General features: G+C 43.7%; 58 protein-coding genes (1 of these 58 running past the window's edge). 48 read left to right on the top strand and 10 right to left on the bottom strand.

Annotated elements, in window-relative coordinates:
- Positions 1 to 70: the end of a murein hydrolase activator EnvC family protein gene (locus tag I2H87_RS10665; protein WP_195609929.1), read on the top strand. The gene continues 695 nt to the left of window position 1, outside the view; only the last 70 of its 765 coding nucleotides appear in the window; its start codon lies off the left edge, out of view; it ends in the stop codon at positions 68 to 70.
- 158 nt (positions 71 to 228) lie between these two features.
- A complete protein-coding gene (locus tag I2H87_RS10660) occupies positions 229 to 510 on the top strand; it encodes a GIY-YIG nuclease family protein (protein WP_022151667.1) in 282 nt (93 codons plus the stop codon).
- Positions 511 to 533: 23 nt separating this feature from the next.
- Here I2H87_RS10660 and I2H87_RS10655 read toward each other — a convergent pair whose 3' ends face one another.
- On the bottom strand, positions 534 to 1,322 hold the full coding sequence (locus I2H87_RS10655) for a DeoR/GlpR family DNA-binding transcription regulator (RefSeq protein ID WP_009267068.1): 789 nt from the start codon (positions 1,320 to 1,322) through the stop codon (positions 534 to 536).
- 347 nt (positions 1,323 to 1,669) lie between these two features.
- Between I2H87_RS10655 and I2H87_RS10650 the strand changes: the two genes are divergently transcribed.
- The 7 genes from I2H87_RS10650 (at position 1,670) to I2H87_RS10620 (ending at position 9,904) form a co-directional block, all read left to right on the top strand.
- A complete protein-coding gene (locus I2H87_RS10650) occupies positions 1,670 to 2,989 on the top strand; it encodes an ABC transporter substrate-binding protein (protein ID WP_195609927.1) in 1,320 nt (439 codons plus the stop codon).
- 166 nt (positions 2,990 to 3,155) lie between these two features.
- Positions 3,156 to 4,463, top strand: a complete 1,308-nt coding sequence (locus I2H87_RS10645; protein WP_054705511.1) for an alpha-L-fucosidase — start codon at positions 3,156 to 3,158, stop codon at positions 4,461 to 4,463.
- A 14-nt stretch (positions 4,464 to 4,477) separates the two neighbouring features.
- Positions 4,478 to 5,356 (top strand): carbohydrate ABC transporter permease, encoded by an 879-nt coding sequence (locus tag I2H87_RS10640; protein WP_009267065.1) that lies wholly within the window; start codon positions 4,478 to 4,480, stop codon positions 5,354 to 5,356.
- A gap of 13 nt (positions 5,357 to 5,369) precedes the next feature.
- A complete protein-coding gene (locus tag I2H87_RS10635; protein ID WP_009267064.1) occupies positions 5,370 to 6,197 on the top strand; it encodes a carbohydrate ABC transporter permease in 828 nt (275 codons plus the stop codon).
- A 7-nt stretch (positions 6,198 to 6,204) separates the two neighbouring features.
- Complete coding sequence (locus I2H87_RS10630) at positions 6,205 to 7,725, top strand: FGGY-family carbohydrate kinase (protein WP_195609925.1); 1,521 nt, start codon at positions 6,205 to 6,207, stop codon at positions 7,723 to 7,725.
- On the top strand, positions 7,722 to 8,825 hold the full coding sequence (gene ulaG / locus I2H87_RS10625) for an L-ascorbate 6-phosphate lactonase (RefSeq protein ID WP_009267062.1): 1,104 nt from the start codon (positions 7,722 to 7,724) through the stop codon (positions 8,823 to 8,825). The genes I2H87_RS10630 and ulaG overlap by 4 nt, the downstream gene beginning before the upstream one ends.
- A gap of 17 nt (positions 8,826 to 8,842) precedes the next feature.
- Positions 8,843 to 9,904 carry a hypothetical protein gene (locus I2H87_RS10620; protein WP_009267061.1) on the top strand — a complete coding sequence of 354 codons (1,062 nt, stop codon included), beginning with the start codon at positions 8,843 to 8,845 and terminating at the stop codon, positions 9,902 to 9,904.
- Between the two features lie 74 nt (positions 9,905 to 9,978).
- Here I2H87_RS10620 and I2H87_RS10615 read toward each other — a convergent pair whose 3' ends face one another.
- Both I2H87_RS10615 and I2H87_RS10610 read right to left on the bottom strand, forming a co-directional pair.
- Positions 9,979 to 10,521: a rubredoxin-like domain-containing protein gene (locus tag I2H87_RS10615; protein WP_009267060.1), complete on the bottom strand. Its 543-nt coding sequence runs from the start codon at positions 10,519 to 10,521 to the stop codon at positions 9,979 to 9,981.
- 33 nt (positions 10,522 to 10,554) lie between these two features.
- Entirely contained in the window at positions 10,555 to 10,950 is a 396-nt protein-coding gene (locus I2H87_RS10610) for a Fur family transcriptional regulator (protein WP_009267059.1), read from the bottom strand.
- Between the two features lie 520 nt (positions 10,951 to 11,470).
- Between I2H87_RS10610 and I2H87_RS10605 the strand changes: the two genes are divergently transcribed.
- Both I2H87_RS10605 and I2H87_RS10600 read left to right on the top strand, forming a co-directional pair.
- Positions 11,471 to 12,598 (top strand): C40 family peptidase, encoded by a 1,128-nt coding sequence (locus tag I2H87_RS10605; RefSeq protein ID WP_009267058.1) that lies wholly within the window; start codon positions 11,471 to 11,473, stop codon positions 12,596 to 12,598.
- A 536-nt stretch (positions 12,599 to 13,134) separates the two neighbouring features.
- Entirely contained in the window at positions 13,135 to 13,344 is a 210-nt protein-coding gene (locus I2H87_RS10600) for a DUF1858 domain-containing protein (protein WP_009267057.1), read from the top strand.
- A 130-nt stretch (positions 13,345 to 13,474) separates the two neighbouring features.
- Here I2H87_RS10600 and I2H87_RS10595 read toward each other — a convergent pair whose 3' ends face one another.
- Positions 13,475 to 14,203: an adaptor protein MecA gene (locus I2H87_RS10595; RefSeq protein WP_009267056.1), complete on the bottom strand. Its 729-nt coding sequence runs from the start codon at positions 14,201 to 14,203 to the stop codon at positions 13,475 to 13,477.
- A 504-nt stretch (positions 14,204 to 14,707) separates the two neighbouring features.
- Here I2H87_RS10595 and I2H87_RS10590 point away from each other — a divergent pair.
- The 18 genes from I2H87_RS10590 to I2H87_RS10505 all read left to right on the top strand — a co-directional run bounded on the left by I2H87_RS10590 (position 14,708) and on the right by I2H87_RS10505 (position 30,521).
- Positions 14,708 to 14,995: a hypothetical protein gene (locus tag I2H87_RS10590; RefSeq protein WP_009267055.1), complete on the top strand. Its 288-nt coding sequence runs from the start codon at positions 14,708 to 14,710 to the stop codon at positions 14,993 to 14,995.
- A gap of 158 nt (positions 14,996 to 15,153) precedes the next feature.
- A complete protein-coding gene (locus tag I2H87_RS10585; protein ID WP_009267054.1) occupies positions 15,154 to 17,340 on the top strand; it encodes a glycosyl hydrolase family 18 protein in 2,187 nt (728 codons plus the stop codon).
- A 63-nt stretch (positions 17,341 to 17,403) separates the two neighbouring features.
- Positions 17,404 to 18,159, top strand: coding sequence for an N-acetylmuramoyl-L-alanine amidase family protein (locus I2H87_RS10580; protein WP_243273919.1), 756 nt, complete (start codon positions 17,404 to 17,406; stop codon positions 18,157 to 18,159).
- Positions 18,160 to 18,196: 37 nt separating this feature from the next.
- Complete coding sequence (locus I2H87_RS10575) at positions 18,197 to 19,723, top strand: L-threonylcarbamoyladenylate synthase (protein WP_195609923.1); 1,527 nt, start codon at positions 18,197 to 18,199, stop codon at positions 19,721 to 19,723.
- Complete coding sequence (upp, locus tag I2H87_RS10570; RefSeq protein WP_022151674.1) at positions 19,723 to 20,352, top strand: uracil phosphoribosyltransferase; 630 nt, start codon at positions 19,723 to 19,725, stop codon at positions 20,350 to 20,352. The genes I2H87_RS10575 and upp overlap by 1 nt, the downstream gene beginning before the upstream one ends.
- A gap of 19 nt (positions 20,353 to 20,371) precedes the next feature.
- Positions 20,372 to 20,866: a deoxycytidylate deaminase gene (locus I2H87_RS10565; protein WP_054703791.1), complete on the top strand. Its 495-nt coding sequence runs from the start codon at positions 20,372 to 20,374 to the stop codon at positions 20,864 to 20,866.
- A gap of 85 nt (positions 20,867 to 20,951) precedes the next feature.
- Entirely contained in the window at positions 20,952 to 21,161 is a 210-nt protein-coding gene (locus I2H87_RS10560; RefSeq protein WP_022151676.1) for a pro-sigmaK processing inhibitor BofA family protein, read from the top strand.
- 237 nt (positions 21,162 to 21,398) lie between these two features.
- Positions 21,399 to 22,334 carry a P-loop NTPase family protein gene (locus tag I2H87_RS10555; protein WP_195609921.1) on the top strand — a complete coding sequence of 312 codons (936 nt, stop codon included), beginning with the start codon at positions 21,399 to 21,401 and terminating at the stop codon, positions 22,332 to 22,334.
- A complete protein-coding gene (locus tag I2H87_RS10550) occupies positions 22,331 to 23,605 on the top strand; it encodes a CpaF family protein (protein ID WP_195609919.1) in 1,275 nt (424 codons plus the stop codon). The genes I2H87_RS10555 and I2H87_RS10550 overlap by 4 nt, the downstream gene beginning before the upstream one ends.
- Positions 23,547 to 24,245, top strand: coding sequence for a type II secretion system F family protein (locus I2H87_RS10545; RefSeq protein ID WP_195609917.1), 699 nt, complete (start codon positions 23,547 to 23,549; stop codon positions 24,243 to 24,245). Before I2H87_RS10550 ends, I2H87_RS10545 begins: the two co-directional genes overlap by 59 nt.
- 4 nt (positions 24,246 to 24,249) lie before the next feature.
- A complete protein-coding gene (locus I2H87_RS10540; RefSeq protein WP_054703795.1) occupies positions 24,250 to 25,485 on the top strand; it encodes a type II secretion system F family protein in 1,236 nt (411 codons plus the stop codon).
- 42 nt (positions 25,486 to 25,527) lie between these two features.
- Positions 25,528 to 25,737 (top strand): Flp1 family type IVb pilin, encoded by a 210-nt coding sequence (locus I2H87_RS10535; RefSeq protein WP_009267043.1) that lies wholly within the window; start codon positions 25,528 to 25,530, stop codon positions 25,735 to 25,737.
- Positions 25,738 to 25,745: 8 nt separating this feature from the next.
- On the top strand, positions 25,746 to 27,116 hold the full coding sequence (locus tag I2H87_RS10530; RefSeq protein WP_195609916.1) for a DUF5702 domain-containing protein: 1,371 nt from the start codon (positions 25,746 to 25,748) through the stop codon (positions 27,114 to 27,116).
- 195 nt (positions 27,117 to 27,311) lie between these two features.
- Positions 27,312 to 28,121: a pilus assembly protein gene (locus I2H87_RS10525; protein WP_195609914.1), complete on the top strand. Its 810-nt coding sequence runs from the start codon at positions 27,312 to 27,314 to the stop codon at positions 28,119 to 28,121.
- Positions 28,109 to 28,543 (top strand): prepilin peptidase, encoded by a 435-nt coding sequence (locus I2H87_RS10520; RefSeq protein WP_022151681.1) that lies wholly within the window; start codon positions 28,109 to 28,111, stop codon positions 28,541 to 28,543. The genes I2H87_RS10525 and I2H87_RS10520 overlap by 13 nt, the downstream gene beginning before the upstream one ends.
- The gene (locus tag I2H87_RS10515) at positions 28,540 to 29,019 is read left to right on the top strand and encodes a TadE/TadG family type IV pilus assembly protein (RefSeq protein ID WP_195609912.1); all 480 of its coding nucleotides are present in this window, start codon (positions 28,540 to 28,542) and stop codon (positions 29,017 to 29,019) included. The genes I2H87_RS10520 and I2H87_RS10515 overlap by 4 nt, the downstream gene beginning before the upstream one ends.
- Before the next feature lie 2 nt (positions 29,020 to 29,021).
- Positions 29,022 to 29,858 (top strand): DUF6382 domain-containing protein, encoded by an 837-nt coding sequence (locus I2H87_RS10510; RefSeq protein WP_022151683.1) that lies wholly within the window; start codon positions 29,022 to 29,024, stop codon positions 29,856 to 29,858.
- Between the two features lie 39 nt (positions 29,859 to 29,897).
- Complete coding sequence (locus tag I2H87_RS10505) at positions 29,898 to 30,521, top strand: rhomboid family intramembrane serine protease (RefSeq protein ID WP_054703805.1); 624 nt, start codon at positions 29,898 to 29,900, stop codon at positions 30,519 to 30,521.
- Here the strand turns inward: I2H87_RS10505 and I2H87_RS10500 are convergent.
- Entirely contained in the window at positions 30,504 to 31,244 is a 741-nt protein-coding gene (locus I2H87_RS10500) for a two-component system sensor histidine kinase NtrB (RefSeq protein ID WP_022151685.1), read from the bottom strand. The genes I2H87_RS10505 and I2H87_RS10500 overlap by 18 nt on opposite strands.
- A gap of 240 nt (positions 31,245 to 31,484) precedes the next feature.
- On the opposite strand from I2H87_RS10500, the gene I2H87_RS10495 reads away from it, so the two are divergent.
- Together I2H87_RS10495 and I2H87_RS10490 are read left to right on the top strand one after the other, a co-directional pair.
- A complete protein-coding gene (locus I2H87_RS10495; RefSeq protein ID WP_022151686.1) occupies positions 31,485 to 31,895 on the top strand; it encodes an HIT family protein in 411 nt (136 codons plus the stop codon).
- A gap of 19 nt (positions 31,896 to 31,914) precedes the next feature.
- The gene (locus I2H87_RS10490; RefSeq protein ID WP_009267033.1) at positions 31,915 to 32,460 is read left to right on the top strand and encodes an RNA polymerase sigma factor; all 546 of its coding nucleotides are present in this window, start codon (positions 31,915 to 31,917) and stop codon (positions 32,458 to 32,460) included.
- Positions 32,461 to 32,534: 74 nt separating this feature from the next.
- On the opposite strand, the gene I2H87_RS10485 is transcribed toward I2H87_RS10490, so the two are convergent.
- Positions 32,535 to 33,599 carry an undecaprenyldiphospho-muramoylpentapeptide beta-N-acetylglucosaminyltransferase gene (locus I2H87_RS10485; protein WP_195609910.1) on the bottom strand — a complete coding sequence of 355 codons (1,065 nt, stop codon included), beginning with the start codon at positions 33,597 to 33,599 and terminating at the stop codon, positions 32,535 to 32,537.
- A 163-nt stretch (positions 33,600 to 33,762) separates the two neighbouring features.
- Between I2H87_RS10485 and I2H87_RS10480 the strand changes: the two genes are divergently transcribed.
- Positions 33,763 to 34,560: a DUF4367 domain-containing protein gene (locus I2H87_RS10480; RefSeq protein WP_195609908.1), complete on the top strand. Its 798-nt coding sequence runs from the start codon at positions 33,763 to 33,765 to the stop codon at positions 34,558 to 34,560.
- Positions 34,561 to 34,641: 81 nt separating this feature from the next.
- Entirely contained in the window at positions 34,642 to 35,142 is a 501-nt protein-coding gene (locus tag I2H87_RS10475; protein ID WP_195609906.1) for a DUF6147 family protein, read from the top strand.
- Between the two features lie 230 nt (positions 35,143 to 35,372).
- On the opposite strand, the gene I2H87_RS10470 is transcribed toward I2H87_RS10475, so the two are convergent.
- From I2H87_RS10470 to I2H87_RS10460, 3 genes are all read right to left on the bottom strand, one after another.
- On the bottom strand, positions 35,373 to 35,615 hold the full coding sequence (locus I2H87_RS10470; RefSeq protein ID WP_009267029.1) for a TIGR03905 family TSCPD domain-containing protein: 243 nt from the start codon (positions 35,613 to 35,615) through the stop codon (positions 35,373 to 35,375).
- Positions 35,616 to 35,811: 196 nt separating this feature from the next.
- Complete coding sequence (locus I2H87_RS10465) at positions 35,812 to 37,110, bottom strand: sensor histidine kinase (protein WP_195609904.1); 1,299 nt, start codon at positions 37,108 to 37,110, stop codon at positions 35,812 to 35,814.
- On the bottom strand, positions 37,110 to 37,817 hold the full coding sequence (locus I2H87_RS10460; protein WP_022151688.1) for a response regulator transcription factor: 708 nt from the start codon (positions 37,815 to 37,817) through the stop codon (positions 37,110 to 37,112). Before I2H87_RS10460 ends, I2H87_RS10465 begins: the two co-directional genes overlap by 1 nt.
- Positions 37,818 to 38,037: 220 nt before the next feature.
- Between I2H87_RS10460 and I2H87_RS10455 the strand changes: the two genes are divergently transcribed.
- The 15 genes from I2H87_RS10455 (at position 38,038) to I2H87_RS10385 (ending at position 56,885) form a co-directional block, all read left to right on the top strand.
- Positions 38,038 to 40,344 carry an ABC transporter substrate-binding protein gene (locus I2H87_RS10455; protein ID WP_195609902.1) on the top strand — a complete coding sequence of 769 codons (2,307 nt, stop codon included), beginning with the start codon at positions 38,038 to 38,040 and terminating at the stop codon, positions 40,342 to 40,344.
- Entirely contained in the window at positions 40,286 to 41,188 is a 903-nt protein-coding gene (locus tag I2H87_RS10450; protein WP_117549933.1) for a carbohydrate ABC transporter permease, read from the top strand. Before I2H87_RS10455 ends, I2H87_RS10450 begins: the two co-directional genes overlap by 59 nt.
- Positions 41,185 to 42,030 carry a carbohydrate ABC transporter permease gene (locus I2H87_RS10445; protein WP_330611554.1) on the top strand — a complete coding sequence of 282 codons (846 nt, stop codon included), beginning with the start codon at positions 41,185 to 41,187 and terminating at the stop codon, positions 42,028 to 42,030. Before I2H87_RS10450 ends, I2H87_RS10445 begins: the two co-directional genes overlap by 4 nt.
- 4 nt (positions 42,031 to 42,034) lie before the next feature.
- The gene (locus tag I2H87_RS10440; RefSeq protein WP_243273918.1) at positions 42,035 to 43,591 is read left to right on the top strand and encodes a hypothetical protein; all 1,557 of its coding nucleotides are present in this window, start codon (positions 42,035 to 42,037) and stop codon (positions 43,589 to 43,591) included.
- The gene (locus I2H87_RS10435; protein WP_195609900.1) at positions 43,588 to 44,649 is read left to right on the top strand and encodes an ABC transporter permease; all 1,062 of its coding nucleotides are present in this window, start codon (positions 43,588 to 43,590) and stop codon (positions 44,647 to 44,649) included. The genes I2H87_RS10440 and I2H87_RS10435 overlap by 4 nt, the downstream gene beginning before the upstream one ends.
- Before the next feature lie 213 nt (positions 44,650 to 44,862).
- The gene (locus I2H87_RS13835; protein ID WP_009267021.1) at positions 44,863 to 45,933 is read left to right on the top strand and encodes a hypothetical protein; all 1,071 of its coding nucleotides are present in this window, start codon (positions 44,863 to 44,865) and stop codon (positions 45,931 to 45,933) included.
- A gap of 271 nt (positions 45,934 to 46,204) precedes the next feature.
- A complete protein-coding gene (locus I2H87_RS10425; RefSeq protein WP_022151694.1) occupies positions 46,205 to 46,816 on the top strand; it encodes an FHA domain-containing protein in 612 nt (203 codons plus the stop codon).
- Between the two features lie 49 nt (positions 46,817 to 46,865).
- Positions 46,866 to 49,133 carry a hydratase gene (locus I2H87_RS10420; protein ID WP_009267019.1) on the top strand — a complete coding sequence of 756 codons (2,268 nt, stop codon included), beginning with the start codon at positions 46,866 to 46,868 and terminating at the stop codon, positions 49,131 to 49,133.
- 107 nt (positions 49,134 to 49,240) lie between these two features.
- Positions 49,241 to 50,041 (top strand): sigma-70 domain-containing protein, encoded by an 801-nt coding sequence (locus I2H87_RS10415; RefSeq protein WP_044954627.1) that lies wholly within the window; start codon positions 49,241 to 49,243, stop codon positions 50,039 to 50,041.
- A 132-nt stretch (positions 50,042 to 50,173) separates the two neighbouring features.
- Positions 50,174 to 50,689: an RNA polymerase sigma factor gene (locus I2H87_RS10410; RefSeq protein WP_009267017.1), complete on the top strand. Its 516-nt coding sequence runs from the start codon at positions 50,174 to 50,176 to the stop codon at positions 50,687 to 50,689.
- A 23-nt stretch (positions 50,690 to 50,712) separates the two neighbouring features.
- Positions 50,713 to 52,674, top strand: a complete 1,962-nt coding sequence (locus I2H87_RS10405; RefSeq protein WP_195609898.1) for a beta-propeller domain-containing protein — start codon at positions 50,713 to 50,715, stop codon at positions 52,672 to 52,674.
- 143 nt (positions 52,675 to 52,817) lie between these two features.
- Positions 52,818 to 53,579, top strand: a complete 762-nt coding sequence (locus I2H87_RS10400; protein ID WP_009267015.1) for a TatD family hydrolase — start codon at positions 52,818 to 52,820, stop codon at positions 53,577 to 53,579.
- On the top strand, positions 53,576 to 54,466 hold the full coding sequence (gene rsmA, locus I2H87_RS10395) for a 16S rRNA (adenine(1518)-N(6)/adenine(1519)-N(6))-dimethyltransferase RsmA (protein WP_195609896.1): 891 nt from the start codon (positions 53,576 to 53,578) through the stop codon (positions 54,464 to 54,466). Before I2H87_RS10400 ends, rsmA begins: the two co-directional genes overlap by 4 nt.
- A gap of 110 nt (positions 54,467 to 54,576) precedes the next feature.
- Complete coding sequence (locus tag I2H87_RS10390) at positions 54,577 to 55,947, top strand: citrate/2-methylcitrate synthase (RefSeq protein WP_022151698.1); 1,371 nt, start codon at positions 54,577 to 54,579, stop codon at positions 55,945 to 55,947.
- Between the two features lie 8 nt (positions 55,948 to 55,955).
- Complete coding sequence (locus I2H87_RS10385; RefSeq protein ID WP_009267012.1) at positions 55,956 to 56,885, top strand: alpha/beta fold hydrolase; 930 nt, start codon at positions 55,956 to 55,958, stop codon at positions 56,883 to 56,885.
- Positions 56,886 to 56,962: 77 nt separating this feature from the next.
- Here I2H87_RS10385 and I2H87_RS10380 read toward each other — a convergent pair whose 3' ends face one another.
- A complete protein-coding gene (locus I2H87_RS10380) occupies positions 56,963 to 57,445 on the bottom strand; it encodes a sporulation initiation factor Spo0A C-terminal domain-containing protein (RefSeq protein WP_022151699.1) in 483 nt (160 codons plus the stop codon).
- Positions 57,446 to 57,671 lie beyond the last annotated feature (226 nt).

Here is a 57,671-nt window from a genome sequence, read left to right as displayed (position 1 = left end):
AGCAAATCTGTATTTTGAAGTACAGAAAGACGGAGCTCCGGTAAATCCAATGGATTTTATGGAGGGGTAAAATGCTGTAACGTGTGTAAGATCATACGGATCAGAGCAGATGAACCCGGCACAAGGTCAGAAATGTGAAATTCCGAAGAAAAGAGAAAACGCGTGGATTTTCATATTTCTGACCGGTGATGCCAAAAGAAACGGAAAGATGACAGAGGATAATGAGAAATGAATTATACATATATTTTACAGTGCAGTGACGGAACTTATTATACAGGCTGGACCAACGATCTTGAGAAGCGGCTTGACGCTCATAACACCGGAAAGGGCGCAAAGTACACAAAAACGCGAAGACCGGTGACGCTTATGTATTATGAGATGTTCGCGACAAAAGAAGAGGCGATGAAAAGGGAGTATGCGATCAAACAGCTGAATCGGAAAAAGAAGACGGAATTGATTGAAAAGTGGAGAGGGGAAAATAAAAAAAACAACGTTCTGCAGGAAAAGTGATGATCCGGCAGAACGTTATTTTTTTAAAGAGAAGAAAGTGAATCTGCAAAACATACCTGCATTCCCTCCGCTTTCAAATCTGAAAGAGGATTTCGGTCGGCAGTTGAATCTGTAATCAACAGATCGATTGCATTTAAATCCAGACTTTTGAATGTGTATGTTTTGCCAAGCTTGTTTCCGGTGGCAACAAGAACAATTTTTCCGGTACAATTGCGGGCGATATTTTCATATATTTTCGCTTCCTGATAAATATTTGTGGTGACTCCGTTTACAGCGTCAATTCCATTGGCACCCAGAAATGCCATGTCTACAAAAATGGAATTGATGACATGTTCCGTATAAGGACCGATGAGCGATTTTGCTTTTAACCGACATTCTCCACCACATAAAATTAACGTGATATGTTCATTTTCAGTGCAGGTTGGAGCGAGCGCGTTATTGGTAACAATCGTAACACGTTTGTTTCCTAAATGTTTGATAATGCTCAATGTAGTGGTACCTGAACCAAGGAAAATGGTAGAGTTGTTGGGAACAAGGTCGGCAGCAGCTTTGCCGATCAAATCTTTTTCAACGGAGTAATCCAGTTTTTTTGCATCGGCAGGTTGTTCGTTTCCAATTTGGATCAGACGAGCTCCGCCGTGGAAACGTTCGATTACATGTTCTTTTTCTAATTCTTCAAGGTCACGGCGTATAGTCAGTTCAGATACTTGCAGTATATCTGAGAGAAAAGAAACACGACAACTGGAATGTTCCTGCAATAAAGTGATCAGATTGCGCCGTCTTTCTTCAATTTGCTTTTTGCTTTGTTTCATGAGTCCTCTCCTGTTCAAATAAATGTACTTTTGTAGAGTTTTATGAATGTTTGCAAAGATGTCTTCAGCTATAAGTATACATGGAAATATATAAAAGGAAAACAAAAAAATGCATAAATTTTCCAACTGTTTTTTGTGCAAAAATAATAAAAGTAAATAAAAAGTTCTTAAAAAATGGGTTAAGAACAATAAATTGTGAAAAAACAATAAAATTAGAATATCTCTGGAAATAATAATTCGTAACTGATGACAATTGACGAAACATTAGTAAAAAGATACAATTAAAACAACAAAAGAACAATTATAGATTCGTAAAGACTGTTTTGAACAGAGAAAAGGAGGAAACAATGAAAAAAGCATTGAAAAAAGGGATTGCCTGTACGCTGGGAGCTGCAATGATATTTTCACTCACAGCTTGTGGAGGTAGTTCTGGCAATGGATCGGAAAAAGGTGATGGATCAAAAGGCGAAAATATTGAGATTCGCTTAACGTCACGTTGGGGTGGAGAGGAAACATTGTCTAAGTATTTTAATCAGAAGATAGAAGAATTTAATGAACTTGATAATGGAATTACAATTGTAGCGGACAATGTAACGGACGAACAGCAATACTTTGATAAGTTGAGTTCTCAGTTTGGTGCAGGAACACAGCCTAATGTTTTTATCAACTATGGTGGAACAAGCATTAAGGACTACATAGACGGTGGTGTCCTGTTAGATTTGGAACCATATTTTGAGGAAGATCCGGAGTGGCGTGATTCATTTCTTCCATTGTTTGATAACTGGCAGGATGGAGAGGCAACTTATGGCGTTCCGGTAATGTTGTATCAGATTTTGTTATATTACAATACGGATATTCTGAGTGCAAATGGAATTGAAGAGCCTAAAACAATCGAGGAACTGGAAGCTGCCTGTGATAAATTAGTTGCAGCAGGAATTACACCATTCCAGTTAGGAGAAAGCAGTAATTTCCGGGCGGGACATTTATTGAATAATCTTTGTTATAAAGCATACGGCGGAGACATTGCTGATAAGCTGGCAAGCAGAGAAATAAATTATGATTCAGAAGAAATGTTGGAGATGTATGCAAAGATTCAGGAATGGAACGAGAAGGGGTATTTTGGAAGTAATCCACTTAGTGTAGACAATAATGGTGAGAAAGCAGCGTTTCTTTCCGGTGAAAGTGCTTTTCGCTATGATGGAGCATGGTTTGTAGGTGAGATTACCGGAACAGAGGTAGATGGAAAAGTAGATGTAACTGCATTTCCGTATTTTGCAGAGAAAGAAGAATATAAAGCTTGTGTACAGGGCGGATCCGGACAGGGATTTTCCATCACGGACAGCGGAGATGAAGCAGTGAATGACGCCGCAGTTGAAGTTGTAAAATATCTGACATCGAAAGACTATTATGCCGGATTGGAAAAGGCAAGCAATGGCGGTATTTATCCGGTGAAATTTGAGTCAGATCCGGAAACAGAGATTGACGATATGACCGTAAAAATCAAAGGGATTGTAGATGAAGCAGAAGAATTTCACGGTGATATGCAGGAAATCGATCCGGAAACACATATGTTAAATACAGTAAGAACCGCGCTGCAGGGATTATTCCTTGATGGAACACCGGAGAGTTGCGGAGAAGAAATCGTTTCACAAGAAGAAGTAAAGTAAAGCACGCAAGAGTATATAAAATTAGCAGAGAGGGGAGCTGTTGCAACAATACCAGACAGGTTTCGCAGCAGCTCCTGTTTTTTACAAAAAAGAGGATAGTGTCGGTGTACAAGGGGCGGAATGCCATTTTGCTCCGATCGTAAGGAAAATTGTAAGGAGAGGAAGAATGGATAAGAGATTTCAACATGTAAAATGGATGATGGACGCCAGATTTGGTTTGTTTATTCATTGGGGGCTATATTGCATCAATGGTGTGACGGAGTGGAAGCGCTCCTATGAACGTTTATCGATAGAAGAATACGAACAATATTTTGAGGAATTTAATCCGGTTGACTTTAATCCGAGAGAATGGGCGAAGATGGCTAGAGAAGCAGGGATGCGGTATGCGGTTTTGACAGTCAAACACCATGAAGGATTTTGTCTTTTTGATTCAGCATACACGGATTATAAATCAACAAATACAAAATGCGGGCGCGATCTTGCAAGAGAGTTCGCGGAAGCCTTTCGGGCAGAGGGACTTGGTGTGGGATTTTATTACTCGTTGTTTGACTGGCATCATCCGGATTATCATCATTATGGAGATCTGTATCATCCAATGAGGGATAATGAAGCGTATAAAGATTATCAATATGATTTTAACCGGTATCTGGAATATATGCATAATCAGATCCGTGAACTGTGCACGAATTACGGGAAAATAGATATCTTATGGTTTGATAATTCCTATGGAGAAATGCGGGGAGAAAAATGGAAAGCAACAGAACTGGTTTCTATGATCCGAAGTCTTCAGCCGGATATAGTCATAAACAACCGATTGGAATGTAATGCTTCGGCAAAAGGCAGTATCAGCACTGCAAATCCTACGGTATATGCCGGTGATTTTGTGGCGCCGGAACAGATTATTCCACCGGAGGGGATTCTGGATGATATGGGGAATGATCTTCCGTGGGAAGCTTGCTGCACGATGAATAATAGTTGGTGCTATACTCCGAATCCGTATAATTATAAAGATGCGAAATGTCTGATCCGTAAATTAGTGGAATGTGTCAGTAAAGGAGGCAATCTTCTTGTTAATATCGGACCGAATGCGCGTGGAAAATTTCCGAAACCGGCAATGAAAGTGTTGAGTGATATGGCGGAATGGTTTGAAGATTATGGAAAATCTATCTGGAATTGCGGAAAAGCAGGGCTTGGAAAACCGGATTGGGGATATTATACAAGAAATGGAAATTATGTATATGCGCATTTACTTCAACAGGAAATAGGACCGATCGCCTTGAATATACCGACAGAAAAAATAAAAAAAATCAGAAGAGTATCAGATGGATCTGAGGTATTGATCGTCAGACCGTGGGTGACGGAGCTATTTCCAGAGTATACATTCATTAATTTTCAAGAACCGATTCAGGGAACATTTCTTTTGGAAAATGAAATTGATACGGTGCTGGAAATTGAGTTAAAAGAAGAATACTGAAAGGAGAGAAGATCATGGTAAAGAAGAGGAAGAATCTTGTCTGGTCGATTGCATTTATCTTGCCGGCCCTCAGCTTGTTATTTGTATTTTTGCTTTATCCCGTTTTTGAGGCGGTAAAACTTTCCTTTTATAAGTGGACGGGAATCGCAAGTGCCAAACCGATTTTTATCGGATTGGAAAACTATAAGGCAGTATTTCAGTCGCCAAATTTCTGGCTGTCGATGCGAAACGCCTTGTTCTTTATGATTGGAGGATTTTTAATTTTGATGCCGCTTGCGTTTTTGCTGGCAAAAATTATTACATCAAGTATCCGTGGAGTGAAATTTTTTAAAGTATCTTATTATCTTCCGGTCATGCTTCCGGTAACAGCAGTTGGCTTGATATGGGTTTATATGCTTCAGCCGGATTGGGGATTGGTCAATTCTCTTTTGGAAAAGGTTGGACTTAGTGAATGGGCAATGAATTGGCTGGGAACGCCAACATTAAATGTTGTTTCGGTTGTTCTTGTCAATGAATGGATTTTTGCCGGATTTAATATGCTGATTTTTGCGGCGGGTCTTGTTTCGATTCCGCAGGATGTGTATGAATCAGCAAAAATCGACGGAGCAAGCAAGTTTAAAACATTAATCTATATTACGCTTCCGTTGATGAAAGAATCATTTAAAGTATTTTCTGTTCTTTGTATCTGCGGATGTTTGAAGACGTTTGATCTGATGTTTGCAATGACAGGCGGCGGACCGAATCACACATCGGAAGTTCCTGCTACATTATTGTATACGGAAGCGTTTAGTTCTAAGAATTTCGGACGGGGAAATGCGATCGGGGTTGTGATCCTGGTGCTCGGAATGGTTTTGAGTATTGGTTTGAATAAAGCGATGAAATCAGAAGATTAAGGAGGAAAATACCATGAAAAAATTAAAAATATCAGATGTTATATTTCGTATATTTGCATGGTTTTGGGCGATCGTAACGCTTTATCCTCTGCTTGTAACCGTGCTTTGTTCATTTAAAGACAACAATGGAATTTATGGGAATATGTTTGCATTTCCGGAAAAGTGGGAGTTTGCGAATTACAAAGATGCTCTCTTATCGGCAAATATGCTGCGGGCAATAGGAAATTCATTGTTGCTTGCTATTTCTACAACGCTTTTAGTTGTTATTGTGGGAATGTTGGCTTCCTATATTTTTGCAAGGATGAAGTATAAATTTTTGACACCATGTTTTATGTTGTTTATGCTGGGCGTTATGATTCCGATCCATACGACGGTAATCCCAATTTCAAGGATTGCGGCAAATTTAGGTGGATATGATAAATATTGGATGCTTGTTCTTGTATATACGACATTTCAACTTCCACAGGCTATTTTTTTGATGACGGGATATATCAGAGGAATCAGCCGTGAATTGGATGAAGCTGCCGTGATCGATGGATGCAGTATGACGCAGATTCTTTTTAAGATCATTTTACCGATTTCCAAACCGATCATTGCAACAGTATCTATCATTTCTTTTGTATATGCATACAGTGAATTGATCTTTTCGGTTATTCTGTTGTCAACGCCGGATAAGTACCCGGTATCCAGAAGTCTGATGTATTTTAAAGGTGATTTTTCCGTACGAATGGGACCGATTTTTGCATCGATCGTTTTGGCGGTACTTCCTTTGACGATTATCTATTTGATGTTCCATGAAAAAGTACAGGCGGGGATGCTTTCCGGTTCTGTGAAAGGATGAGAGAGATATGGAGCAAAACGAAAAAAGGTGTGCAACTCTCGTGATCGATATCGGAACATCAAGTGCAAGACTTCTTGTTATTGACCGGAAAGGAGTGATTTGTACAAAATTTCAGAAAAATTATCCGCTGTATGTTCTGAATGAAAGTACGGCTATTCAAAAGCCGGAAGAGGTTATGAAAAAAATATGGGAAATGTTAAAAGCTGCAGGAGAATGGCTGGGGCAGAATCAAATGGAAGCCGAAGTGATTTCGGTGACGGGGCAGCGTTCTTCTGTTATTCCGGTAGATGAGTACGGAAGTGCAATGACGGAGGCAATTTCATGGCAAGACCGGCGTGCGGCGGAGATTTGCTTAGAATATAAGAACGAATGGAAAAAAATCTATCAGATTACGGGAATGAAATTATCGCCGGTGTTTTCTGCGCCCAAAATGGTCTGGCTCAAAAAAAATAAACCGGAGGTATATCAAAGAGCGTATAAGTTGATTGGATTTCAGGAATATGTGATTTATCAGCTTACCCACCAATTTGCAACGGATCATTCCATAGCCAGCAGGACATCACTTTTTGACATTAAAAAGTTGGAATGGTCAGAGGAACTTCTTTTAATATTTGGTGTAAAAAAAGAAAAGTTGTGTTCGTTGATACCGGTTGGTGGGATTGTTGGAAATACGATAGATGAAGTTTCCAAGTGTTTGAAACAAAGAACATCGATCCCGGTAATTTCAGCCGGAGGGGATCAGCAGTGTGCAGCGCTTGGTCTTGGATGTCTGGAACATGGGGATATGGAAGTGAATTCAGGAACGGGGGCATATGTGATCGGATTATCAGATGTTCCGGTTTTGGATAAAAAGATGAGTGTAAATTGTAATGTTTCAGCAATACCCGGAAAATGGATTGTGGAGGGCGCAGTATTGAGCGCAGGAAAAGCAGCGGCGTGGATGAATGAACAGTTTTTCCCGGAGTCAAAGGGAGATTTTAAAGAATTTTCAAAAGTGTTGGAAGAATCCTGTCCGGGAGCGAATGGCGTAATTGCGTCTACATCATTTTCAGGAAAAGGGACACCACGTTGGAATCCAAGTGTACGGGCAGGATTTATGGGAATTGGATTTGAGAACAATAAGGGAGATTTGGTACGTGCACTCTTAGAGGGAATTGCAGCAGAACTTTCGGAATGTGTGAAAGAAGTAGAGCGTGTCGTTGGCGGAAATCAAAAAAGTATTCTGGCTGCGGGTGGAATGACAGGAAATCCGGTTTATTGCCAGATTCTTTCGGATATGTTTCAAAAAGAGGTGAAAAAACCAAAAGAAATGGAAGCAACCGGGCTAGGTGCGTGGATTTCTGCACAAAAAACGTTGGGAAATGTGGATAATTATCAGGAGGGATATGAACGTTACGCTGAGAATGGAGAGGATCTTTGTTATGAACCAGATCCGGATACAGAAATTTTATATCAAAACACAAATAAATTAAGAAATTACTATGAAGCATTTTATGAGTCATATGAAAAGAAGGAGGCAGAATTATGAGTAGAATTGAGGAGATCACAAGAGAAAATTGGATATTGAATACATTTCCGGAATGGGGAACGTGGCTAAACGAAGAAATCGAAATGGAAGATGTAAAACCGGGAACTGTTGCGATGTGGTGGCTTGGCTGTACCGGAATCTGGGTCAAGACACCGGAAGATTGTAATATCAGTATTGATCTTTGGTGTGGGAATGGAAAGCGTACTCATGGAAATGGAAAGATGGCAGTTGGTCATCAAATGGCAAATATGAGTGGTGCACGGATGATGCAGCCGAATCTTCGGGCAGTTCCGTTTGTACTTGATCCGTTTGCAATTCAAAAAGTGGATGCGGTTCTTGCAACACACTATCATCAGGATCATATGAGTGCAGAGTATGCATCTCATGTGATCAAAGCTGAATTGACAACAGTTGATGAAGATGGAAAGAAAATTCCGGTTCCATTTATTGGTCCGAAAAAATCAGTAGAAACATGGATGAAGTGGGGGGTTCCGGAAGAGCGATGCATAACTGTGAAGCCGGGAGATACGATCAAGATCAAAGATATCGAGATTGTGGTTCTGGATTCATTTGATCGGACCTGCCTTGTGACAACAGACCGTACCGATGAGAACAGAGAGGAACTGACCGGAATTTGTCCGACAGATATGGACGATAAAGCTGTAAATTATTTGATAAAAACTCCGGGGGGAAATATTTATCACAGTGGAGATTCTCATTATTCCATTTATTATGCAAAACACGGAAAAGATTATGACATTGATGTTGCGCTTGGATCATATGGTGAGAATCCTCCGGGAATTATGGACAAAATGACATCCGTAGATATTCTTCGCATGGCGGAAGCACTGCGGTGTGAAGTTGTGATACCGGTACATTATGATGTGTGGACCAACTTTATGGCGGATGTTGACGAGATCAAAATGTTGTATGAAATGAAAAAAGATCGACTGAATTATAAGTTTCATCCATTTTTCTGGGAAGTTGGAGGAAAATATGTATATCCAACCGATAAGGATAAGAAAGCATATCATCACAGACGGGGGTTTGAAGACTGCTTTGAAGCGCCGCAAAATATCCCGTTTCGTTCTTGTATGTAGAAAGAGAGGGGAAAAGTGTGAAGATTAACAAAAAGATTATTTCAAATTTAACAAAATGTTATTCAATAGCACCGCTTCATTATAAAGGAAAGGATTTTTTCCTTGTGGCGGCGGAGAAAACAGATCGCTGTATTCTATTTGATTTAGAAGGAAATGAAGTTGATACAATATGGGAACAGCCGGGTGGCGTTATGAGTATGGTTCAAGTTCCGGGTAGCGATGGTGTATTTCTTGCGACACACCGCTTCTATTCTCCAAATGATTCAAAAGAAGCATCGATCGTTCTTGTCAGACCGCCAAAAGAAAAGGAGAAACAGTGGAGCGTGGAAACACTGGTTTCGCTGCCACATGTACACCGATTTGATATTATAGAGCGGAACGGTATTCATTATTTGATTGCCTGTACATTAAAATCGGGACATGAATATAAGGATGACTGGTCATCTCCGGGAAAAGTATATGGGGCGGTATTACCTGAAAACTTGGGAGAAACCGGAGAGGAACATGCTTTGGAACTTTTTGTGATCAAAGATCAGATGTTAAAGAATCATGGATATTATCGGGTCCGTGAAAATGGATATGATACCAGTGTGATCTCGTCAGAGAACGGAATATTTCGTTTTATACCGCCGGAAAAAGCCGGAGGGGAATGGAAGACCGAAACATTACTTACGATACCGGCAAGTGATGCAGTGCTCGTAGATCTTGATGAGGATGGCGAAGAGGAGCTTGCGGTAATCGCCCCATTTCATGGGGATCAGATCAAAATATACAAAAGGGCGAAAGAGACAGGAAATTTTGAATGTATTTACTCATATGAAAAAACGGCAGAGTTTTGTCATGCGATTTATGGTGGTTCCTTGTGCGGTGAAAATGCGCTTGTGATCGGACATCGAAAAGGAAACAGAGATTTACTTTGCTTTTCTTATGATAAGGAAAAACAAACATATCAAAGTGATGTTATTGATCATGACTGCGGTCCGGCAAATGTCTGGCATTTTGTGAGGGATGGAAAAGATGTGATTGTGTCGACAAACAGAGAGACAGATGAAGTGGCAATGTACGAAATAGAGCGTTGAAACAGTGAGAAATAAGAAGAGAGAAGACCAAGATATACAATTCTCAGTCTTCTCTCTCTTTATTCAGCTGAATCTTAGCCGAAGTATCTCTTCAGAAGTCCCTCGAAAGCTTTTCCGTGACGAGCTTCGTCTCTAGCCATCTCGTGAACTGTATCGTGGATAGCGTCAAGGTTTGCAGCTTTCGCACGTTTAGCAAGGTCAAATTTACCAGCGGTAGCGCCGTTCTCAGCTTCTACTCTCATTTCAAGGTTTTTCTTTGTGCTGTCTGTTACAACTTCTCCAAGAAGCTCAGCGAATTTTGCTGCGTGCTCAGCCTCTTCGTAAGCTGCTTTCTCCCAGTACAGTCCGATTTCCGGATATCCTTCTCTGTGAGCAACTCTAGCCATAGCAAGATACATTCCAACTTCGGAACATTCTCCCTCGAAGTTAGCTCTTAAGTCAGCAAGGATGTCTTCGCTAACGCCCTGAGCAACACCTACAACGTGCTCTGCAGCCCACTCTCTGTCTCCTGTCATCTCTTTAAATTTATCAGCTCCAACATGGCACTGTGGACATTCTGCCGGTGCTGCTTCTCCTTCGTAAACATAACCACATACTGTACATACAAATTTTTTCATAGTTTTGATCTCCTTTTCTTATAAAATATATTGTTATGACTTCTTAATGCAGTCACTGCATTCACCAAAAAAGATGGTGTTGCTGGAATGGATGATGCCGTCGAAGTTATCTGCGGCAGCCTGGTTGATCATCTCGATCTTTTTCATATCCAGATCCAAATCCAGAATTCGTTTGCACTTTGTGCAATAAAAATGATTGTGCGGCTGAGTGCATCCATCAAACCGGTCACCGCCGTCAGGGGCGGTAATCTTGATCGCTTCGCCTAAGTCGGTCAGAAGCTTTAGGTTTCTATAAACTGTTCCCAGACTGATGTTTGGAAACTCCTCCTTCACATGTGTGTAAACTGTGTCGGCAGTTGGATGTTCTTTCGTAGTCGCTAGAAAATGTTTGATGGATTCTCTTTGCCGGCTATATTTTAAATTAGCCATCGGGAATCCTCCTTTAAAACAATAATAGTAACAATTACTGTAATTAAAATATACATGATTAAGAGGGAAATGTCAACCTATTTTTTTCAAAAATTCAGTAAAAATTTTTATCACATTAAGATAGCGTCGGGGTACAAGGGGAGAAACGGTCGATGAAGAGCAAATCTCAGTCTCTTTTCGACTCGCAGACCTCAACCGCGGGTATTTCCCCTTGTACTCCGACGCAACGTAGTTTGCGATCTTTTGCCGCTGACATCTTAATATAGAAGAAATACATTTTTTTCGACAGAAGAATAAAATTTTCAAAATGTTACAAAATAATTAATAATCATTTCTTTTTGATAAGAAATGTTAAAAATAATTATAGAAAATGTCGAGCTGTGATGTATGAAAAAGGCTTTAAACAGGTTGACATAGAGTGAGTGAGTTGTTATAATGACAACGTAATAAAATTTAATAAATGTGTAACATTTAGAACTTCCTACAAAAGATAAAGACAGAACAAGGCAGGAGGTTTTATATGAGAACTACACACAAAAGGCAAAATTGGATTCTGCCCGCAATCGTAGGGGCAGTGATGATCCCGGGGAGTGCAATGACGGCTCAGGCAGCGGAGGAAGAACATGGAACTTCTTCACCTTTGCCGATTGCAGGGATCGAATCGGTACTGGAAGAGTGTTATGAAGTAAATGTGAAAGAAAATATAGATTTGTATCTGGTACCGACAGAACAGGGTGAGTATGTGAACAGGGCATTTTCTAATACAAGTGATTTTACTTATATTAGAAGTGCCCCGGATGAAACAAGTGACTGGACCGGAAAACTTTACAGTGATTCGACGGCAACGGTGTTGGAGTACAGCGACGGCTGGATAAAGATCCAATCGGGAAATGCAGTCGGATATGTTCCGGATTCAGCATTATATACAGGAGATGAAGCGCAAAGACGCGCGGAAGAATATGAAAAGCCGGAAGCGACTGTTCTCGCGCAGGTATTGAATGTGAGAAGCGGGCAGGGAACGGATACTGCAATTCTTACACAGGTCACATTCGGTCAGCAGTATGAAGTGACCGGAGATGCGGTGGATAACTGGTATCCGGTGAAAGCAGGAGCTACGGATGGCTGGGTAAGCGGAGAATATATAGAAATATCAACAGATTATTCTTATGGAGAAACAAGAGAAGAGGAGAGTAGACGGATCGCGGAAGAAACAGCGGCGGTTACGGTCTCTTCTACAGAAGCTATAGATACCGAGGCAGTTTTGGCAGGAAAAGTGACTTCCGGGGTCGGGAATACAGAAAATGCGACCGGAGGTCAGGCGGTGATCGACTTTGCATGTCAGTTTATCGGAAATCCCTATGTGTGGGGTGGGACGAGCCTGACAAATGGGGCGGATTGTTCCGGATTTGTTCAGGCTGTATATGCGAATTTCGGAATCAGTCTTCCAAGAACGACATGGGATATGGTCGGGGTAGGTTATGAGGTAAGTTACGATGAAGCGTTGCCGGGTGACATCGTTCTTTACGATGGGCATGTGGGTCTCTATATGGGAGATGGAAATATCGTCAATGCGATGAATGAGACAGATGGAATTGGAATCTGCAGTGCGCAGTATGCGCCGATCGTCACAATACGCCGGGTTTTATAAGAAGAGAAAACAGGAAGACATCACTTTTTTATGAGGTGATGTCTTTCTTTTATAAGTAGAAAAAGAAATTCACAGATAACTTGTTTTATGAAAAAAGAAAAAGTATTTTGCAGTTTTAAATGCATGAAAAAATGATAATATGCAAAGTGCACAAATTAAGGTGAAAATGTAAAAAAAAGTCGAATGAACGAAAAGAATAGTTTTCAACTTATCCACATTCAAAATATCAAAAAATGTGGAAAAAAAGTGTGTTATACAAAAGTTATCCACATTATCCACATAAAAAGGTGTGAATTATGTGAATTACTTTGAATAAAAAAAGAACGCGTGTTTTGGTTACATATCATGAAAATTATATTTTGTCGAAAAAAAGAAAGAAAGATGTTGACTTTTAAGTAGTCTAAAAGTGATATGCAGAATATAGACAATTCAGAATATTCACATACTTATAGTTCGTGGTTGATAATTTTAAAATTAGAGATTATAATAAACCGTAGTGTTGTTAAAACAACTGAACAATAAAGGAGGAAATAGAAATGGCAGAGATTTCTAAGAATACAACAATCGGTGAACTGTTAACAGTATTTCCGGAGGCTGCTCCGATCCTGATGGAGATTGGAATGCACTGTCTTGGCTGCCCGTCTGCACAGATGGAATCTTTGGAAGAGGCTGCAATGGTCCATGGAATCGATGCAGATCTGCTCGTAGAGAAGATTAATGCTGCAAAGAAAGCGATGCAGGCTTAATCTTAAAATTTAAAGAAAAATATCGAATAAGAAAAACCGCAGCAGAAATCATTTCGGAGGTCACAAAGGATCTTTTGTTTTTGATTTCTGTTGCGGTTTTCGTTATGTGAATAACCGATATGTTTTTAACTTAGAGTGCGGATAATTTTTGGATTGCATCAGCCGCAATGGTGATTTCACAATGCTCTTCCAGAAAAGCGAGCACGGAAGCACTTGCTTTTTCCTGAGCGCCGAATTCAGAGAGCATGTTGCAGACTTTGCTGAACTCCTGTTTTGTGTGCTCGGATGGCGTAAGAGCAAGAAGATACATGTCATTTGCCGAATCACGATATAAAGTGTTGGCGCCCTGATACATCGGTGCGATCAGGCGTGCTGCACAGATGACCAGATCGATCGTCTCAAAGGAGAAAAGCTTTACAGGGATCGGTGTAGGTTCTGCACTGTCTGTTTTCCTGGAAGCAGATTTTTCTACGCTGGACGCTGCATCTTTTACTTTGTTGAGCAGATCCATAAATTCTTCTGCACCCTCCAGCTTGCTGAGCGGTTCGCGGGTCTTTCCATCCGCATCTCCGGCAGAAGTAAACTTGGAAAATCTGGTGTCTAATTCTTCCGGATCCTCCACTTTCGTTATGATCAGGACAATCGAATCAGCAGAAGCAGGAATCGCTTCGATCATCAGTGGAATATCTTCAGCTTCAAAACCAAAGTCAAAAGATGCCTGCTGCATCATGTCACGAAACAATGACTTCGCTTTTTCCGTACCATATGCAAGTTCACTTAGTTTTAGATGGCGTTCCGCCAGATCAGCATGTGTCAAAGTGCAGCGAATCTGATTTTCATTCAGTTTTTCAATCTTCATATGATCACATCCTTCAATGATTAGAAAATATATTTATTCCATAATAGTATAAACAAAAATTTGCAGGATGTAAAGAAAAAAGAAAAGGAAGAAATTGACATTGGAGATTTCTTTACACATGATGTGAATAAAATGAAATTCCGTGCAACGTATTTATCAACAAATTCACAACGGTTTTAAACAAGAAACACATTGAAAAAGAGAAAAATGCGGATATATAATAGCGGCACAGAGGATAGCTTTTGATCAGTGAGTGTCAAAAAATCATGAAAGGAGGGGCACGGAGATTGCTGTATCAGTGAATCTGGCAATATTCTGTTAATAGTTCAATATATTTCGATGTTCCGTTTTCTGGAACAAATCAAAAGAATGTGAGAAGTTAAAGAACGACTCTGCTATCTTCCTGCTGCATGAACATTCAGCGGTATGTCACGAAACTTCCGGTTGGTCTGTAAGATGCAGTTTTTATAGCTGATCCGAGTCGTTATGGAAAGGAGCAGTGTAATGAAAAAAGATAGTGCGGTATATGAAAACCTGTATACGGAACTGGAGGATTATGAGAAGAAAGGAGTCTGTATATTGATTGACGGGAACAGTGCGAGTCCGATGCAGGTAGTACGGCAGCATATGGTTCGTGAAGCCGGAAGTTATATGCGGGATTATGAAATTGATCCGGAGGGTCATATTGAATCACTTTCTTTTGTAAATATCAACGAAAAGTATCGAAAGAACAGAAGACAGAAAGGTCAAAGAGCAGCCAGACGCAATTCCCCCTTTATTCAGAATGGTTGAAGACTCTGTATTCGAGGAATAAAAAGCGTAACATGTAAAGAAGTTCGTTAGAAATAGTTTGAATTGGCTGAAATGTTACAAAATCTTTGCTAAAATAGTAAAATTATAATGACGTATAAAAAAAATATGATATAATAAGGTCTAACAGGAGGTGCCGCATGGACGAAAGAGGAAACAGAGAAAATGATTTCCTGAATCAGAGGACCAGGCAGCAGGGTACAGTCAGACGCCCAGGCAGCAGCGACCAAAGACCGGGAAGTTCAGGAACAGGAGAATATAGAATATCAGGCAGCAGGGAAACGACCCAGCACGATGAAAGCTGGCGCGGAATGTCGAGCCGGAATCCGTCAGCATCTTATACGCAGGACGGAAAAGAATGGAGCAGAGTGAATGCTGGAAACAGACAGCGGATTGGCGGAACCGGTGCAGAGCCTATGAGGAATGGCAGTACAAATTCCGGATCTTCGAGAAGCGGATCTGCGAATGCGGGCGGAAATCGAAGCAGAAATGTCAGTCGCAGCAGGGGTAGTGCAGGAGCACAGCCGGGCGGTCAGCGTCCAAAGAGAAGAAGCAGCCGGGCGAGGAGAAGAAGACGCAATCTTCTGATCAGGATGTTTTTGCTGATTGCTGTCATCGTAGGAATTGCAGGAGGCGTTTTTATCTGGCAGCGATACGGTCCGTCGAAAGAGAAAGCTGATTTAGAACAATATTACGGGCTGACAGGAGAAGACTCTCTTGCACTTGTTGTCAACGATCAGGTGATAAAAGGAGAAGACAGCGGTCATGTAGTCGGAAAGATGATCGATGGAGAGCCGTATATTGAATATTCTGTGGTAAGAAAGTTTATCAATGAACGTTTTTACTGGGATCCGAACGAAAGTGTTATGCTTTATACGTTACCGAATGGGAATGTTTCGGTTACTGTCGGCAGCAAAGAGTATACAGAAGTTACAGAAAAGAAAAGTGAAGATTTTATAATCCTGAAAACTGAAGGAAGAACAGCATATATCGCACTTCCGTTTATTCAGCAGTACACCAATCTGGATTACAGTGTTTATAAGAATCCGGACAGAGTCGTCGTTACGAGTGACTGGGGTAAGATCCAGACTTCGGTATTAAAACGGGATACAGAAGTACGTTATCAAGGCGGAGTAAAGAGCCCGATTCTGACGGAAGTCAAGAAAGCAGATAAAGTTACGGTGCTAGAAGATGAAGATGATTGGAAGAAAGTAGCGACAGCGGATGGATTTATCGGATATGTGAAGACGAACGCTTTGAAAAAAGTTGTGGAGGAAGAAACTTCCAGAGAGTTTACAGAACTGGAGTATACGAATATTTCAATGAATCAGACGATCAATATGGCATGGCACAATGTGGACAATGCAGAAGCCAACAGCTATGTACTGGAGACGATCGCAGGAACCAAAGGTTTGACGACGATCGCTCCGACTTGGTTCAGTATTGCCGATACAAACGGTAATATCAATTCTCTTGCAAGTTCGGATTATGTGAATTATGCGCATCAGTCTAATTTGGATGTATGGGCAGTGCTTCGAGATTTCCATGGAGGAATCAACTCATATGAGGAGACGTATGAAGTGCTCAGCTATACGTCAAAGCGCGAGACATTGATCAATCAGGTGATCGCAGCAGCTCTTCAGTCGGGAATCGACGGGATCAATCTGGATTTTGAACTGATCTCCGAAGAGTGCGGCGAGCATTATATCCAGTTCGTCCGTGAACTGTCGGTAAAATGCCGTCAGAATGGACTTGTATTTTCAGTGGATAATTATGTACCGCAGCCGTACAATGGACATTATAGTCTGGAAGAACAGGGAATCATGGCAGATTATGTTGTGATCATGGCATATGATGAACATACAGAGGGATCTTATGAAGCCGGCTCAGTGGCATCGTATGGTTATGTAGAACAGGGAATCAAAGATGCTTTGAAATCTGTGCCGAAAGAGAAAGTGGTTATCGGCGTTCCATTGTATACACGGTTATGGTTTGAAACACCGAAAACGGATGCAGAGATGGATGCGAGTGAGGGAGAGGCAGCAAATTATGCCAATAAAGTCACAAGCACAGCGATGGGTATGGATGAAGCACAGCAGATTTTGCAGTCGGCCGGCGTACAGGCAGAATGGAATGATACAGACAAGCAATACTATGCGGAATGGGAAGCAGACGGCGGAGTCTATAAGATCTGGCTGGAAGATACCGCTTCTCTGGAAGAAAAACTGAAACTGATCAAGAGCAATCAGCTTGCAGGTGTTGCAGAGTGGAAACTTGGCTGGGAAAATTCCAGCATATGGGATTTGATTCTCCAATATGTAAATTAACGGAAAAGGACATCTCCTTTTGGCATATATATGGAATATATGTATGCGAAAGGGGATGTTTTTTTGCGTTTTAAAGGAAAAATGAAAGAGAAGATCAAAGGGAAAAAAATAGTAGTCGTCAGGAAAATGGGGATTCTGTTATTAATGGCTGCGCTTGCCGGGATCATCGTAGTCAGTCAGAAAACCGGGGAATATCTGAATTCCCGAAATAAAAAAGAGGTGGAAACAAGCGGAAAATTAAAGGAGAAAGCAGAGAAAGAAGAACAGACGGTTATTTTGGATTCCGGGCATGGGGGGCGCGATCCCGGAAAAATTGGGACACAGGGAACAAAGGAAAAGGAAATGAACCTGTGCATCGCAAAAAAAGTAGAACGGCATCTGAAAGAAGCTGGGATCACGGTGATCATGACGAGAACGGACGATGCCGGGATGGCAGATTCACAGGTGGAAGATTTGAAAGAGAGAGTAAAACTGATCAATGAAACGAAACCGGTGCTTGCAGTCAGTATCCATCAGAACAGCTATCCGGATCCAAGCGTTTTCGGAACACAGATTTTTTATTATACACATTCAAGGGAGGGAGAAAATGCCGCAAAGGTCGTACAGGAAGCACTTCAGAAAGTGGAACTGCAGAAAAACAGGGAAATAAAAGCAAACGATACATATTATATGCTGAAAAAGACAGAACCTCCGGTGCTGATCGTTGAATGTGGTTTTTTGAGTAATCCGGAAGAAGAAGCGTTACTTTGCGAGGATGCATATCAGGAGAAGCTTGCGGAGGGGATTGCAAACGGAATTTTATCGTATTTGCAAATTTAGTTCGTCTTTCTGCCATAATAATGGTATAATGAAAAACATGGAGACAATAATAAAAAAAATAGATAAAATGAATATAGACCAGAAGACGATACAGGAAGCTGGCGAGATACTGAAAAAGGGCGGTCTTGTGGCATTTCCGACGGAAACCGTATATGGGCTGGGAGCGAACGCACTGGACGAGGAGGCGGCCAGAAAAACGTACGCAGCCAAAGGAAGACCATCGGATAACCCGCTGATCGTACACATTTGTGAAGTTGATGCATTAAATCGGATCGCAGTGAACATTCCCGAAGAAGTGGGGCGGCTTGCGGAAAAGTTCTGGCCGGGTCCGCTGACATTGATCCTGGAAAAAAGCGATGAAGTGCCTTACGGGACAACCGGAGGGTTGGACACGGTAGCAGTGCGCATGCCGAGTGATTCGATCGCCAGAGAACTGATCCGGGCGGTGGGCGGATATGTGTCTGCGCCGAGCGCTAATACATCCGGGCGACCAAGTCCGACAGCAGCGGAGCATGTCAGAGAAGATCTGGACGGTAAGATTGAAATGATTTTGGATGGAGGAAGCGTAGATATCGGTTTGGAATCTACCATTTTAGATATGACGGTCACACCGCCGATGATCTTAAGACCGGGAGCGATCACCGCAGATATGATGGAACCTGTTGTGGGGCATGTCAGTATTGACGAGACGCTTCTCGGCAGGGAGACAGATAAGGCGCCGAAAGCGCCGGGAATGAAATACCGCCATTACGCGCCGAAAGCAAAATTGATGATCGTTGAGGGAAATGTAAAAGAAGAAGTTCTTGCAATCCGACAGTTGTGTTACGCAGCCGTCCGGGAGGGAAAACGGGTCGGCGTCATCGCAACAAATGAGACTTATAGCTATTATACAAACGGAGTCGTAAAAAATATCGGAACCCGTGAAAATGAAAAAACAATCGCAAGGAATCTGTATGCGGTACTGCGTGAATTTGACGACGAAGAAGTTGACGAGATTTACAGCGAATCTTTTGCCCTTCAGGGAATCGGGAACGCGATCATGAACCGTCTGGAAAAAGCCGCGGGACATCTGCGAATTTCCGCCGCGTCTGTTGTAAAACAGCAGAAATACAGGAGAATTATATTTGTAAGTATGACAGATACCTGCCGGGGACCAATGGCTGCGGAAATGCTGCGAAGAGAAGATCTGCATCAGGAATATGTGATCGATTCCAGGGGGATGGTCGTTCTATTCCCGGAACCGGTGAATCAAAAAGCAGAAGCCGTGATGAAAAGTGCGCAGATGACGATGGCTTCTCATACTGCCGTTGCATTGTCTGAGGCAGAGATGGAGGGGGATATTCTGTTATTGACCATGGACGAAGAGCAGAAAATAAAGCTGACAGAACAGTATGGTGATAATGGTAATATTTACACACTTAAAGAATTTACGGGGGAAGAGACAGACATACCGAATCCATACGGGAAACCGCTGAATGTATACGGGGAATGTCTGGAAACACTTTCCAAGTTAATTCATAAATTGACAGAAAAATTAAATTCATTTACAGAAGGAGGAGCATAATGTCAGAAGTATATGTAATGGATCATCCGCTGATTCAGCACAAGATCACACATATCCGGAAAACAGATGTGGGTACAAAAGAATTCCGGGAGGTTGTCAGCGAGATCGCAGGTCTGATGTGTTATGAGGCAACAAGAGATTTGAAATTACAGGATGTTAAGATCAAAACGCCGCTTTGCGAGATGGTAGGAAAGGAACTGACAGGAAAGAAGCTGGCGGTTGTGCCGATTCTTCGTGCGGGTCTTGGAATGGTGGACGGGATCTTATCCCTGATCCCGGCTGCAAAGGTGGGACATATCGGACTTTACAGAGATCCGGAAACGCATGAGCCGGTAGAATACTACTGTAAACTTCCGGCAGACTGCAGTGAACGGGAAGTTTTTGTGGTAGATCCGATGCTGGCAACAGGCGGATCCTGTTCTGCTGCGATCCAGATGTTAAAAGAAAAAGGGGTCAAACATATTCGCTTTTTGTGTATCATCGCTGCTCCGGAGGGCGTAAAGCGTATGGAGGAAGATCATCCGGATGTTCCGCTGTATATCGGCGCTCTGGACGAGCGTTTGAATGAACATGCGTATATTCTGCCGGGACTGGGAGATGCGGGAGACCGTATTTTCGGCACAAAATAAAATAAAGGAGGACAGGATGATGTCGGATAAGAGACGGGATTACTTGTCCTGGGACGAGTATTTTATGGGGGTTGCGATGCTTTCCGGGATGCGTTCAAAAGATCCGGGAACACAGGTGGGCTGTTGTATTGTCAGTCAGGATAATAAGATCTTATCTATGGGATATAACGGATTTCCGCTGGGGTGTTCCGATGATGCTTTTCCATGGACAAGAGATGGTGAGGATCCTCTGGAAACAAAATATGTTTATTCTACGCACAGCGAGTTGAATGCCATATTAAATTACAGTGGTCCGGGAAGAGAACTGGTTGGCGCTAAAATGTATGTAACATTGTTTCCATGCAATGAGTGCGCAAAAGCGATCATCCAGTGTGGAATCAGGGAACTGATCTATGATTGTGATAAATACGCAGATACGGCTGCGGTGATCGCATCAAAAAGGATGCTGGACGCGGCAGGTGTAGAGTATCGTAAATATGAACGAACCGGTCGGAATATCGAAATAGGCTTATAAAAAAGATCCGCATTTGTTCACAGTGGTGTGAATAAATGCGGATCTTTTTGAATATAAATGAAACATATGAAGGGAGGGGAAACACATGGAACATAAGTTATCAACAATGGTGGTGAATTTTATCATTCGTGCAATTTTTGGATCGGGTCTTATTATTTTTATCAATCAGTATATTCTTACCGATCAGAAAATATTGAATGTCGGTCTGAATGCATTATCTGTTTTAACATCCGGAACTCTTGGAATTCCCGGGGTGTGCCTCCTTTATGGAATTTTATTCTATCAAAATTTGTAAGTATTTAACAAAAAGCTACAAATTTAGAAATGGCTATGGACATTTCAGAATGACGTGTTTATAATACAACTCACACAGCAGACATCAGTGCTGCTGTCACATCTGTTTTCGTTTTTGAGACAGATATATCTTAGGCTGATATAGATCTGAATTCAGCCGTCATGTAAGGATCATGCTGCATATTCGCAGCAAAATTATTCGAATTAGAAAGTGAAAAAGAAGAACAGGAGGGATAGGTTGTATGTAAAAAATATTGTGATCTGCGACTGTGAAAAGCAGTATGCAAAAAATCTTCTGCAAATATTCAGTGGGAAAAAGGTAGCCGGGATTCGCTTGTATCTGTTCGATACAGTAGAGGAGGCGGCAGAATTTTCAGAAAAAGAGACGATACATGTTCTTCTGATCGCCGGCGAATATTTTCAGAAACTGGAATCTCCGATCCCTGCGAAGACCTGCTTTTTGCTGACGAGAGAACTTTCTGAAAAGGCTGGAGCGGGAGGTCGGGAAATCTATCGCTACCAAAGTGCGGAAGCAATCTGGAATCGTATGATGGAGGCAGAAAAGCAGTGTATCGATAAGAAGTATTTTCCGGAGGAGGAAACAGAGGGAGAACTGATCGGAGTATATTCTCCGATACACCGCATTGGGAAAACCCGGTTTGCAATTGAATTAGGCAAGAGACTGGCGGAAAAAGAACCGTCGATCTATTTGAATCTGGAGGAATATTCCGGTGGGAATTTGTATTTTCCGGGGGAACAGGATCAGACGTTGGGCGATCTTCTTTATTACTGCAGTCAAGAAAGAAAAGATTTCGGTCTTCGTATCAGTTCCATGACAGGACAGGCGGGAAAGCTGGATTACGTGTATCCGATTGCCTGTGTACAGGATCTTCGGGCAGTAGAAGAGCGGGAGTGGCTGACATTGCTTGAGTGCATTTTAGATCAGTGCGTTTACGGAAAAGTGATTCTGGATCTTGGAGACAGCATTACAGGGTTATATTCTATTCTGATGCGATGCGATACGATATATACTCCGGTGATCGAGGAGGCAGCCGCACTGGCAAAGATGTCACAGTATACGGAGAATTTGCGGAAAATGGGTCTTGAAGAAGTTTTGGAGAAAACGGTACAGGTGAAGATGCGGAGAAAGATCGGAGCAGGGAAAAAGAAGTGAGGGAAGAGCAATTATATGAACGCGTATTAGAGCGGATCGATCTGACACGGGATATATCGGACGAGGAACTTACCGATCTGATCAGAGAAGTGCTTCAGGAAGCGGCCGAGGAAGAATATATACCGTTGCGCAGACAGATTTTGCTGAGCCGTCAGTTGTTTCATTCATTTCGAAAGCTGGATATTTTGCAGGAACTGATTGAGGATGACACGATCACGGAGATTATGATCAATGGTACGGATGAGATTTTTCTGGAACGGGATGGTCGGATCGTGCGTTCTGACCGGCGTTTTTTATCACAAAACAGATTGGAGGATGTGATACAGCAGATCGTTGCCGGTACGAACCGCTATGTAAATGAGAGTTCTCCGATCGCAGATGCGCGTCTGGAAGATGGATCACGGGTAAATGTTGTGCTGAAACCGGTCGCATTGAACGGACCGATCGTGACGATCAGGAAGTTTCCGAAAGAGGCTGTTACGATGGAACAACTGATCTTATGGGGAAGTCTCCCGAAAGAGGCGGCTGACTTTTTGAAAATTCTGGTGCGTGCCAAATATAACATTTTTGTGAGTGGAGGAACCGGAGCTGGAAAGACAACGTTTTTAAATGTGTTGTCTGATTTTATTCCGAAAGAAGAACGGATCATAACGATCGAAGATAATGCGGAACTACAGATACATGGAGTTCCGAATCTGGTACGGTTGGAAGCGAGAAATGCAAATCTGGAAGGAGAAGGCGCGGTTACGATCCGGGATTTGATCCGGTCTGCGCTGAGAATGCGTCCGGACCGGATCATTGTAGGAGAAGTTCGGGGAGAAGAGACTGTAGATATGATTTCTTCCGCGATGCTGAACGGACATAGCGGATCTATGTCGACCGGGCATGCCAATAATCCGGCAGATATGCTGCACCGTCTGGAAACAATGATGATGATGGGGATTGAATTGCCGCTTGCTGCAATTCAGCGGCAGATTGCTTCGGCACTGGATATTATCGTTCATCTTGGAAGACTTCGGGATAAGAGCCGGAGAGTTTTGGAGATAGCAGAGGTCATGGGAGTTGAGGATGGTCAGATCAGGCTGCGGACTTTGTATGAATTTCGGGAGGAGGGAATGGAGAATGGAAAAATTAAGGGAACATTGGTGAAGGTGGAAGAACTGGCTTTTTGGGACAAGTTGCTGGCAGCAGGATATCAGCCGGAGGGAGTATGTGGCGGCAGCAGTGCAGTCTGTGTTACTGGTGGGGACTGCGGCATGGCTTTTTTATAATACATGGTTAGCGGTCACGGCGCTTCTTCCGGTCGGAATCTGGTACTGGCATGAGTGGAGAGAGGAGTGTTGTAAAAGAAAAGAACAACTTTTTCGTGAACAATTTCAAAATGGGATCCAGATTTTATCGTCTCTTTTAAAGGCAGGATATTCTGTTGAAAATGCGATACGCGAGACGGAAAAAGATTTGCGTCCATTGTACCGGGAGGGCAGTCGGATACGGACAGAATTTGAAAGAATGGTCAGAGAACTTGATATGAATCTTACGGCGGAACAAGTTTTGACTTCATTTTCAAAAAGAGTAAATCAGGAGGATGTGAATAACTTTGTGACGGTATTTGCGGCGGCGAAAAGAACAGGAGGGGACAGTATCTCTATATTGAAAGAAACGGTTCGGATCATAGGCGGAAAGATAGAGACAGAACGCGAAATACAGACGGTTCTGGCAGCAAAACGATTGGAATTTCATGTGATGTGTGTGATTCCTCTTGGGATGATCGGTTATATGCGCATGGCATTCCCGGAGTTTCTAAATGTATTGTATGGAAACATTCCGGGAGTATTATTGATGACGGGATGTATGGTCGTATATCTGTTTGCCTACCGGCTTGGAAATCGGATCATAAAAATTGAGGTATAGAAGAATGAAGAAACCGGGAAAAGAACTTTGCAGAAAAATAATCTTGATTTTTCTTGGCACGGTAGGAATCGCATTTCTTGTATTTATGTCGGATAACGGAAAGAAACTTTTGCAGGATGAACATGGGCAGAGCGTTTTGCAGAGAAATGCGCCCGGGATGGGAAGCCGGGAAGAAGATCTGGAAGTGCAGATCGGGGATGTGAAAGAATCCGTGACTGTGAAAGTCAGCGAGGAAAAATATACCAAAGAAGAGTTGGAGAATGTATTTGAAGAAGCTGCAAGGAAACTGGAAACACTTATTCTGGGAGAAAACAAAAGTCTGGATGAGGTAAGAAGCGATCTGGATCTGATTACGGAGATACCGGAAACAGGGATAACGATCGCGTGGGAATTGGATAATTATGAGGTGATGGATCAACAGGGAAAACTGCGTCAGGAGGTGGTGGATGCATCGGGAATATTGTTGAAGTTGGATGCTGTGTTAAGTTATGGGGAAGAAACATTTTATCATACATTTTATGTGCATATATATCCCACGAAACTTACAAAGGCGGAGAGATGGTTACAGGATCTGAAAGCAGAAACGGAAAGACTGGATAAAGAACAGGCAACAAAGGACAAGATGTCTCTTCCGACCAGTGTGGACGGACAGCAGGTCATATGGAAATATGTGACGGATTTTCGGGCTGTGGGGATCCTTCTGCTTGGAACCATACTTGCGATGTTGTGTTATGCGGCGGAAGGACAAAGGAAAAAAGAAGAAGACAAGGCGCGGAAAAAGCAGATGGAATTCGACTATCCACAGTTGATCAGCAGATTTACGCTTTATTTGGGGGCTGGTTTACCGGTGAGAAATGCATGGAGTAAAATTGTCCAGTCTTATGAAGAAGAGGAAAAAAGAAACGGGCGCAGGGAAATTTATGAGGAAATGGCATATACAATGCATGAAATCAGCAGTGGAGCGTCGGAAAGCGAATGTTATGAACGGTTTGGAGAACGATGTGGACTCACGAAGTATCGGAAATTCGGAACATTGCTTTCACAGAATCTGAAAAAAGGTTCCAGAGGAATTTCTGAACTGCTGAAGCAGGAAGCATTTCAGGCATTTGAAGAACGGAAAGACTTTGCAAAAAAACTTGGAGAAGAAGCAGGAACAAAAATGCTGGCTCCTATGTTCCTGATGCTGGGAGTTGTGCTTGTTATCATCGTTGTTCCGGCATTCTTTTCCGTACAGATTTAAAAGGCTGTTGTGCCGGTAAAGGCGGAAGATGGAGGGAAGCTTATGAAAAAAATACAGAAAATGAGACGGATGATCCAAAGAAAATTCCGGGAAGGGATTGCGATTTTAAAGGACAACTCGGGGTTATCAGTGATAGAAATGCTGCTTATTTTGGTGGTGATCATCGCCCTGATTTTGATATTCAAAAATCAACTGATCGATTTAGTCAATACGATTTTTGATAAGATCACAAGCGAAAGTGCAGGCATTTAGGAAAGAGAATGAAGAGTAATCGGGAAAGAGAAAAGAAAAGGACAGTACGAGGTGAGATTACGGCATTTTTAAGTCTGGTTTTTGTACTGCTGGTATCTTTTATCCTGGCATTGACAGAAAGTTCCATGATCCAAACTTCAAAGAATCAAAAACGAATGGATGTAGATCGGGCGCTCTATTCTGTTTTCGGGGAATATCAGAAAGATTTATTGGAGGACTATGATATTTTTGCATTTGATATGTCATACGGAAGCGGGCAATTCGAGGAAGATCTGTTATTAAATCGGATGGCATATTACGGAAATCCGGGAATAGAACAGGAAATCACAGATCTTCAGCTTCTGACAGATAATGGTGGACAGGCATTTCGTGAGCAAGTGCTCGCGTATATGGAAAGTAAGGACGGAATTGACCTGATTCAGAATCTTGTCGGATTATCGGAAAAATGGGAAGAACAAGAGATCAAAGGTGAAGCGGTATCGGAGGAGATCGATCAGTTGATCGGGCAGAATGAGGAGATACTTCCGGAAGAGTTTGATGGAATCACAGAGGCGAAAAAGTCTGGTCTGTTGTCATTGGTACTGCCGAAAACATTCATTTTATCATCAAAATCGATAAATCCGGCAGAAATGTTGTCTGCCGGAAATAAGGAGTCGGGCTGGGGGAGTTTTCCCCAGCGCTCCAATACCGGGGGAGTCAAGGGAAAAGTATTGTATGAACAATATATTCTGGAAACGTTCGGATCTGCAACAGAACCGCACGGAAAAAATCGAAATCTGGATTACGAGATCGAATATATGATCAGTGGTAAAAGTAGCGATGAAGAAAATTTAAGGTCCGTAGTCCGGCAGCTTTTCTGTTTCCGGTTAGCGATGAATTATGTGTATTTGTTGTCTGATGCAAAGAAGCAAGGCGAAGCGGGAGCCTTGGCGCTTGCCTTGGCAGCAGTTGCATTGCATCCGGAGGCGGCAGAGGGGTTAAAACAGATTTTGTTGCTCTTATGGTGCTTTGGGGAAAGTGTGATGGATCTGCGGGCACTTCTCTCGGGAAAGCGAGCAGCTTTGATGAAGTCGGAAGAGACATGGCAGCTGTCATTGGAGTCTGTATTCCGGATCGGTTCGGGGGAAGACGGGATGGAGGGGATGGATGCAGAGGATGGAATGACTTATATGCAGTATTTACAGATCTTGCTTTTTATGAAAGGAGAAGAAGAACTGACAATGCGGACTTTGGACCGAATTGAGCAAAATATCAGATTTGAAAAGGGACATTCTCATTTTCATGCAGACCAATGCGTTACAAAATTAAAGGTAAAAAGTACTGCCGAAATACGAACAGGGATCACATATTCATTTCCGGCATATTTCGGATATTCTTAGCGTTGATGAACAAGCGTATTTCCCGTTGTACATCGACGCTGGCGGCAGTGTGTAAAGGGCACATTGTTCTTTGCACATTGCTGCTGTAACAAATCTTTGAATCTGATGCAGGCGCCTTTTCATCCCGAGACTGTCTGTTCCCCACAGATAGAAACGCCAAAGTTACTACAAAAATAAAAAGAAAGGAAGACTGCGATGACACAAATAAATAGAAACCCATCCATATCCGATCGGGAAAGGGCGTCTGCATCAGATTCAAAGACAAGGATCAAAGGCAGTGTAACCGTAGAGTCGGCATTGACAATTCCATTATTTTTATTCGCGATTATGTGTCTGGTTTATCTCTTGGAAATACAGGCTATTCGGTTTTCAATCGGAACGGCAGCGCATGGAGCGGCAAAAATCGCAGCGGAAGATGCTGCCATTCACCCATTTTTTAATCCGGTCAAATTTCAGGCAGATCTGGTGAATCTAGCGGAAGCGGAACGGTTGGACCGGAGCATTATATCAGGAGGAAGCAGCGGTATCCGCTGTTGGGCGACATATTATGATTCGAACGACGAAGTGCTGCACATTAAAGTTTCGTATAAACTGCAGCTTCCGTTTCCTGAATATACAGGGATCCGGTTAAAACAGGAACATGAGTTTCAAGTAAAAGCATGGACGGGATATGCCGATCAGAATGAAGCGGAAGGGGAGGAACGTATTGTTTATATTACGGAGACAGGGATTGTGTATCATACCGATTATCGGTGCTCTTATCTTCAGCTATCCGTTCAGTTTGTTCCGGCAGCGTCAGTAGAAGATCTCAGGAATGAATCGGGAGGAATTTATCATGCGTGTGACAAATGTGTTCACGGAGAATCGATGGCGGGGGTTTATATTACAAATTATGGAACTAAATATCATAATTCACTCAACTGCAGTGGCTTGAAGCGTTCAATCCGGGCAGTGAAAAAATCAGAGGTTGCGGGAATGGGGGCATGCAATAAATGTGGAAAATAATCCAGATCACGTTTTTTATATATCTTGTCATACTTTCTGTGTTGGATATACGAACCAGAAAACTGCCGATGTGGTTATTGGCGGCTGGTGGGATCTGTGTCATACTTTCTCAGCTTATCAGAAGAGAGACTCCATGGGAACTTTGTTTATTCGGGGCGGCAGCAGGCTGTATTTTTTTAATGATAAGTAAAATGACGCGGGAAAGTTTTGGATACGGAGACAGTTTATTGATCTTGCTGTTAGGTGTGGCCGTTGGATTTTGGAATCTGATCAGTTTGCTGGCAATCGCATTTTTTCTGTCAGCAGTGGTTTCTGCTGCGGCATTGGTATTTGGAAAATTTCATAGAAAAACGACAGTTCCATTTGTACCATTCTTGGGGATTGGATATTTTTTTGTAAGAGTACTTGGAGGTGTGGGATGAATCATATGAAAGATAAGAAAAGTAAAGCAAAGAGAACGGTGAGCGGAGTGATCACCGTGGAGATGACATACATTGTGCCTATGATATTTTTTATTTTTGTAATGATCATATACACCGTATTTTATTATCATGATAAAAATATTTTAATAGGTGCGGCGGGAGAGACTGCGGTCGTGGCAGTTCAGATGACCAGAAAGCCGGAGACAGATGGAAAAGCGGATCTTACAGAATTTTATCGGGAACGCATACAAGGAAAATTGATTTTATTTCCTCACACAGAAGTTTCTATTGAAGAAAGTGAAAAGCGAGTCCGTGTGAATGTATATGCAGAGCGAAAAAGGATGAAATTACAGATCAGACAGAGTGCCTCGATTGTAGAACCGGAGAGAAAAATACGCAGAAAGCGGTTGCTGGAAGAGGTGAAAGACAGCATAGGAAGTGAAAGTACAGTGGAAAAAGAAAGAGGAGGGATGTAAAAATGGAAGAGCATATCCACATGGAGTATGAGACAAATTTGAGTCAGGCTTTTTTCAGAGTGACGGTGGCAGAACCGTATACAGAAGATTACCAGATGCCTATGCTGCAAAGGAATCCAATAGATGGGATTTTACCCATAGAGGGGTGCGGAGTGAACGGTGCAAGCTGCTATACATATGGTGTAGGCGGATGCGCTTCTATGAGTGATCTGTATGCGAAAGATTGTATGAAAAAAGCAGATATTCAGGAATTGATCGGACGACTGCTCGAGGTGATTGAAATTTTACAAAAACATATGTTGAATCCGGATTGTCTCATGCTGGAACCGGAGTATCTTTTTCGGAAAGCAGGAAAATGGTGGTTCTGTTATTTGCCGGTACAAAAGAAAAAACTGTTGCAGTCTTTTCATGAACTGTCCGAATATTTTGTGAAGACTTTAGATTATGAAGATGTCGAAGGAATTTTTTTGGCATATGAACTTCATAAAGCAACATTACAGGAAAAATATGATTTGAAGACAATTATGGAGGAATATGAGATTCATGAGGAAGAGCGAAAAAAAGAAGAGATACAGGAACCGGATGTACAGCAGGAATTCGGGAATGTATTTATGCTGTCAGATGAGGAGGAATGTGAGGAAGAAGAATATGTACTTAAAAGACAGTTTCATCAGAAATGGAGGCATAAAGTTATTTCCCATGCGGAGATGATACGAGAAGAAGATGGATGGTACAATCCCTGGAAGCGATCCATATGGCATTCACCCGGAAAAAGCTGGGGGGAATGGGATGATCTGATGACGGAAACAGATGGACAAGAAGAATCCACTAACCTATAATAGAATCATTGAATTGAAATAAGAGAAAGAGGATAGGTTTTGCAGGGAAAGAAAAAAGCCATTTGTACAACGGGATTTATTATTGTCAATATCGGGATCTTTTTAGGAATCATGTTGATCGGTAAAGACGGAGATACGATGTTTTTGCTGGAACATGGAGCGATGTACGCCCCATATGTTCTGGAGGGGAAAGAGTATTATCGTCTGGTGACCAGTATGTTTCTGCATTTTGGGATGCAGCATTTATTAAATAATATGGTAATGCTTGGTGCTCTCGGCTGGAATTTAGAGGCTGTCACAGGAAAAATACGTTTTATTTTGATTTATATGTTCAGTGGGATCGGAGGAAATCTGCTTTCACTTTTTCTGAATAGAAATTCGGGAGTGTATGTTGTCTCAGCGGGAGCGTCCGGCGCGGTATTCGGGTTGATGGGAGCGTTATTATTTGCCGCGATCCGTAATCGGGGACATGTTGGGAGAGTGAGCAGAAGAGGATTGTTCTTCATGGTTGCTTTAAGCCTCTATTTTGGTCTGAGCAGCAGTGGAGTTGACAATGCTGCTCATATTGGTGGCTTGATCTGTGGATTTCTGCTGGAAGCGGTGCTTGGGGAAATATGGCAGATTTTTCGTAGAAGCAGATACAGATCACATAGGGAGTCTTAAAGTGAATAAGGTTTCTTTTCCGGGAACAGAGTTCACAGAAATAGTTCCGCCATGAGCTTCAATGATCCGTTTGGAGAGGGAAAGTCCGAGACCGGTTCCATTTTGCTTGTAGGTAGTAAAGGGTTCAAAAATGGATTCTAAGTGATCTGCGGAAATTCCACATCCATTGTCAGTGATTTTGATGATAAGCATATCGGCGATCTGTTCGGCTTTCATATGGATAGAACCATGTAAAGTGTCCGTCGGAATTGCTTCCTGTGCATTTTTCAAAATATTCAGCAGGACTTCTTCCAACTTGATCTTGTCACCTGTAAAGTCGTGAAGATCCGGGGCTATATCAGAAGAAAATTCAATATGGTTGTCGTGCTCATCCAGAGAGATCGCAAATGAAACGGCAATATTTTTTAAAAGCTGCCCGATGGAAAAAACAGAATAGTGCAGAGAATCACTGTTGTTGAACGAGGATAATTCATTCAGCAAACTGCACATAAAATCAACATCTTCATGCATCTGTGACCAGTGTGAAAAATCTTTTACTTCCGGATGCTGTATTTCCATGACTTGAAGTGCGGAAGAAACAAGGGTCAGCGGGTTTCGTATTTCATGCGCAATGGTAGAAACTGCGGTATGGTGGTTTTCGAGCAGCTGGCTGATAATCTGTTTTGCGTCTTTATTTTCTTTCATGAGTTGATTCATTTTGTTTAAATCGATATTATGTAACATAGTATTTCCTTTCGTATTCGTAGTAAAAGTGGTAAGTTTAACTGATAACACCCTCAGTCTAGCATGCGGACGTGTGGGATTCAATAAAATCAGTGAGACATATTTCGACAAGAATTTTGCCGGGAAAAGCAACAGATTGAAGAGTGGGAAGAAGAGCCGGGAAATTGATTTTGACTTCTCTTTTTGGAAGAAATAGGATATACTACAAGAAATAAAAGTTACAGAAAGAGAGTGGATACTATGAGAGATGACAATTGTATTTTCTGCAAAATAGCGGCAGGAGAGATCCCGTCGGCAACACTTTATGAAGATGATGATTTCAGGGTGATCCTTGATCTGGGACCGGCGTCGAAAGGACATGCGCTGATCCTGCCGAAGGAACATTACAGAAATTTGTTTGATCTGGATGATGAACTTGCTGCAAAAGTAATGGTTTTGGCAAAGAAGATGGTCAATCAACTGAAAGATGTTCTTGGATGTGATGGATATAACATTGTACAGAATAATGAAGAAGTGGCAGGTCAGACCGTTTTTCATTTTCATATGCACCTGATCCCGAGATACGAGGGCGATCAGGTTGGCTTGGGATGGAAAATGGGAGAACTTACAGAGACAGACAAAGAAGAGATTTTAATGAAGTTGAAAAAATAGCAGAACTACCGGAGATAGAATGTTGATAGAGAATCACGAGTTTAACGAGATTTATGAGAAATATAAGAATCTTGTTCTGAAAGTGGCATATCAGGTTAGCGGTGATCTGCAGGCTGCAGAAGATATTATGCAGGATATATTTTTGACTTTATACAAAGAACAGGGAACGGAATATCGGAATATAAAAGCATGGCTCTGCCTGAAAGCAAAGCATCGCGCACTCAATTATAAAAAACGGTTTTCCCGTGAGTTTGCGGAGAGCACTTCGGAAGAAAAGATATCATTTACAGAATCGATGAGGGAAAGCTCAGAGGAAGAATATATGGGTGAGTATACGGAAAAGCAAAGAGCAAAGCTTCATGAAACGATTATGACAGCATTGCTGGAAAAGAATCCGAAGTGGTACGAGGCAGTTATGCTGGTATGTCTTATGGAATATCCGCAGGAAGAGGCGGCAAGGAAAATGGGGATGAAGAAAGACGCCTTTTATGTTTTACTGTACAGGGCAAGAAAGTGGATCAAAAAGACATTTAGTGTGGAATACGAAGAGTTGAAGCACTTATAAGAAAACAGGTGCGGGGAAAGCACCTGTTTTCTTTCAGATTGAAATGGTCTAAGATACGACAATGCAATACTGGTTTATTTGGAATGATCCTGGATCAGCTTGATAATGGTATCAATGGAGTTTTGCTGACCGGAGTTTTTCATCGCATCGGTGAAGACCTCACGGTTTTGATACAACTGTTGTACAGCAGAAAGAAGCGTTTCTTTATTGACAGCTTCTTCTTCCAGAACCATGCTGAATCCCTGACGTTCAAAAGAACGGGCATTGAGAATCTGATCTCCGCGGCTTGCATTTGCGGAAAGCGGAATCAGGAGATTCGGTTTGCGCAGTGCTAATAACTCGCAGATCGCATTTGCACCGGCACGGGAAATCACAATATCTGCCAAAGCAAAAATATCACGAAGTTCTTCACTGATGTACTCAAATTGTTTATATCCTTTTTGGTCGGTCAGTGATTCATCCAGTTTTCCTTTTCCGCAGAGATGGATGATCTGGAATGTTTTAAGCAGTTCAGGAAGCGCAGCACGGACTGCGGTATTGACTGCGACAGAACCAAGGCTTCCGCCGATTACGAGGATAACCGGTTTGTCCGCGGTAAATCCACATAAGTCCAGTGCAGTGATGCGATTTCCTGTTAAAAGTTCCTGACGGATCGGAGAACCGGTAAGCACAGCTTTTTCGGCAGGAAGATAGTTCATAGTCTCAGGAAAGTTGCAGCATACCTTTGTTGCGGAGGGAATGGCAAGTTTATTAGCCAGACCGGGTGTCATATCCGATTCATGGATAATGACCGGAACTTTATTTTTCTTTCCGGCAAGAACAACCGGAACGGATACAAAGCCGCCTTTTGAGAAAATGATATCAGGCTTGAGTTCGCGTATCAGTTTTTTAGCTTCGCTCAATCCTTTTAATACACGGAATGGATCCGTGAAATTTTGCAGACTGAAATAGCGGCGTAATTTACCGGATGAGATTCCGTGATATGGAATACCGAAAGGTTCAATGAGTTCTTTTTCAATCCCGTTATAGGAACCGATGTATTGAATATCGTAACCTAGTTCGCGAAGTTTAGGAATCAGTGCAATATTCGGAGTGACATGACCGGCAGTTCCACCGCCGGTGAGTATGATCCGTTTCATATAAAATCCTCCAGATAGAATATATTCTTTAGGACAAATAGATCGTATTCATTTTGCTGTATGTGCTCGGCAGAAGTGAAAAAACGAAAAGTCCTAGATTCATATTAACCTTATTTAAAGAAAAGTCAAGAAGAAAGTAACGATAGAATTAAGGGGCAGCAGAATGGAAAAAACAAGAAAATTATCGATAAAAGACGAATCAGAACAAGAAGTTCGGCAGATTGAAAAAGAACTGGACGATCATCCTGAGTTAGATAACATTCAGGTGACAAAAGAAATGGACGATGCCCTTTTTGCAAAAATCCGTGAATTGGAAGAAAAGGAGTATCGAAAAGAAGAACAAGAAAATAGAGTAAGTGAGCCTGAAAAGAGATACCGGAGAAAAAGGACAAAACACTGGTATCTTGTTCTGGCGGCAGTACTTGTGCTGGTGTTTGCTTTTGGAAGTGTCAGTGTTGGCAGCAAGTCTTATTGGAAAGAATTGCTGGATGTGATCGTGGGTGATGAATCTGTAAAAGTGATCAATGTGGAGGACATGGATAAACAAAGCACAGGAGATGTTGATGAAGCAAAAGCGTATAGTGAAATTAATGAACAGTTGGGGATTACAGTAGTTCAACTTCTAAATAAACCGCAGAGAATGAAACTTGTGGATTATTCTATTGAAGAAGAAATCGGGCAAGCTAAGTTGTTTTATAAGTATAAGGATGAATCTATACGATATACTATTTATGCGAATAATGAGGATTCATCTAAAGGAGCGAAAGAAGAGGATGAATTAGTTGAGCATTACGTTGTTGATTCAGATAAGACGAAAATAGAAGTAGATGTATATAAGCTTCCAGAAAATGAAAGTAGATATGTGGGATCATTTGAATATCAGGGGATACATTATGAGCTAAAGGGGACGATGGAAAGGCAGGAATTTGATAAAATTTTAAAAAATTTATATTTTTTATAAAAAATGCGTAAGTTTTTTGCTTTTCAGTTGTCATATTAATGTAACGAATTGAATATATATGAGAAGTAGGGGAAAAGTAGCATGAAAAAGAGACTTATATCGATGCTTGGAACAATGACTATGTTGTGCTTGTTGATTGCAGGAAACGTACTGGGAGTATCCGCACAGGATAAGGAAAAGATAGTGGATGGCTCTTATCTGACGGATGCCGAAGAATCGCGAGGAACGGTTTCGGAAGATGCGCTTTTAAGAGGAAAGCATCTGATGGACGGAGAAAGCGCAATTTCAAAATCCGGAAGAGGAAGGATTTATGCGTATGGGGCAACGACGGCGAACCATGATGTGGATAAATTGGCTGTACTTGTTTATGTGGATCAGTATAACGAAGAGACAGGTGATTGGGAACAGATTTATTCTTGGGCAAAAGATGCGGAAAATACATATTATGTGTCAACCGGAAAAACATTACAAGTGCCACGAGGATATTATTATCGAGTGCATTGCTATCACTATGCCGGAAATGTAGATGATCTTCCATACGATGAAGCGTATTCTTTCACCGATGGTATCAAAGTAGACTAGACAAGCTTGATTTCCCACAAGTTTAAGCAATGAGAGCAGTCACTGTATTCGTAAGCACATGAAGCAACTATAAAAATAAGATGAAAAAGAGTATAGCAGCTTGTACCGGGAACGCCACAATTCCGTGCTACATAACAGTGACTGCTCTCATTGCTTAAAGGAACGCGTGGGAAGACAGCGCAAATAAAAAGGCAGACAACTCCATAAAAATAAGAAAGAAGCAACCGTGATTATTTGCCGGTTGCTTCTTTTAATGCTTTTGCGAGCTGATCCGGGCAGGATGTGCTTTTAAAACCGCAACGGATTCCCTCGATTCTGGAAATCGCTTCGTTGACATCCATTCCCTCGATCAAACGGGAAATTCCCTGAAGATTTCCGCTGCATCCGCCGACAAATGAGACGTTTTTCACTTTGTTATCTTCGATATCAAAATCGATGGATTGGGAACAGACTCCCTTTGGTCTATACTGCATGAGAAAACTCCTCCTTTTTGAAAAAAGTTTGTATTAAATGTAATTGTTCACAACTGCAGTGTGGACATTGTGTGAACATGAGTTGATTATAACAAAGTTCTTATTTTCTGTAAATGTCGCTTTTTGAAGAAATTTCCGGATTTTCAGGAACGTGATTTTCGGGGATTTCTCAGAGATTGATTTTTCACGGTATTTTTCACAGATGATCTTCGGCAATCGGCAGAAGAAGTAAAAATGTGCATCCGCCGCCCGGGGTATCTGTTAAGGTCAGAGAACCTTTTTGCAGTTCGGCAAGTTCTCTGGCAATGGAAAGTCCAAGCCCGAAATGTTCTTTTTCTTTTCTGGATTTATCGCTTTGATAGAAGCGGTCAAAAATCCTGTCTTTTTCCTCGTCGGGAATCCCTTTCCCGTGATCGGCGACCAGATAACAGATTTTTTTCTTTTTTGATGAAATTTGCAGATCGATCGTTTCATCGGGGGCGGTGTAGGCAATGGCGTTATCCAGAAGAATTGTGAGGATCTGAATGACGCGGTTTTTATCACAGCGGACATGGGGAAGTTCGGTATCCGGAAGAAGCAGATTCAGCCGGATGTTTTTATGACGGCAGACAGGTTCAAATGTCTCGTATACATCCAAAAGCAGGGTGTCGCTGTCGTAAGTTTCCAATGTAAGCTGCCATTTTCTTGAATCGGATGCCGCCAGCACGAGGAGATCTTTGATCAGATTGCCCATGCGCGTACACTCTTTTTCGATATTGGAAAGCATTTGGTCTGCATTTTCCGGGGAAGCGCGCACAGCGGAAGCGCTTGCCTGAATGACCGCAAGAGGGGAGCGGAGTTCATGGGATGCGGCGGCGATAAATTCTGCCTGTTTTTTTTGATTTTCTTTTAGAGGAATCAGCGTTTTTCCCACTGTATGCCAGCTCGCCAGATAAAGTAAAATAATCCCTGCGATTCCGGTGAAAAGAAAGAAGCATACCTGCCACAACAGTTGTCTGGAAAAGGAACTGACATCCTGCATGACAAGCAGGGATTTACCGCCGGAAATGCCTGCTTCCACGAGATACATACACAAATAGGAATCGTTGGCATTTCCTTTTACGGTGAAAGAGGAGGTCTGCAGGGGAGAAGAAAAAGTAGCTGTCTGCAAAGTGATCCCCATATCCGCGGCTTTTTTGCGGGCATTTTCCAGCAGGACGTCCCGTTTCGTATCAGGGGAAAATGCGCCCTGAAAAAATAAAGGTTTTCCGTTTTCTTCGATATGGATCAGGAGATGGTTGTCTGATTCCATTTGCGCCAGCCAAGAATCGGTAAAAAAAGACTCTGTTTGAAACCGATTGGATATTGTGAGAAAAATATCGGAAAATTCGGCTTTGTATCGTGCTTCTACGGCAGTTTTCATATAGAAAAAGCAGATAATGAGAATCACGGTCAGAATCGTACCGGTGGTCAGCGTGTATAAAAAAGTCAGCTTTTTTTGAAGTTTTTTAAACATCACAAATCCTCCCCGCAGGCATTTGCTTCAGCGGATTTTTCTTCCAGGCGGTAGCCGACGCCATGGATCGTTTTTATTTGGACGTTACTTTTCAAAGTGCGCAGTCTGCGGCGTAAAAAATAAATATAATTGTCGAGGTTGCCTTCTTCGACTTCTGCATCCGCTCCCCAGACATAAGAAAGCATCAGATTTCTGCGCAGATTCTGTTCTTTATTTTTCAGCAGATATTCCATGAGACCGGCTTCTTTTTTGGACAGGGACAGTGTCTTGTTCGATACGGTGAGTTCCTGTTTTTCCGGATTGAAAGACAAGTCTCCATAGGAAAGCAGCGGACTGTCATTCAGAACTGCGGGACGTCTGGATAGAGCCCGGATCCTTGCGAGAAGTTCCTGGGCATCGAACGGTTTGGTGATATAATCATCCGCACCGCAGTCCAATCCGTTGATCTTTTCCTGAAGCGAGTCCATTGCAGTGGCAATGATCACCGGCGTAAAAATATTTTTCCGGCGGATAGCGGACAAAAGGGTCAGACCGTCCAGTTCCGGAAGCATACGGTCTAAAATGATCACATCATAAGTGTTTTGCAAGGCATAGGAAAGACCGTCCGTACCATTGTGACAGACGTCCGTTTCATATCCCTCGCTGCGCAGATGAATCATCAGTGCGTTGCAGAGTGAGATATCATCTTCGATCAATAAAATTCTCATAAGAAAAATCCTTTCCTGAAATGTTATGAAAAACTTGTTTCAGATTATTGTATCATACAAATCTCTAAAAATTCTCCAAAAACATTTCGGATTCTTTAAAGATTTTTAGAGAATCTTTGTTTATGATAAATGATAACGTTAGCGTCGGTGTACAAGGGGGAATATTTCCTGTACATTGATGTTAAGCAGCAAACAGGCGGGTCAGAGAGGAGATGGACGTATGAAATTAAAGAAAATACTTGCACTTGTACTTTGCGGGGCGATTACCGTCGGATTACTTGGCGGATGTTCCGGGAGTGAAGATAAAAAGGAGGAAGACGGAAGTAAAAAAGAAGCAAAAGGTGGTTATGTGGAGAAAGAAATCGAAGGACCGTGGGGAGAAGAGGAAATTTATCTCGGCAGCTTTTTAAACGAGGAAAAGAAGCTGGAAGTATATACCCAGACCGGAGGAGAAGAGCCGCAGGTATATTCATATACACAGCAGGCGGAAGATGACTGGGAAAAAACAGAAGAAGTTTGGGTCGAAGAGCGGATCGATGTAGATACTTATGTGAATTATCTTTTGCGGGGAGCCGATGATAACCTGTATCTGATGACGACGGACATTGTAGATACCGGGGAATCCGACCAGATTACTTCGACGGACGGAGAGTTTGTACTTCCGCCGCAGCCGACGTATCTGTATCGGCATACGCCGGAGGGGGAAACACAGGAGGTCATGCTGGAATGTATGGATCTGGAATATCAGAAGCAAAACGGCGGCTTTCTTCCGTATTATCTGGGCGTTGTGGAAAACGGAGATGTTGCGGTTGTCGGGGCGGCAACGACCAATATTGTATTGTATGACGGGGCGACAGGAAAAGAAAAATATACGTTGCCGAGCCACCAGATCCTGACGAACAATGACGGTATGATCGCGGTTCGGGAAAATACGATCGTGACACTGGGACAGGATCAAGAAAATCTGTTGAACTACGATGCGCTGACAGGAAAGCAGTCCGGGGCAACACAAGTGGAGGCGCTGGAGAACGGAATCGGTTTTCTGACAACAGATGAGAACGGAACTTATTATATTGCGACGAAAAACGGAATTTCTGTTTATCAGGAGAACGGAAGCATCGGCGAGCAGATTTATGACGGAAGCCGCGGAAGTTTAGGGGAGATCGAGAACAGTCTTGTCATGAGGAATTTTATGGCGGACGGCGATCAGAATCTCTATGGAGTTTATGAGAATTACCAGACCAATACATTCCATATCTGCCGTTATTATTATGACGCCGAACTCAGTACAAAAACAGAGAAAACATTGTCGGTATACGGACTTTATGAGAGTAGGATGGCAGAGGCGGCAGTCCGGGCATTTGAGAAAGAACATCCGGAAGTAGACGTCGATTATCAGTATGCGCTCGGGCAAGGGGCAGACGGAAATCCGGCAGACTATATTGATGCGCTGAATACAAGCCTGTTAAATAAAGAGGGGGCGGATGTTCTGTTCCTAGATGATCTTCCGGTCGATTCTTATATCGAAAAAGGAATACTGGAAGACATGACTGATCTTGCAGAGAAAAAAGTAAAAGACAAGACATTGCTGGAGGGAGTAATAAACGGAGTAAAAAAAGAGGGAAAGAATTATGAGATTCCGGCTTCTTTCCGGATGCCTGTATTCTATGGAACGGAGGAAGCACTGGCAAGACTGGACAGTCTGGAATCTGTCCGGCAGTTTTTAGAAGCACAGCCGGATGGAAAGGTGATCGGAGCCGCGGCTTACGGACAGATGGCATATCTTTTATTTGCGTCCAATTATGAAGCATTGAAGACAGAAGACGGAAGCTTTTCAGAGGAAAAGATACAGGAACTTTTGGAATTGTCCAAACAACTTGTCGATAATAATCCGTCAGAAGATATGGAACATACATGGTCAGAGAACTTCAGAGGTCTTATGACATCCGGCAATACGATATCGGCATTTTCTGGGATCGGCATGTTGGAATTATATGAGCAAACGGATATTGCGGGCGTGGATGAAATATATGGATTATCCAGGATCGCACTTGTGTGTGATATTTTGGAGAAACAACAGGGATTGTCTGTGGTAAACCCACATGGTCTCTATATACCAATGAACCGCATGGGTATCAATGCGTCTTCCGACGAAAAGGAACTGGCGCAGGAGTTCATAGAAACGATGCTGAGTGATGAGATCCAGCAGCAGGAATTCATGGAGGGGCTTCCGGTTCGTACGGAAAGTCTGGATAAGCAGGCAGACATTGCGGAAAAAGGCGGGCAGGAAGATTTGTTCTCCATTGGATTCAGCGATGGGGAAATGCATTCGTATGGTTATCCGAGCAGAGATCAGATCGCACCGATCTTGGATCTGGCAAAGGGCGCAGACACACCGCTCATCATAGACCTGTCAGTGAGAGAGGCATTTTTAGATTGTGCGGATCAGTATTTTGGAGGAACGATCAGTGCGGAAGAAGCAGCGAAAACATTGGGTGAAAAAATGGAACTTTACCTTTCCGAGTAAAAAGGAAAGCTGGATTCCGTGGGTTTTGCTGGCACCCAGTCTGACCGGAGTGGGGATCTTTATCCTCATTCCGTTTGCAGATGTGGTGCGGAGATCTTTTTTCAATGCGGTGGGCAGTGAATTTGTCGGTCTGGAAAATTATCGGGGAGTGCTGGAAAATGAAGCGTTTCGGCTGGCAGCGGGCAATACGGTCAGGTTTCTGATCGTTTGCCTGCCCTTGCTTTTGGGCAGCTCGCTGTTTTTCGGCATCCTGCTTTTGAATACAGGCAGGAAAAGCGGTATATTGAAATCCGGTTTTTTACTTCCGATGGCGGTTCCGGCAGGATCGGTCGTTCTGTTTTGGCAGCTTTTTTTTGATCAGGGAGGGATTCCGAATGAAGCGCTGCAGAAGTTTGGAGTCCATGGACCGGATTATATGAACACACCGAAAGCATTTGGCGTATTGGTCGTGGTATATATCTGGAAAAATCTCGGATATGATATGATCCTCTGGCTTTCGGGACTGCTGGGGATACCGGACAGTCTGTATGAGGCGGCGAGGATGGACGGAGCAGACGGCTTAAAATGCTTTTGGCATATTACTTGCCCGCTTTTGATCCCAACGGCATTTCTTACAGGAATCTTATCTCTGGTCAATGCGTTTAAAGTATTTCGGGAGGCATATATGATCGCGGGAAATTATCCGCATGACAGTATTTATATGCTGCAGCATTTATTCAATAACTGGTTTTTGAAGCTGGATATGCAGAAAATGACGGCGGCTGCGGTGATGCTTGCTTTCATTTTGGGGCTGATCCTGATCGGAAGCCAGAAGATCGAGGAGAAACGGAGGACGAACATGTGAGGAAAAAGAAAACGGCAGTCCGGATCGGCGTAACGTTGTTTGTCCTGATCCTGATTTTTCCGATCCTGCTTTTGGCGGCAGGTTCTTTGATGGGACCGGCAGAATTAAAGGAAAGTTACGGCAGTGTCCTTTACGGAAGCGGCGGTGAACTTCAGTGGAAATTATTTCCGCTTTATCCGACATTGAAAGCGTATCTGCAGCTTTTGCTGGACAGTCCTGATTTTTTCGTGATGTTCTGGAATTCATGCAGACAGACGTTTACGGTACTGGCAGGACAGCTTTGTGTCGGGCTTCCGGCGGCGTGGGCGCTTGGACGGTACAGGTTTAAAGGACGAAAACTCGTGCTTTATCTGTATATGATCTTAATGATACTGCCGTTTCAGGTCACGATGGTTTCCGGTTATACGGTGTTGTCTTTTCTGAAGATACTGGATACACACTGGGCGGTCATACTTCCGGGGATTTTTTCCACTTTTCCGGTGTTTCTGATGACGAAGTTTTTTCAGCAGATACCGGATTCGCTGCTTGAGGCTGCAAAAGTGGACGGTGCGGGCACATGGGAAGTATTTTTCAGGATCGGACTGCCTCTCGGAATGCCGGGAGTCGTCTCTTCGCTAATCCTGAATTTCATGGAATGCTGGAATGCGATCGAGGCGCCGATGACATTTTTGAAGACGAAAAGTCTGCTTCCGGTCTCATTGTATTTGTCCAATATTACGGCAAATGATGTTGCAACCGCTTTTGCGGCTTCGATCCTGATCATGGCGCCGTCGGTATTTTTGTTTGCCTGCGGGCAGGATTATCTGGAGCAGGGGATTCTTGCATCAGGGCTAAAGGAGTAAGTACATGAAGAAAATGAAGATCAGTAAAAAAAAGACAGCGGCGACCGCATTTGCCGTATTTTTTCTTGTGATGGCGGTCTGCACCGCGGTTTCCCGTGCGGCGGCATCTATGGTCGTGCCGACGGTGACGACAGGCAGGGTGCAGGAGGGAAAACTCAACATTCTGATCCGTGGGAACGGAACGGTGGAGACAAGATCGGAACATCTGCTTGCACTGCAACGCGGACTGCGTGTGGAAAAGGTACAACCGACCGGATCGGCTGTAAAGCAGGGAGACGTGATCCTGCAGTATGATAAGGCATATTTGCAGGAAAGCATAGAGAAGAAACAGGCAGAGATCACGAAACTGGAGCTGGCAGTCGGACAGGCTCAGCTCACGGGAGAACCGCCGGCGAGAGTGGAGGCTTCCGAGGGTGCAGCAAGAGACGTACAACTGGCAGAGGAAAATTATTCCAAAGCATGGGAGGCCTATTCCTCGGCGGAGCGTGCGTGGAATGAGGGAACCGCACAGCAACAGCAGATATTGGATGCGGAAATACAGGCTGCGGAAACGGAAAAAGAAGCGGCAATGCAGCAGGCACAGCAGATGGAAAGTGAGGGAAAACCAGAAGAGGCAGAGAAGCTGCGCCAACAGGCAGAAGCAGCGGCAGTGGAAAGAAAAACACAGGCGCAGGCAGTCTACGACGGAGCAGTGCAGGAATTGGAGGCACAGAAAACACAGGCGGAGACGGAACTTCAGAATCAGGAGTCGGCAAGAACCCAGTCGTATAATGCGTATCAGAGCGCGCAGGAGCAAGACGCAGCCGCGGCGGAAAATGACCAGAAGACAGCGGAAGCTGGCAATTACAGTGTACAGTCGGCGCAGGTGGATCTGGATCTTGCAAGGAAAGAACTGGAAAAACTGGTACAGATGCAGAATGAAAACGGAGAAGTCAAAGCGCCTGTGGACGGTGTATTAAAAAAGAGTTCCATGACAGCGGGAAATGTGACGGATGATACTTCCTTTCTGATGCTCGGCTGTGGAGGATACCGGATCAAGGGCGCTCTGACGGCGGAAGATCTGTCTAAGATCGAACAGGGGGACGAAGTGTCGGTGACGGTTCCGGGAAAAGGAAAAGCATTGAAAAAGAATGTAGAAGAAGTGCGGTTTGGAGCGGATGCCTCTTTCGGAACAGCGGGAGAGAAGAGTGCACAGGGAGGTGGAAGCGCATCGGGCGGACAAAATATGGCGGGAGTATTCTATGTACCGCTGGAAGAAAATGAAGCCATGTACGGCAGTGAGGTCTCGTATGAGATCAGCAGACAGACGGAGTCGGCTTATCAGCAGATTCTTCCGCTTTCGGCAGTCAGAAAAGATTCGGACGGTACATTCTGCCTTGTGGCAGAACAGGAGGAAACGATACTCGGAAATGAGTATAAAGCAAAGCGGGTTCCGGTGACGGTACTTGAAAAGGATGGGAGCAGCGCGGCGGTAAACGCAGCGCTTGATCCGGATGACAAGGTGATCATCGGGAGTAGTAAAGAGATTGCGCCGGGAGATAAGGTGAGGCTTGAAGAATGAAAAAGAAATGGATCAAAACAGGCATCGTCTTTTTGGGAGCAGGGTGTTGGTTTCTGGCACTTCTGTTTTATGGAGAGACCGAAAAAAAAGCGGGATGTTTCAATGCATATTATGATACGCCCGTTCTCACCCGGAGCGCATTATCCGCGTTCACAGAACAGGCAGAACAGAAAGAACCGGGAGAACAGGCGGATGTATTGCCGCAGACGACAGGATGGTCCATGGAAGAAATGCAGTCTGTAAGCAGTGAAGTCCGGGAAGTGGTAACAGCTGATGTATGGAAGATCGCAGGAAGTATGGAAAGCTTCTTTGCGGGACAACTCGCCGGCGGCAGTTATCCATGGGAAGACGATGTGCAGGGCTGTATGGTGAGTACAGCGCTTGCGGAAAAATTATTTGGAACAAAAAACGTACAGGGAAACCGGATCACGATCGCGGGAATGGAGTATTACATTCGAGGATGTGTGAAAAACGGAAGTATATTTGCGGCTGTCCGGGCAGAAGAGGAAGAGGGACTGAACGGGATTTTTCTGGAATACGGGGAGAAATCGAAGCCGGCTTCTTCCGCACAAAGTCTTTTGATGCAGATGACCGGAAAGGAAGCAAACGGTTTTTTTGAGGGAAATTTGTACAGCGCACTTGCAAGGGCTATTGTTTCGCTTCCGTTATGGCTATTGTTTTTTGTATACATAAGAAACGGATATCGCCAGTTGAACCGGATCTCAGGATCCGGCATCCGATTTTTGGCAAAAATGCTGGTCGCAGGGGCAATTTGCGGGATGACGGCAGCAGGGCTTGCGTGGACATTTCGGTTCAGCGGCGATTATCTGCCCACAATGTGGTCGGATATGGGATTTTTTCCACGGCTGATTGCCGAAAAACGGGAAGTATTTAGGGAACTTCAGCGCTGCTTGTTGTGCCCGGGAGACGAACGGGTCTTTTCTGATCTGAAAAATACGATCCTGTTTACGGGGCTCACGGTTTTGGCAGAAATAATCTTCGTATCGTCAGGCAGCCCAAAACAGATGGAGAGCCGCAAAGATGGGAGGGAATCGTAAGTCAAATTTCCCGAAGAAGTGCACAAATCTGACAAGAAAGTCAGGAGAAAACGGAAATAGAAACTACGGAACTGTATTTTTAGACAAAAACTGCGGCAGATGTAGAAATGTGTCAAACGGTTATGGAAGAAATTGCCGGATATTTGAGATATAATGATTTCGGACACAATCCCGGATCATTGTGCATAAATTTCATAACAGGAGGATTTGGCTATGTTTTATGAAGTCATCACCGGCACCGATATTATGTTTTATCTGATGATAGCGGTCGGAGTCATCGGAGGCGTGGCAAAAGTTGTAAATTTGTTTACGCTTCGTCGGATGGCACGGGCAGCCGGCAACATGTCAAAGAGCACACACAGACTGATAAGACTGGTACGCGCGAAATATGAGCACGCGTGCATGCTGCACGACAGAGTAGAAAATGCAGAAGCATTTGTGGAAAAATACATATATGAATACAGGGGGATGGGATTTCGGATCCATACCTGGAGACAGTTGGAGGTGCAGTCCATCTGGTTTGCGGGGATTCTGGCGGCGCTTGGAGCTGTTTTCAATTACACTGCATTTGGAATGGGCGAACGTGTGTATCAGTTCGCAGCGCTTGGAGCCGCGGAGATGGTCCTGCTGTTTGTGATCAGTCAAGTATCGGACGAGCAGTATCGGATGGAAGCGATCAAAAATTATATGGTGGATTATCTGGAAAATGTATGTGCCTATAAGTACCGAAAGCTGCGTCAGAGCGAGCGGGAACAAAAAGCAAGGATCGATGTGATCCAGCCGGAAGCAGCTGTGCGCGGCGCCGGAAATACACAGGGAAATGTACAGGGAAATCAGCCGGGGAGCGTACAGGAAAAAGAGGCTGTGGAATGCAGCGCAGCCAATGAACCGGCGGCAGGACCGCTGAAAAGTGTGAAGCGAAAGGAAATGAGATCCCGGGCAGGAAGAGGACAGGAACGTCCCGTTTCCCGCAGAAAAGTGCAGGAGGCAAGGCGGCAGGAAACCCGTCAGAAACGGGGAGTTCCGGAAGAGGGATTTTTGCAGGCAGAGCAGGAGCAGGAAGAACGCTTTCAGGAAGAGCGGTACAGTGAAGCTGCTCATTATATAGAAGAAACGGAGACAGAACTTCCGATCAATATTGAGGGGGAACCAAGAAATGTGGAGAACGGGGAGAAGAGACGTTCTCCGGCAGAAAGACGTGTGAGCCGGGAAACAGACGGGGAGGATCGGCCGGCGTTGAAAGAGGCGGCGATCCGGCAGATCCTGGAGGAATTTCTGGCATGACAGAGTCTGGCGTCAGTGCGCAAGGGAAAATACGACCGTTTTCCACTTTGTACACCTGCGCTACGCATATCGAAGTAAAAAACAGGGGAGCGGAAATGTGCGGGTGACGGACAAGCCCGCGGATGAGTATGAATAAGAGGTTGCGGAAATGCGGACGAAAAGAGTTCGAGTGACATTACATTGAGAACGGTGGGAGAGGATCCCGCCGTTTTTTCTTGCCTGCGGTGAAAAAATATAGTAAGATAAAATAAGTTTAAAAGGAGATGAACGTATGTGGTATTGGATTGTGATGGGGATTTTGATCTTTGTTGCGGTGCTGCTCATTGTGATCATCATTGTAGCGCTGAAAAAAGAGAAAAAGACGCAGGACGGTTATGACTACGACGAGGAGTACGAAGATGATCTGGAAGATGACGATTATGAGTACGAAGAAGAATATCGCCAGCCGCGCCGTGTAAAAGAAACAGTGGATCACAGGGAAGTGCCGGGGCAGACAACGCCGTTTCCGGCAGCAGGCGAGCGTGGGAAAGAACTTACGTCCAAAGGTCCGGTGAAAAAGCAATGGAAACTGATTCTGGAGAATCTCGATACATGGGAAAAATTTGATTTCATTTTCTATGACAATATCGGGATCGGAAGAAGCCGGAACAGTTCGGAATTTGAGAGGTTCCTGTCGGTACAGGATGATCCGAGAGTGTCAAAACTGCACTGCGCGGTCATTCGGAAAGAGGACAAGCTGTATCTGAAAGATATGGGTTCCCGAAACGGTACATATCTGAACGGACGCAGGATCCAGCAGCCGGTTGTGATCCAGAGAGATGATGTGATCGGGGTTGGAGAGACAAAGATCGAGGTAAAAAAAGTACTGCGCGAAAGAGATTAGACGCAAAGAAAAACACCGTGCATACGGCGCAAAATAAAGGAGGATTTACATGATCAAATTATATGACAACGGAGTATATCTGCTCAACGGAAAAGAACTTGTAGAAGACAAAGCGGGAGTGCAGGCTCCGATTTCTAAAGAAGAAGCGGCGAAAAATACGATGGCATACAGTATTTTGAGTGCGCACAATACATCGGGAAATATGGAGAATCTGCAGATCAAATTTGATAAGCTGACTTCCCATGATATTACATTTGTCGGGATCATCCAGACAGCCAGAGCGTCAGGTCTTGAGAAGTTCCCGATCCCGTATGTGCTGACAAACTGTCACAACTCGCTTTGTGCGGTCGGCGGTACGATCAATGAAGATGACCATATGTTTGGACTGACTTGCGCAAAGAAATACGGCGGCGTATATGTTCCGCCGCATCAGGCAGTCATCCATCAGTATGCAAGAGAGATGCTTGCAGGCGGAGGAAAGATGATCCTCGGTTCCGACAGCCATACCCGTTACGGTGCGCTCGGAACGATGGCGATGGGCGAGGGCGGTCCGGAGCTTGTCAAACAGCTTCTGAACAAGACTTATGATATCAAGATGCCGGGAGTGATCGGTATTTATCTGGACGGCGAGCCGATGAAAGGCGTTGGTCCGCAGGATGTGGCGCTGGCGATCATCGGGGCGACATTTAAAAATGGCTATGTAAACAATAAAGTAATGGAATTTGTCGGACCGGGCGTTGAGAAACTGAGCGCGGATTTCCGTATCGGAATCGACGTAATGACGACCGAGACGACTTGTCTGTCCTCGATCTGGAAGACAGATGAAAAGATCCGTGAATTTTATGAGATCCACGGAAGAAGCGGCGATTATAAAGAACTGAATCCGGGAGCATGCGCATATTATGACGGTATGGTTTATGTGAACTTAAGCGAGATCAAACCAATGATCGCGATGCCGTTCCATCCGAGCAACGTATATACGATCGATGAGCTGAATGCAAACCTCAAAGACATTCTTCACGATGTAGAGCAGAAAGCGCTTGTCAGTCTGGACGGTGCGGTCGATTACACACTGCAGGACAAGATCGTAGACGGAAAGCTGTATGTGGAGCAGGGAATCATCGCAGGATGCGCGGGCGGCGGATTTGAAAATATCTGCGCAGCGGCAGACATTATCCGCGGAAAGAATATCGGTGCGGACGAGTTCACATTCAGCGTATACCCGGCAAGTACGCCGATTTATATGGAACTGGTGAAAAACGGAGCGGTTGCAGATCTGATGGCAGCGGGAACGATCGTGAAGACGGCATTCTGCGGTCCGTGCTTCGGTGCGGGAGATACGCCGGCCAACAATGCGCTTTCCATCCGTCACTCGACAAGAAACTTCCCGAACCGTGAGGGATCCAAGCTGCAGAGCGGACAGATTTCGTCCGTAGCGCTTATGGATGCACGTTCGATCGCGGCAACGGCGGCAAACAAAGGATTCCTGACTCCGGCAACGGCGATGGATGTGGAATATAAAGGACAGAAATATCATTTTGATTCCAGCATTTATGCGAATCGTGTATTTGACAGTAAGGGTGTAGCAGATCCGTCCGTGGAGATCAAATTCGGACCGAATATCAAAGACTGGCCGGCAATGTCCGCGCTGCCGGAGAACCTGATCCTGAAAGTTGTTTCCGAGATTCATGATCCGGTGACGACGACCGATGAGCTGATCCCGTCCGGAGAGACTTCCTCTTACCGTTCTAATCCGCTGGGACTTGCGGAATTCGCACTTTCCAGAAAGGATCCGGCATATGTGGGACGTGCGAAAGAGGTACAGGCAGCACAGAAAGCGATCGAAGCAGGAAATTGTCCTTTAGATGCACTGGAAGAACTGAAACCGGTTATGGAGACGATCCGGAAAGCGTATCCCGAAGTCGGAGAGGGTAATATCGGTGTCGGAAGCACGATCTTTGCGGTGAAACCGGGAGACGGATCCGCCCGTGAACAGGCGGCGTCCTGTCAGAAAGTGCTTGGCGGCTGGGCAAATATTGCCAATGAATACGCAACAAAGCGGTATCGTTCGAATCTGATCAACTGGGGAATGCTTCCGTTTTTGACAGATGCGGATCACGAAGCGCTTCCGTTTAAGAACGGCGAGTATCTGTTCGTTCCGGATGTGAGAAATGTGATCGAAAAGAAGCAGTCCGAGGTAAAAGCTTATGTGGTCGGCGCAGAATTGAAAGAGATCACACTTCGCCTGGGCGACATGACAGATGCGGAAAGAGAGATCATTTTAAAAGGATGCTTGATCAATTATTACAAAGGTTAGAGATGAATAAGCGATACAAAAAGAGATGATACAAGGAGCAGGGAGTGATTCCCTGCTCTAATAGTCTAAAGAATCATAATCTGAAAAGGGAAAGGTGTACGAAGCGCATGGGAAGCGAGAAAGAATTTCTGCAAAAATTAAAAGAATTATTGGATATTGCGGCAGTCAGCGGCAATCGGATCACAACAGAAGAGGTCGGAGCATTCTTTGGGGACAGTGAATTGTCAGAGGAGCAGATGCTGCTTGTATATGATTACCTGCTCACGCAGAAGATTTCTGTGGTCGGATACATGAAAGGACAGGAATTGACGGAGAAAGCGGAGAAAGAGACAGCGGCGGCATATACGCCGGAAGAAAAAGAGTATCTGGAAGAATACCGCAGGGAACTTTCCGGAATCCGTCCGGCAGAAGCAGGAGAAAGGGAGAGACTTTTTGAAGCTGCGGCGGCAGGAGATGGGCTTGCGAAGAGCCGTCTGACGGAATTGTACCTTATGACGGTGCTTGGCATTGCGGAGCAGATGCACACGAAAGAGGTATTTTTAGGGGATCTGGTACAGGAGGGAAATGTCAGTCTTCTGCTTGCGCTGGATCTTCTGGACGGTGCGGAAAATGCGGAAGCATTTTTGCTGGATGAAATCCGTCAGGGAATGGCACAGATGATCGAAGAACAGCAGGAACAGAAGCGTTGCGACAGAAAGATGGAACAACAGGTCAATCATCTGGATGATACGCTTCATCAGCTTGCAGACGAGAAAGGCCGTGCGGTAACGATCGACGAGCTGGCAAAATATATGAAGATGTCCGAAGAAGAGATTTTGGATATTATGAAGCTGGCAGGGGAAGATTTATATGAGAAATACAAGAAAACGGATGATAAAAATCCGGACGATACAAAACCGGAACTGTGATCCGGAATTGTAAATCTTATTGCATTATAAATTTTTTGGATTTCTTTGCAACAAAGCAGACTTTTTTTGACTCTAATAGATAAGAACAGTAGAAGCGGACGTATTTTGTCCGGAAAGAAAGGAGGGGAACGGATGAAAGATTTTGAAAACTGTTCGGAAACAGTATTGATCCGCAGAGCACGCCGGGGAGATATTCAGGCATTCGGCGTATTATATGGGAGGATTTATAAAGAACTTTACCGATTTGCATTGTATACGATGCGCCATAAGCAGGACGCGGAAGATGTGGTAAGCGAGACGGTTGTTGCAGCCTACGAGGGCATCGACCGTCTGAAAAAGGAGGAATCTTTCCGAAGCTGGATCTTTACGATCCTGGCGAATCAATGCAAAAAGCGTTTTTTACGAAAAGGAGAGACGGAGGAACTGAGTGATGAGCTGATCGCAGAAGAGCCGGATCACGCATCAGACCATGATGTGAGGGAAGCTTTGATGCTGCTTGGGGAAGACGATCGGCTGATCGTTGCCTGGTCTGTGCTCGGAGGATATTCCAGCGAGGAGATCGGGAAGATTCTGGAGATGAATCCGGCAACGGTTCGTTCCCGGAAGTCGAGAGCATTGGAACAGATGCACCGGATCCTTGAAAATTAGGGTGAAAGAAAGGGGATTTCAGTATGGAGATGGATGGGAAAAACATCAAAAAGCTGATTGATGAACAGACTGATAAATTAGAAGTTCCTGCTTCTTTGCAGCCGGAAGCAGTTGTTGAAAGATTAGAAGAAAAAGCAAAGAAAAAGAGAAGATCCTACTATAAGAAAGCGGCAGCGTTTGCAGCCTGCGGCGTGGTCGTACTGGGGATCGGAGCAGTCGGTATGTGGAATCGACTCAGCCCGGACGATGGAGAAACCCTGTATAAGACAGCAGACAAGGGGGAAAAGACCGAAAGCGGTGAGGTCACAGCCGGCAGGATTGATACAGCGGAAGATTTTGATCAGATCTATGGATTTATAAAAGCAGAGAGGGATGCACAGGAAAAGGATGCTGCGGCTTACGGAGCGGAAAAGAACGCCGTGAGCGATACTGCCTCAAGTGCACAGACCATGGAGGCAGACAGTACGGGCGGTGCGGGATATTCGGATACGAATATCCGGCAGGATGGCGTCGGAGAAGGTGATATTGCGAAAACAGACGGAGAGCGGCTGTATATTTTGAATAATCAGACGATCGAGATCGTCGGGATCGAGCAGGAGACGATGGAGAAGATCGGGGAGATTCCGCTGAACGGAGAGGTTCATTTTTCCGAATTTTTTGTTGAGGGGGACCGTCTGGTTGCCGTGTATGGAGAGTATCCGGAGGAGACAGGCCCCACCGGTTCGTATCCGTACAGAGAATATACGACAGCAGAGACTTTTGACATCAGCGATCCGGAAAATCCGGTTTCATTGGGGAAGATCACACAGAGCGGAAGCTATCATACGATGCGGATCGTGGACGGATATGTGTATCTGTTCAGTGATTTTCGCGCGGATATATCGGTGCTGAGAACGGATCTTTCGGGATATATTCCGACGATACAGGGCGAATATATGGACAGCAGTAATATTGTGATCCCACCGGTCAAACGCGGAAGCAGCTATACGGTGATCACTTCATTTTCGCTGCAGGATCCCGGGGAAGAGACGGATAGTAAAGCGGTATTCGGAACAGCAGGTCTCTGTTATGTGAGCGGAAAGAACATTTATATCTGTGAGACGGAGTATGCATCAAAAGAAACAGAGACAGACGCAACATGGATCCGAAAATTATCTTATGAAAACGGAGAATTAAAAGCTGTGGCACAGGCAAAGGTTCAAGGTGTATTGAATGATTCGTTCAGTATCGATGAATATGAGGGAAATCTTCGTCTGGTGACAACAGTGACGCCAGGATTCGGAAATTCCGTTATGCCGATCTCACAAGAGGAAGACTCTGTTCAGACAACGGAAAAGACCGTTACTACAAATACACTGTATGTTTTGGATGATAAGTTAAAAGAATTGTCCAGAATCGAAGAACTCGCTCCGGACGAAAGTATATATTCCGCACGGTTTATCGGAAATACCGGATATTTCGTAACATTCCGTCAAATGGATCCGTTGTTTTCCGTAGATCTTTCCGATCCGAAAAAGCCGGAAATACTCGGTGCACTTAAGATTCCGGGATTTTCCGAGTATCTTCATCCGTATGGAGACGGTCTGCTTCTCGGGATTGGAATGGATACAGATCCAACCGGAATGACGACAAACGGGGTGAAATTATCTATGTTTGATGTGAGTGACCCGAAAGACGTCAGGGAGATTCAAAAGTATGTGATCGAAGGTGCGTATTCCACAGATGCTGCTTACAATTATAAAGTGGTATTGGCGGATCCGGAAAAGAACCTGATCGGATTTACCGTAAATGCAGAGACGATCAGCTATTATGTATTTTCTTATGGAGAAGATGGATTTACATGCCTGATGCAGCGGGATATGACAGGTTATGCAACAAATGTACGTGCTTTTTATGTAGGGGATAGATTTTATCTTATTGCAGGAAATACAGTGGAAGCTTACGACGTGCATACATTTGAAAAGCTGGATGACATTGTGCTATAATAGATTTCAAATGTCAGGGTCAAAAGGTCATAAAACCACCTTGTGCTTGCACATAGGTGGTTTTATGACCTTATAATTCCCCGGTTTTTTAAACAATATTTTTTTGGATCCGGTTTTTACCGGATCACTGGAGGATCATAGCGATGATAATTGATACACATGCACATTATGATGATGAGCAGTTTGATGCGGACAGGGAAGCTTTGCTCGGCATGATGCAGGAGAACGGAATCGGGAAGATCGTAAATGCGAGCGCCGCGATCTCATCCTGGGACAGCGTGATAGAATTGACAAGGCGATATCCGTTCGTATATGGAATGATCGGTGTTCATCCGGATGAGGTCGGAGGACTGGATGAGGAGAAGTTGTTCAGGATGGAGCAGCTTCTCAAGGAAGAGAAGATCGTCGCGGTCGGCGAGATCGGTCTGGATTATTATTGGGATCAGGAAAGTCACGATGTGCAGAAAAAGTGGTTTGTCCGACAGTTGGAACTGGCAGAAAAGCTGGGAAAGCCTGTCAATATCCACAGCCGGGATGCGGCGGCGGATACAATGGAGATCATGCGTGAATATGGAAAAAGACTGCGCGGGATCATACACTGTTATTCCTATTCGCCGGAGATGGCGGCAGAATATGTCAAGATGGGATATTCGATTGGGATCGGCGGTGTTGTCACATTTAAAAACGGACGGAAATTAAAAGAAACTGTTCAGGAAGTTCCGATCGAATCTCTTGTGCTTGAAACAGACTGCCCGTATCTTTCGCCGGAACCGAATCGGGGAAAGCGAAATTCTTCACTGAATTTAAAATATGTAGCAGCGGCAATCGCGGAGTTAAAGGGAATTACACCGGAAGAAGTGATTCAGATCACATCGGAGAATGCAGAAAGGATATACGGGATATGAAAGAGCCAACGCTGGGAAATCCGCAAAATACAATTGCGGTACTCCAAAAGTATAATTTTTCGTTTCAAAAGAAATTCGGACAGAATTTTCTGATCGATACACATGTACTGGATAAGATCATCCGTTCAGCAGAAATTACAAAAGAGGATATGGTTGTTGAGATCGGTCCGGGAATCGGAACGATGACACAATATCTGGCATGTGCGGCGGGGAAAGTGGCTGCCATTGAGATTGATAAGGCGCTGATTCCGATTTTGGAAGATACGCTGGAGGGATATGAGAATGTGCAGGTTATCAATGACGACGTACTTAAAGTTGACATTGCAAAATTAGCGAAGGAAGAGAATGGCGGACGACCGATCAAAGTGGTTGCAAATTTGCCGTACTATATTACCACCCCCATCATTATGGGATTGTTTGAAAATCATGTACCGTTAAAAAGTATCACAGTTATGGTACAAAAGGAAGTAGCCGACCGGATGCAGGTAGGACCCGGAACAAAAGATTACGGCGCGCTCTCTTTGGCAGTCCAGTATTATGCGAAGCCTTATATTGTGGCGAATGTTCCGCCGAACTGCTTTATGCCGAGACCGAAAGTGGGATCTGCGGTCATCCGTCTGGAACGGTATGACGAACCGCCGGTACAGGTAGAAGATGAAAAGTTGATGTTCCGTATCATACGGGCGTCGTTCAATCAGAGAAGAAAGACACTGGCAAACGGTCTGAAAAATTCTCTGGAGCTTCAATTTTCAAAAGAAGAAATAGAAAAAGCAATCGAGGGAATTGGAAAGAGTGTCAGTGTGAGAGGGGAAGCGCTGACCTTGGAAGAGTTTGCCGCACTTTCCAACCTCTTGTGTGAAAGTGAAAGAATGCGTACGAAAGAGTGATTTTGTAACGATTTTCTCATAAATACTTAATAAACATTTTATTGTACAAAAAATGTGTTTTTTAGTATAATAAAAAAGTATATAAAAACGGAAAAAGGAGGAGCGCATATATGCAAAAGGATGTAGACAGCATTTTCTTTGAGAATACTCCCAGAATACAGGAACTGGCCCGTAAGTGTGAAGAGAATAATGCAATAGAAAGAGAACTGTATACTCAGTATGAGGTGAAGCGGGGACTGCGGGATCTGAATGGAAAAGGTGTGCTTGCAGGATTGACGAATATTTCAGATGTCTGCGCAAAGAAAGTAGTGAATGGTGAAGAAGTTCCGTGCGAGGGAAATCTTTATTATCGTGGGTACAATATCAAAGATATTGTCAAAGGATTTTTGGAAGCACATCATCCGGGATTTGAGGAGACAGCGTACCTGCTTTTATTCGGTGAACTGCCGACACAGAGTGAGTTGAAAGACTTTCAGGCGATGTTGGCAGAGCGAAGAATGCTCCCTCCGAATTTTGTAAGAGATATCATTATGAAAGCGCCAAGCAGGGATATGATGAACAACATTTCAAGATGTATCCTCCAGCTTTACAGCTATGATGCAAAAGCGGATGATACAACCATCCCGAATGTTCTTCGGCAGTGTCTGAACCTGATCAGTCAGTTCCCAATGCTGATGATTTACGGATATCATGCATATAATTACAGAAGAGGAAGAGATCTGTATATTTACGCTCCGGATCCGTCGCTTTCCACAGCGGAGAATATTTTGATGATGCTTCGGGAAGATCGGCAGTATACGGAACTGGAGGCAAAGATTCTGGATATGGCTCTTGTTCTTCACATGGATCACGGCGGTGGAAATAACTCTACGTTCACAACACACGTTGTAACGTCTTCCGGTACGGATACATATTCGACGATCGCCGCGGCGATGGCTTCCTTGAAAGGACCAAAACATGGCGGAGCGAATGTAAAAGTAACACAGATGTTTGATGATATGAAGAATACGCTCACAGACTGGGAAGATGAAGATCAGATTCGTCGTTATCTTGAGGCACTGCTTGATAAAAAAGCATTTGATCAGAAAGGTCTGATCTATGGAATGGGACATGCGATTTATTCGATTTCCGATCCGAGAGCAGATATTTTCAAAGGCTTTGTACAGCAGCTTGCAAAAGAGAAGCATCGTGAACAAGAGTATGCGCTTTATGAGAAAGTAGAACGTCTGGCGCCGGTTATTATCGGTGAGAAGCGTAAGATGTATAAAGGGGTTAATGCAAATGTAGACTTTTACAGTGGGCTTGTTTACAGTATGCTGAACTTGCCGCCGGCATTATACACACCGATTTTTGCTGCGGCGCGTATCGTAGGATGGAGTGCACATCGTTTGGAAGAGCTGAAGAATGTAGACAAGATTATTCGACCGGCATATAAGCCGCTTGCACCGCATCGGGAATATATAAAATTAGATGATAGGTAGAGAATAAAATGAAAGACGAATTTTATTTCCCGTCAAAAGATGGGAATACAGAGATTCATACGATTGAGTGGAAACCGGAAGGCGATGTGAAAGCAATTCTACAGATCAGTCACGGAATGGTTGAATATATAGACAGGTATCGTGAGTTTGCAGAGTATCTCTGCTCAAAAGGATATTATGTTGTGGGAAATGACCATTTGGGACACGGCAAGTCTGTACAGTGTAAGAGTGAATACGGATTTTTCCATGAAAAGTATGGGAATGCATGTCTGTTGGGAGATATGCATACACTGCGACAGCGCACAATGAAAAAATATCCCGGAGTTCCGTATTTTATTTTAGGGCACAGTATGGGATCTTCTCTGGTTCGTCAATATATTCAGATGTATGGAAACGGACTGGCAGGGGCACTGATCATCGGCGCTGTGGCTGAACGTCCTCAAATTGTCCTTAAGTTTGGAAAAAGACTGTGCCGTGGAATAGCAATGGTGCGCGGCTGGCATTTTAAAAGCAAACTGGTTGACAATATGGTGGTCGGATCTTTTAATAAAAAATTCAAGCCGGCTCGCACACGGGCTGATTGGGTGACAAGTGATCAGGAAAAGCTAGATGAGTATGTGGCGGATCCGCTTTGTTCGTTTATGTTTACTGTGAATGCTTATTATCATATGTTCAGCGGAATGATCGGTATGCAGAAAAAGGAGAGTGTATTTACAATTCCTAAGGCGATGCCGATCTTGATGGCGGCAGGAACGGAAGATCCGGTTGGTAAGTTTGGAAAAGGCGTCCGGCGTATCTATGAGAAATACAGAGCTGCCGGAATACAAGATGTGACGCTTCAATTATATCAGGGAGATCGGCATGAATTGCTGAATGAACGGGATCGGAATCAAGTGTATGAGGATTTCTATCGCTGGATGGAAAGCAAGATCAAATAATAAACAACGAATAAAAAAGGGAGCATATCAACAGTGTGATTTTGCGGTTGATATGCTCCCTTAAAAAATCAGGAAGATCATTTGATTGCATTATCCATACTTTTCTTTACAGAAGATAAGGTTCTTGCAAGAAGCGTTTCGATTTCATCGGATAAAATCTGCATTGCTTCCATATAAATCTCAGCTTTCAGCTCGCAGTTCTGGACAGAGCAATGGGCTGGAGTGCAGTCATTCCGACGATGTTCTTCCTGCTTTAATCTCAGGTAGAGAGTTTTCAGCAGATTCGAATTCTGTGTATTAACTGTATCAAGATATTTGTTGACCATATCCTGATTCCCTTTCATAATAGCAGTTTCAAAAGCATGACGGATTGCCCTTTCAACACGGGAAGAGGTTGTGTCGTTCTTCTTGGCAATGTCAATATACAATGCAGACATTTTCCCATCTGCATAATATGGATCCGTGTCGAATATTTCAATTGCATCACATATATACGAAAATCCCTTTACACCTGCCGGAACTCCAACATCTAGTAGTACATCAATAACTTTATCCCTCATTTGTGGCACCTCACTTTGTTTCTCTCTTTGAATCGTGCAAGTTATAGTTTACGATAAATACCAAAAAATGTCAACGAGAATTACAAATTTCTTGCAAAAACGGCTTGAATTTTCAAGAAATTTGTAATACACTTTAAAGTGTGAAAGTGAATGAAAATCCTAATCCCCCAGCTATGCTGGGGAGAATGGAGTAAGCAGTAGCGTGTAGGATAATAATAAAAAGCCT

Source organism: Mediterraneibacter glycyrrhizinilyticus (assembly GCF_015560805.1).
GTDB lineage: Bacteria > Bacillota > Clostridia > Lachnospirales > Lachnospiraceae > Schaedlerella > Schaedlerella glycyrrhizinilytica_A.
Note: the sequence above shows the minus strand (reverse complement) of the source record. Positions and strands in the feature narration are given on the sequence as shown.

What these genes read in the sequence shown, in the direction of transcription:
- I2H87_RS10585 (WP_009267054.1), top strand. Translation starts at nt 15,154, where the DNA reads ATGGACGAAAGAGGAAACAGAGAAAATGATTTCCTGAATCAGAGGACC.
- I2H87_RS10440 (WP_243273918.1), top strand. Translation starts at nt 42,035, where the DNA reads ATGAAGAAAATGAAGATCAGTAAAAAAAAGACAGCGGCGACCGCATTT.
- I2H87_RS10575 (WP_195609923.1), top strand. Translation starts at nt 18,197, where the DNA reads ATGGAGACAATAATAAAAAAAATAGATAAAATGAATATAGACCAGAAG.
- I2H87_RS10530 (WP_195609916.1), top strand. Translation starts at nt 25,746, where the DNA reads ATGAAGAGTAATCGGGAAAGAGAAAAGAAAAGGACAGTACGAGGTGAG.
- I2H87_RS10465 (WP_195609904.1), bottom strand. Translation starts at nt 37,110, where the DNA reads ATGTTTAAAAAACTTCAAAAAAAGCTGACTTTTTTATACACGCTGACC.
- I2H87_RS10380 (WP_022151699.1), bottom strand. Translation starts at nt 57,445, where the DNA reads ATGAGGGATAAAGTTATTGATGTACTACTAGATGTTGGAGTTCCGGCA.
- I2H87_RS10385 (WP_009267012.1), top strand. Translation starts at nt 55,956, where the DNA reads ATGAAAGACGAATTTTATTTCCCGTCAAAAGATGGGAATACAGAGATT.
- rsmA (WP_195609896.1), top strand. Translation starts at nt 53,576, where the DNA reads ATGAAAGAGCCAACGCTGGGAAATCCGCAAAATACAATTGCGGTACTC.
- I2H87_RS10490 (WP_009267033.1), top strand. Translation starts at nt 31,915, where the DNA reads ATGTTGATAGAGAATCACGAGTTTAACGAGATTTATGAGAAATATAAG.
- I2H87_RS10630 (WP_195609925.1), top strand. Translation starts at nt 6,205, where the DNA reads ATGGAGCAAAACGAAAAAAGGTGTGCAACTCTCGTGATCGATATCGGA.
- I2H87_RS10485 (WP_195609910.1), bottom strand. Translation starts at nt 33,599, where the DNA reads ATGAAACGGATCATACTCACCGGCGGTGGAACTGCCGGTCATGTCACT.
- I2H87_RS10595 (WP_009267056.1), bottom strand. Translation starts at nt 14,203, where the DNA reads ATGAAGATTGAAAAACTGAATGAAAATCAGATTCGCTGCACTTTGACA.
- I2H87_RS10565 (WP_054703791.1), top strand. Translation starts at nt 20,372, where the DNA reads ATGTCGGATAAGAGACGGGATTACTTGTCCTGGGACGAGTATTTTATG.
- I2H87_RS10495 (WP_022151686.1), top strand. Translation starts at nt 31,485, where the DNA reads ATGAGAGATGACAATTGTATTTTCTGCAAAATAGCGGCAGGAGAGATC.
- I2H87_RS10535 (WP_009267043.1), top strand. Translation starts at nt 25,528, where the DNA reads ATGAAAAAAATACAGAAAATGAGACGGATGATCCAAAGAAAATTCCGG.
- I2H87_RS10655 (WP_009267068.1), bottom strand. Translation starts at nt 1,322, where the DNA reads ATGAAACAAAGCAAAAAGCAAATTGAAGAAAGACGGCGCAATCTGATC.
- I2H87_RS10415 (WP_044954627.1), top strand. Translation starts at nt 49,241, where the DNA reads ATGGGAAGCGAGAAAGAATTTCTGCAAAAATTAAAAGAATTATTGGAT.
- I2H87_RS10600 (WP_009267057.1), top strand. Translation starts at nt 13,135, where the DNA reads ATGGCAGAGATTTCTAAGAATACAACAATCGGTGAACTGTTAACAGTA.
- I2H87_RS13835 (WP_009267021.1), top strand. Translation starts at nt 44,863, where the DNA reads ATGTTTTATGAAGTCATCACCGGCACCGATATTATGTTTTATCTGATG.
- I2H87_RS10410 (WP_009267017.1), top strand. Translation starts at nt 50,174, where the DNA reads ATGAAAGATTTTGAAAACTGTTCGGAAACAGTATTGATCCGCAGAGCA.
- I2H87_RS10515 (WP_195609912.1), top strand. Translation starts at nt 28,540, where the DNA reads ATGAATCATATGAAAGATAAGAAAAGTAAAGCAAAGAGAACGGTGAGC.
- I2H87_RS10435 (WP_195609900.1), top strand. Translation starts at nt 43,588, where the DNA reads ATGAAAAAGAAATGGATCAAAACAGGCATCGTCTTTTTGGGAGCAGGG.
- I2H87_RS10470 (WP_009267029.1), bottom strand. Translation starts at nt 35,615, where the DNA reads ATGCAGTATAGACCAAAGGGAGTCTGTTCCCAATCCATCGATTTTGAT.
- I2H87_RS10660 (WP_022151667.1), top strand. Translation starts at nt 229, where the DNA reads ATGAATTATACATATATTTTACAGTGCAGTGACGGAACTTATTATACA.
- I2H87_RS10605 (WP_009267058.1), top strand. Translation starts at nt 11,471, where the DNA reads ATGAGAACTACACACAAAAGGCAAAATTGGATTCTGCCCGCAATCGTA.
- I2H87_RS10420 (WP_009267019.1), top strand. Translation starts at nt 46,866, where the DNA reads ATGATCAAATTATATGACAACGGAGTATATCTGCTCAACGGAAAAGAA.
- I2H87_RS10405 (WP_195609898.1), top strand. Translation starts at nt 50,713, where the DNA reads ATGGAGATGGATGGGAAAAACATCAAAAAGCTGATTGATGAACAGACT.
- I2H87_RS10460 (WP_022151688.1), bottom strand. Translation starts at nt 37,817, where the DNA reads ATGAGAATTTTATTGATCGAAGATGATATCTCACTCTGCAACGCACTG.
- I2H87_RS10610 (WP_009267059.1), bottom strand. Translation starts at nt 10,950, where the DNA reads ATGGCTAATTTAAAATATAGCCGGCAAAGAGAATCCATCAAACATTTT.
- I2H87_RS10520 (WP_022151681.1), top strand. Translation starts at nt 28,109, where the DNA reads ATGTGGAAAATAATCCAGATCACGTTTTTTATATATCTTGTCATACTT.
- I2H87_RS10425 (WP_022151694.1), top strand. Translation starts at nt 46,205, where the DNA reads ATGTGGTATTGGATTGTGATGGGGATTTTGATCTTTGTTGCGGTGCTG.
- I2H87_RS10510 (WP_022151683.1), top strand. Translation starts at nt 29,022, where the DNA reads ATGGAAGAGCATATCCACATGGAGTATGAGACAAATTTGAGTCAGGCT.
- I2H87_RS10525 (WP_195609914.1), top strand. Translation starts at nt 27,312, where the DNA reads ATGACACAAATAAATAGAAACCCATCCATATCCGATCGGGAAAGGGCG.
- I2H87_RS10390 (WP_022151698.1), top strand. Translation starts at nt 54,577, where the DNA reads ATGCAAAAGGATGTAGACAGCATTTTCTTTGAGAATACTCCCAGAATA.
- ulaG (WP_009267062.1), top strand. Translation starts at nt 7,722, where the DNA reads ATGAGTAGAATTGAGGAGATCACAAGAGAAAATTGGATATTGAATACA.
- I2H87_RS10645 (WP_054705511.1), top strand. Translation starts at nt 3,156, where the DNA reads ATGGATAAGAGATTTCAACATGTAAAATGGATGATGGACGCCAGATTT.
- I2H87_RS10650 (WP_195609927.1), top strand. Translation starts at nt 1,670, where the DNA reads ATGAAAAAAGCATTGAAAAAAGGGATTGCCTGTACGCTGGGAGCTGCA.
- I2H87_RS10540 (WP_054703795.1), top strand. Translation starts at nt 24,250, where the DNA reads ATGAAGAAACCGGGAAAAGAACTTTGCAGAAAAATAATCTTGATTTTT.
- I2H87_RS10615 (WP_009267060.1), bottom strand. Translation starts at nt 10,521, where the DNA reads ATGAAAAAATTTGTATGTACAGTATGTGGTTATGTTTACGAAGGAGAA.
- I2H87_RS10480 (WP_195609908.1), top strand. Translation starts at nt 33,763, where the DNA reads ATGGAAAAAACAAGAAAATTATCGATAAAAGACGAATCAGAACAAGAA.
- I2H87_RS10475 (WP_195609906.1), top strand. Translation starts at nt 34,642, where the DNA reads ATGAAAAAGAGACTTATATCGATGCTTGGAACAATGACTATGTTGTGC.
- I2H87_RS10500 (WP_022151685.1), bottom strand. Translation starts at nt 31,244, where the DNA reads ATGTTACATAATATCGATTTAAACAAAATGAATCAACTCATGAAAGAA.
- upp (WP_022151674.1), top strand. Translation starts at nt 19,723, where the DNA reads ATGTCAGAAGTATATGTAATGGATCATCCGCTGATTCAGCACAAGATC.
- I2H87_RS10590 (WP_009267055.1), top strand. Translation starts at nt 14,708, where the DNA reads ATGAAAAAAGATAGTGCGGTATATGAAAACCTGTATACGGAACTGGAG.
- I2H87_RS10635 (WP_009267064.1), top strand. Translation starts at nt 5,370, where the DNA reads ATGAAAAAATTAAAAATATCAGATGTTATATTTCGTATATTTGCATGG.
- I2H87_RS10455 (WP_195609902.1), top strand. Translation starts at nt 38,038, where the DNA reads ATGAAATTAAAGAAAATACTTGCACTTGTACTTTGCGGGGCGATTACC.
- I2H87_RS10640 (WP_009267065.1), top strand. Translation starts at nt 4,478, where the DNA reads ATGGTAAAGAAGAGGAAGAATCTTGTCTGGTCGATTGCATTTATCTTG.
- I2H87_RS10400 (WP_009267015.1), top strand. Translation starts at nt 52,818, where the DNA reads ATGATAATTGATACACATGCACATTATGATGATGAGCAGTTTGATGCG.
- I2H87_RS10560 (WP_022151676.1), top strand. Translation starts at nt 20,952, where the DNA reads ATGGAACATAAGTTATCAACAATGGTGGTGAATTTTATCATTCGTGCA.